Source organism: Nocardia sp. BSTN01 (assembly GCF_015354405.1).
Lineage (GTDB): Bacteria > Actinomycetota > Actinomycetes > Mycobacteriales > Mycobacteriaceae > Nocardia.
Map to the genome: position 1 here is coordinate 1 of NZ_JADKYP010000033.1, position 57,508 is coordinate 57,508.

Sequence of the window (57,508 nt, forward strand, 5' to 3'; positions counted from 1 at the left end):
CTGTTCGGCGACATCATCACCGACCTCGCCGCGGCGGTATCCGGCGGCATCGGCCTGGCCGCCTCGGGCAACATCGACGCCTCCGGCACCAATCCGAGCATGTTCGAACCGGTCCACGGCAGCGCCCCCGATATCGCCGGCCAGTCCAAGGCCGACCCGACCGCCGCCATCCTCTCGGTATCGCTGCTGCTGAACCACCTCGGCCGCTCCGAGGAAGCCGCCCGCATCGAAGCCGCGGTAGCCAAGGACCTCGCCGCCCGCACCGGCACCGCCTCCACGGTCGACATCGGCGACCGCATCGCCGCGTCCATCTGAGTTCGCTCCACCGATCCCTCTGTCGCGAAACGGAATTGCGTGACAGGGGGATCGCGGCGTGTGTGCGGCTTCGACGCGACATGTTCGAATGGGCGTCGCGAAGCGGCACACGGCAAGAGCGCGTAGTTGTCGTCGCCGCACAGCAGCCGGGACATGACCCGGTCCGGTGCGCTCGGGGGTCGCGCTGCTGGTTGCCGTCGATCGCCACCGGCTAGCATTGATCGCAACTGATGCAGGCCATCGATGTGTGTAAAGACCTGGAGGCGGTATGACGGCGGAGCACATCACCGGTGCCGTCGGATTCGGTCCGTACACCGTGCTCGACTTGCACGAACAACCGGAAGACGGCAAAGGGCTGGAACTCGAGGACGGGTGGTTGATCGAGGTGGCGGCGGGGGCTCGGCACAACTACATCAGCTGGAGGCTGGCTGGAATCCTGCGCAAAAGTCTCGGTCAGGCGGATGTCTTCGTGTGTGACGGCGGGGAGTGGGAGATCAGCACTCCCAGTGGTGTGCGCAAGCCCGATGTGTTCGTCATTCCGCGTGAGGTGGCGCGTGCGGCGATCATGGATGAAACGCCGAAGCTGATTCCTGGTACGGAGTTGCTGCTCGCCGCCGAAGTCGTGTCGCCTGGAAGCGGAAGCGAGCGCACGGATCGAGTGCGCAAGGTCCGCGAGTACGCGGCGCTCGGGATCCCGCAATATTGGATCGTCGAGCATCAGCCGCATATCCGAATGCATCGCTCCGTGCTCGGCGCTGACGGCTACCGATGGGAGCCGACGGTTGCCGAGGGCAGCCGGTTCAGCGCGGAGATCGAGGCGGACAAGATTTTTCGGGTCGATTTCGATCCTGCCGCGCTGATCGAGTTCTGATCGGGCGGCCCGCGTCAGAGGGCGGGCGCCGATCGAGAACGGTTCGCCCGTGCGGTTTGGACATCGCTGCGTAAGCGGCAGCCGGACGCGATCAGGTTGTAGGTACAACCGAAAAACGTTGGCGGCGTGGTGTTTCCCCACGGTCGCGCTCCGTACTGTGACGGAAAGGGGTGCGGCCGTGGGGAACCCGGGAGTCAGCGGTGGCGGGCGATCGGCACCATGGGGACGGCGGCCGCGGCGATGATCGCGGCCACCAGATAGGTCGCCGGGAAGCCGGCGGCGGTGATGAGGGCGCCGAAAATCGGTGCGACAGCGGCGGATGCCAGATTCTGGCCGGTGTTCTGGATGCCCAGGCCGCGGCCGCTCCAGTACGGACCGGCGATCTCGGCGACGGCGGTGAACGCCAGGCCGTTGTCGGCCACGGTGATCACCGACGCGGCGAACAGGATCGGGATCGCCGCCCACCACCAGTGCAACCAGGCCGCGCCGGCCAGGCCGGCCATCGAGACCACGGCCGCGATCGCCACGGTGTGCAACGGGCGCAGGCGGCTGCCGACGCGGTCGGACCAGACACCGGCGCCGATGCGCCCGGCGGCGCCCAGGATCTGGGTCGCGGTGACGATCGCCCCGGCCACCGGCAGCGACAACCCGGCGTCGCGATGCAGCCACAGCAGCGCGAACGTCCACAGAGTGGCCTGCGGAATCACCAGCAGCACCGACACCGCGTGGATGCGCCACAGCGTGGAATCGCCCCGATACGGGTTGTCGGGACGCTCGCCGTTGCTCGCCGGGCGGGGCGGGTCGACGATTCCGATCAGACAGCCGATCGCCGCGACGCCCGCCATCGCCGCCGGAACCAGAATCGCCGTGGAAAACCCGTGTGCCGCAGCGACAGCCGGTATCGACATGGCCGCGATCGCGACACCCAGCGGTTGTGCGGTCTGCCGGATACCCATCGCCAGCCCACGCTGATCGACCGGGAACCAGCCGACGATCACGCGGCCGCTCGCGCCGTTGGTGCTGGCAGCGCCCATACCGGCCAGAAAGAGCAACACACCCAGCGCGCCGTAGTCGGTCACCGTCGCAGCAGCCACACCCGCCACGCACATCACGACTGGACCGGCGACCAGGACCGAGCGCTCGCCTACGCGGTCGACGATGTACCCCCAGGCGATCAGCGTGCATACCAGGCCGACCGTCGGCATCGCGACCAGCAGACCCGCTGTGGCCAAGGGCATTCCGCGATCGGTCAGCGCCGGCAGCAGAAAAGGGGTGCCGTGCACGATGACCGCGCTCGAGCTCTGCGCGAAGACTCCGAGGGCGAGCATGGTCCACCGCCGGTTCGCGCGCACCTGTGTCACGGTGGTCATCACCCTCACCTCGAATCTCATATTTTGGGATCAGTGTCTTACTCTGTGAGCAGAGTCCTACCGTACACCCAGGATGTGCCCGGTAGGCAACTCGAAATTCGTCACATCCGTCCGTCGCAGACCGGGTGGTCGGCCGTGTTCGGGCAGGTGGATAGACTCTTCGCCATGCGTCTAGGTCGTGTTGCCAGCCCCGATGGGGTCGCGTTCGTGAGTATCGAAACCGACGGTTCCGACGAGATCGCTCGTGAAATCGCCGAGCATCCGTTCGGTACCCCGACATTCACCGGCCGTACCTGGCCGCTGGCCGATGTGCGACTGCTGGCTCCCATTCTGGCCAGCAAGGTGGTGTGCGTCGGAAAGAACTACGCCGCGCACGCCGCGGAGATGGGCGGTCCGGCGCCGGAGGATCCCGTGATCTTCCTCAAGCCCAACACCGCCATCGTCGGACCGAACCTGCCGATCCTGTTGCCGCCCAATTCCTCTCAGGTCGAATACGAGGGCGAGCTGGCGGTGGTGATCGGCCGCCCGTGCAAGGACGTGCCGGCCGCCCGGGCCGCCGACGTCATCCTCGGCTACACCGTCGCCAACGACGTCACCGCGCGTGACCAGCAGCGTCACGACGGACAGTGGACGCGCGCCAAGGGCTACGACACCTTCTGCCCGCTGGGACCCTGGATCGAAACCGAACTCGATCCGGGCGATCTCGAGATCACCACCGAACTCGACGGTGAGGTGCGCCAGCGCAGCCGGACTTCACTTCTGCTGCACGATATTCCGAAGGTGATCGAGTGGGTCACCAAGGTGATGACATTGCTGCCCGGTGATGTCATTCTCACCGGAACGCCGGAAGGTGTAGGACCGATGACGGATGGGCAAACCGTATCCGTGACGGTTCAGGGTATCGGCACCCTCACCAATCCTGTTGCCGCCAAACGTTGATCGAGAGAAGGAATATGACTGACGTACGGGTCCGATTCTGCCCGTCACCCACCGGCACACCGCATGTCGGCCTGATCCGCACCGCGCTGTTCAACTGGGCGTTCGCTCGCCACCACGGCGGCACCTTCGTGTTCCGTATCGAAGATACCGATGCCGCACGCGATTCCGAGGAGTCGTACCACGCGATTCTGGACGCGTTGCGGTGGCTCGGACTGACCTGGGACGAGGGGCCGGAGGTCGGCGGGCCCTACGGCCCCTACCGTCAGTCGCAGCGGCGTGAGCTTCATCTCGATGTCGTCCAGAGGTTGCTGGCGGCCGGTGAGGCCTATGAATCCTTCTCCACCCCAGACGAAGTCGAGGCCCGCCACCGCGCCGCCGGACGCGATCCGAAGCTCGGCTACGACAACTTCGACCGCGATCTGACCCCCGAACAGATCGCCGCCTACAAGGCCGAGGGCCGCCCGGCGGTGGTGCGGCTGCGGATGCCCGCCACCGATCTGGTGTGGAACGATCTGGTTCGCGGGGAGATCACTGCCAAGGCCGGGACGGTGCCCGATTTCGCGCTCACCCGCGGCACCGGAGATCCGCTCTATACGCTGGTTAATCCCGTCGACGACGCACTGATGAAAATTACACACGTGTTGCGCGGGGAAGATCTGCTTTCCTCCACCCCGCGCCAGCTTGCGTTGTATGCCGCATTGCAGCGGATCGGGGTGGCGGAGTTCACCCCCGAGTTCGGTCATCTGCCCTTCGTGATGGGCCAGGGCAACAAGAAGTTGTCCAAACGTGATCCGGAGTCGAATCTCTTCGCACATCGGGATCGCGGATTCATTCCTGAAGGTTTGCTGAATTACCTGGCTTTGCTCGGATGGAGCCTCACCGAGGACCGCGATGTCTTCTCGATGGCGGAGATGGTCGATGCGTTCGAGATATCGAAAGTAAATTCGAATCCGGCGCGCTTCGACCAGAAGAAGGCGGATGCGATCAACGCCGAACACATTCGTTTGCTGGATACCGGGGATTTCGCCCGCAGGTTGCGGGAGTTCCTCACCGCGCAGGGCCACATCGGCGCCGAAGTGGACGACGGAGTTTTCGCCGCCGCGGCCGAGTTGGTACAGACCCGGATCGTGGTTCTCGGTGATGCGTGGGACCTATTGAAGTTTCTGTTCGTGCCCGCCGAGGAGTTTGCTGTCGACGAGGCCGCGGCGCAAAAGAATCTGGGCCCCGAGGCGGTGCCGGTGGTGCAGGCCGCCGTGGCGGCGCTGGACGGTGTTTCCGAATGGACGCCACCCGCGCTCGAAGAGGCGCTGAAAAAGGCTCTGGTGGACGATCTGGGGCTCAAACCGCGTAAGGCCTTCGGTCCGGTACGGGTGGCGGTCACCGGATCGCACATCAGCCCGCCGCTGTACGAATCGCTGGAACTGCTCGGCCGTGAGCTGACCATGCAGCGGCTGCGGGCGGCGCTCGCGTAGTAGCCGCGCCGGCCCCGGGTGCTCGCCGAATCGGTGATCGAATCGGTCGTTCCGTCGGGCGGTCGCGGCGTCGTGACCGCCCGCCGGGGCCCCAGGGGCCGTATCGGCCCGGAAAATGGGCTCTGACCAGACGATTTGGATAAGTGCGGGAGGGGTTTGGTACTCTTCTTCTCGGCCCGGAACGAGGGCCTCGAACCGGCAGGGGAGAGGCTGAAAGCCCAGGTCATTGGGGTATGGTGTAATTGGCAACACAGCTGATTCTGGTTCAGCCATTCTAGGTTCGAGTCCTGGTACCCCAGCGGAGAATGTTGATTCGCTTCGTTCGGTCGAGACGGAACAGCATCCCCGGCGATTTGGTCGCCGGGTCTCGGCCGGTTAAGCTTGCCGAGCCTCCTCGATCGAAAGATCCACGGAGATCTCCCTTCGGGGAAGTCCTCTGGCCCCGTCGTCTAGCGGCCTAGGACGCCGCCCTCTCAAGGCGGTAGCGCGGGTTCAAATCCCGTCGGGGCTACATTCGAAAGCCCTCCAGCGTGAGCTGGAGGGCTTTTCCCGTCTCCGGGTTCTCGTTCCCGGCGTGCGGTCAGTCCCGCACCGGCCAGGTGGATCCACCCGCCGGCATCGCGGGCATACCGAGCTTGCGGTGATCCCAGCTGCGCACCCGTTCCGGCACCACGCGGATCGCGACGCGCTTGTTCAGCATCGCCTCGACCATCGGGCGCAGTTCCTCGGTGTAGGGCCCGGTGTAGCGTTCCCAGACGCTGACGCCGACCTTGAACAGCGCCTCCGGGTCCTCGACGATCTCCGCGCGGCCCTCGATCGAGACCCCGCGCAACCGGTCGTAGGTATCGCCCGACTCGACCAGGACCGTGACGCGCGGATCGCGGCGCACGTTCACCGCCTTCTGCGACTTGCCTTTCGTCTCGAACCAGATCTCACCGTCGACCAGGCCGTACCACATCGCCGTGAGATGCGGCGTTCCGTTCTTGCCCAGGCTCGCCAGCGTCATGATGCGGCTGCGTTCCAGGAATTCGGTGATCTCCGTCTCGGACATCACGATCTGCGCGCGTTGGTTCACTCCCATGCGGTCACGATACTTTACGGCGTATGGCCGGCATCACACGCGTGATAGGGGTCAGAGGCGCTTGTGCAGGGCATCGGCGGCGGCCACGAGGTCGGCGGCCCAGCGCGCACCCGGGCGCCGGCCCATGCGATCGATCGGGCCGGATACCGAGACCGCGGCGATCACCTGGGACGACCCGTCGCGGACCGGCGCGGAGACGCTGGCCACACCCGCGGACCGTTCGGCGGCGCTCTGCGCCCAGCCGCGGCGGCGGACCTCGGCGAGGGCGCGCTCGCCGAAGACCGCGTCGGCCAGGACGCCGCGCTGCAGTTCCGGGTCGGCCCACGCCAGCAGGACCTTCGCGGCCGATCCGGCGGTCAGCGGCAGGCGAGCGCCGACCGGGACGGTGTCGCGCAGGCCGGAGGTGGGTTCGAGAGCGGCCACACAGATGCGGGAGTGCCCGTCGAGCCGGTAGAGCTGCACACTCTCGCCGGTGATCTCGCGCAGCCGGGGCAGGATGACGGCGGCGGCGTCGAGCAGCGGGTCCTCGGCGGTGGTGGCCAGCTCCGACAGCGCCGGGCCGGGCCGCCACGAACCAGCGGCGTCGCGGGCCAGCATGCGGTGGGTCTCGAGCCCCACGGCCAGCCGATGCGCGGTGGCCCGGGGCAGTCCGGTACGGGTGCACAGCTCGTTGAGCCCACACGGTTGTTCGGCCACGGCGTAAAGCACGGCCATGGCTTTGTCGAGCACCCCGATGCCGCTATGCTGTCTCATAGAACGATATTAGCGTCTCGCATAGTGAGATTGGCAAGTCCGATCGAACCCCGCGAGTACGCACCTCCAGTGGACTTCTGACAGGGGTTCCACCTGCGAGTTCGCGGCCCGCCTCGATTTCGGACCGACGGAGCGACTGAGCGGAGGAGGGAAAAATCGAGGCCCAAGGGGCCGCGAACCCGCGACGGCGAAGCCGTCGCAGATAACACAGGAGGTGGTTGTCATGGCCGAACGGCCACGCACGCTGGCGGAGAAGGTCTGGGACCAGCATGTCGTCGCACGGGGTGCGGGGGAGGGTGCGCAGCGCGAACCCGATCTCATCTACATCGATCTGCACCTGGTGCACGAGGTGACGAGCCCGCAGGCTTTCGACGGGTTGCGGGCGGCGGGTCGTCCGGTGCGCCGGCCGGATCTGACCATCGCGACCGAGGACCACAATGTGCCGACGGTCGATATCGATAAGCCGATCGCGGATCCGATCTCGCGCACCCAGGTGGAAACCCTGCGGCGCAATTGCGAGGAATTCGGCGTCCGGCTGTATCCGATGGGTGATATCGAACAAGGCATCGTGCACGTGGTCGGTCCGCAGCTGGGTTTGACGCAGCCGGGCATGACCGTGGTGTGTGGTGATTCGCACACCTCGACCCACGGCGCATTCGGCGCGCTGGCGATGGGTATCGGTACCAGCGAGGTCGAACACGTGATGGCGACGCAGACGTTGTCGCTGCGGCCGTTCAAGACCATGGCGATCAATATCGACGGCGAGTTGCCGCCCGGCGTCACGAGCAAGGACGTGATTCTGGCGGTCATCGCGAAGATCGGCACCGGCGGCGGGCAGGGTTATGTGCTCGAATACCGCGGCGAGGCCGTGCGCGCCATGTCCATGGAGGCGCGGATGACGATGTGCAACATGTCGATCGAGGCCGGCGCCCGGGCGGGCATGGTGGCCCCCGACGAGGTCACCTACGAATTCCTGAAGGGCCGCGAACATGCTCCGACCGGCGCGGACTGGGATGCGGCGGTGGCGGCCTGGGAGGCGCTCAAGACCGATCCGGACGCCACCTTCGACGCCGAGGTGCATCTGGACGCATCGTCGCTGACGCCGTTCGTCACCTGGGGCACCAACCCCGGTCAGGGCGCCCCACTGGGCGATGCGGTGCCGAATCCGGAGGATTTCGCCGACGAAAACGAGCGAGCGGCCGCTGAGAAGGCGCTGACTTATATGGATTTGGAGCCGGGTACTCCGCTTCGTGAGGTGTCCGTGGATACGGTTTTCGTGGGGTCGTGCACCAACGGCCGGATCGAGGATTTGCGGGCGGTGGCGGACGTTCTGAAGGGCCGCAAGGTGGCCGAGAGCGTGCGGATGTTGATCGTTCCGGGCTCGATGCGGGTGCGCGCCCAGGCCGAATCCGAGGGTTTGGGCGAGATTTTCACCGCCGCCGGCGCGGAATGGCGCCAGGCCGGCTGCTCGATGTGCCTGGGAATGAATCCGGATCAGCTTTCTCCCGGTCAGCGGTGTGCTTCGACATCGAACCGCAACTTCGAGGGGCGTCAGGGTAAAGGCGGCCGCACGCATCTGGTTTCGCCGCAGGTCGCGGCCGCGACGGCGGTGCGGGGCCGGTTGTCGGCGCCTGCGGATCTGAACTGACCGGCCGGAATTCACCTCAGGACTACAGGAGCAACTATGGAACCGTTCAAGGTGCACAAGGGGATCGGCGTGCCGTTGCGCCGGTCGAATGTCGATACCGACCAGATCATCCCGGCGGTCTATCTGAAACGGGTGACCCGAACGGGATTCGAGGACGGTCTGTTCGCCGCCTGGCGTTCGGATCCGGCCTTCATTCTCAACACCAGCCCGTTCGACCGGGGAAGTGTGTTGGTCGCGGGCCCGGATTTCGGTACGGGATCGTCGCGAGAGCATGCGGTTTGGGCATTGATGGACTATGGCTTCCGGGTGGTGATCTCTTCCCGCTTCGCCGACATCTTCCGCGGCAACGCCGGTAAGGGCGGCTTGGTGGCCGCGCAGATGTCACAACATGATGTCGAATTGCTCTGGAAGTTGATCGAAGAACATCCCGGCCTGGAATTGATCGTCGATCTCGAGGCACGCACTGTGGCCGCTGGAACCACCGTGTTGCCCTTCGATATTGACGACTACACCCGGTGGCGGCTGCTGGAAGGTCTGGACGACATCGGACTCACACTTCGGCAGGAAGAGGCCATCGAGCAGTTCGAAAAGGTAAGGCCGTCTTGGAAACCGACCACCATTCCAGCGGCTATTTCCGGGGACTGAACAGTCTCGAGTGTTAGCTGAGAGCAACCAATCGAGGTTGCTGCGCGTGTGCCACGCCACATGAAATTTGGCGTGGCACATAGACGCTTGCCCATTCAGGGTTTACCGTGGTACCTAGTCGGTCCGACGACGGGCCATTAGTCTGCGGAGGATTCAATGAACAAGGCGGAACTGATCGATGTTCTGACCGAGAAGTTGGGTACTGACAGGCGCACGGCCACTGCGGCAGTCGAGCACATTGTCGACACGATCGTGCGTGCGGTGAACAAGGGTCAGAGCGTCACAATCACCGGATTCGGTGTATTCGAACAGCGCAAGCGGGCGGCACGGGTGGCGCGTAATCCCCGCACCGGCGAGACGGTGAAGGTGAAGCCCACTTCGGTGCCCGCGTTCCGCCCGGGTGCGCAGTTCAAGGCGATCATCTCGGGTAAGCAGAAGATCGCGGCGGCCGGTCCGGCCGTGAAACGCGGTGTGGCAGCGCCGGTGTCGGGTGCGGCGAAGAAGACCGCCGCCAAGAAGACCACGGCCAAGAAGACCGCCGCGAAGAAGACCACGGCCAAGAAGGCGGCCCCGGCCAAGAAGACGACCGCCAAGAAGGCAGCCACGAAGGCGCCTGCGAAGAAGGTGACCACGGCGAAGAAGACGACCGCGGCCAAGAAGGCTCCGGCCAAGAAGACCACGGCCACCAAGGCGACCGCCAAGAAGACCGCGGCCAAGAAGACTACTGCGGCAAAGACCGCGGCCAAGAAGGCTCCGGCCAAGAAGACCGCTGCCAAACGCACGGCAACCAAGCGCACCACCCGGCGATAGCGAGTGACGCGACGACAGTGACCCCGGTCCGTTCGGTCCGGGGTCATCGCGTTTTCGGTGCCGATGCGTTTTCGGGCTCGACCGTGTTTTCTCGGATTCAGTGGGTACGCAGAGACCGATCGAGGTGATCGGCGGCGACCAGCCGTCCGTCGGCGACCGACAGCACCCACACGCTGCCCTTGCGGTTCCGGGCCGGCGGCAGGGTGAGACCGTCGTCGTCGGCCCAGCGTTGCAGCAGATCCGGAATGACCTTGCCCTGACTGCACACGAGCGGAACGACGTCGGGGGAGACCAGTTCCCGCAGCCGATCCACACCGGCCCGCGGTGCTGCGGCATAACCGTTTTCCGACAGCAGCGGCTCGCGGGCGATGTCGAGGCCGAGCGCGTCGGCGACCGGCGCGACGGTCTGCACACACCGCAGCGGAGGCGCCGAGTAGACCGCGCCCGGACCGAAGGCGAGCAGATTCGGAGTCAGCACCTGAACTTGTGCGACACCGGCCTTTTCCAGCGGCCGTTCGTCGTCGGGGCCGGTGAATCGGTCGCGGCGGCCCGCTTTGGCATGCCGCACCAGCACCAGGGTCGCGGTATCGGGCGGCAGGCGCAGGAAATTGCGGATGATCCGGCGATCCATCGGGTAGGACAGCTGATCCATCACCCGGTCCACCCGATGCCAGCGCAGCTGGTCGACTTCGGAATTGGTGACGAACTCGCCGTCGACGGGAGTAGCCGCCCAATAGTCCACTCGTTTGAGTTTGCGATGTCCGGGTACCGGATATGTGACCCGACCGAGATAGCGCCCCAAACGGCAGTTCAGACCGGTTTCTTCGGCCACTTCGCGCACGGCCGCGACCATTGCGGTTTCGCCCGGGTCGAGCTTTCCTTTGGGCAGCGACCAATCGTCGTATTTCGGCCGGTGTACGAGGGCCACCTCGACCGGGCCGCCGTCGCGGGGCCGCCGCCACACCACCGCGCCGGCGGCGATGATGTTGGCGGTCACCCGCGGATCCGAGATGGTGTCGCCTGAACCGCTCTCACCCGCACCCGCCTTGCCGTCGCTCCTCGACCCGCCGGTGTCGCCGAGGCGATCGAGGGCGGTGTCGCCGTCGTCCGCGGACCGATCGAAATCTCGTGTCGCCGAGGATTTCACTGCTGGTCCGGCCTCCGCAGTCGCATGAGGAACTCCTGATGGTCGCGCACCTGCACGCCGCGGCCCTCCGCGTCCGGGCTCGGCTGGGCCGCCCAGCTGCCGTCCGGCTGCAGCACCCAGCACCGGGTCGCGGGATCGAGTGCGGAATCGAACACCACCGCCAGCCGCTCGCGCAGTTTCGGATCCTTCACCTGTGCCATGACCTCCACGCGCCGGTCGAGATTGCGGTGCATCATGTCGGCGCTGCCGATCCAGTACTCGTCCTGAGCCTGGAAATGCAGGATGCGCGAATGTTCCAGGAACCGGCCGAGAATCGAGCGCACTTCGATGTTGTCGCTCATCCCGGGCACACCCGGGCGCAGCCCGCAGATGCCGCGCACCACGATCTGCACCGGAACCCCGGCCTGGGACGCGCGGTAGAGCGCGTCGATGATCTGTTCGTCGACGATCGCGTTGGCCTTGAGGCGAATACGCGCCGGCACGCCCTGGGCGGCCAGTTCGGTCTCGCGCCGGATCCGCTCCACGATGCCCGAGCGCACACTGCTCGGCGCGACCAGGAGGTTGCGGTAGTTGGCCTTTCGCGAATAGCCGGTCAGCGAGTTGAACAGGTCGGTGAGGTCGGCGCCGATTTCCGGTGCGGCGGTGAGCAGTCCGACATCCTCGTAGAGCCGCGCGGTTTTCGGGTTGTAGTTGCCGGTCCCGATGTGGCAGTAGCGGCGGATGGTGGCCCCTTCACGGCGCACCACCAGGCAGGTCTTGCAATGCGTCTTGAGGCCGATGAGGCCGTAGACCACGTGCACGCCCGCCTGTTCCAGGGCGCGTGCCCATTTGATGTTGGCCTGTTCGTCGAAGCGGGCCTTGATCTCGACCAGCGCGACGACCTGTTTACCGGCCTCGGCGGCATCGATGAGCGCGTTGACGATGGGGGAGTCGCCGGAGGTGCGGTAGAGGGTCTGTTTGATGGCCAGCACCTGCGGATCGGCCGCGGCCTGCTCGATGAAACGCTGCACGCTGGTGGAGAACGAATCGTAGGGGTGGTGCACCAGCACGTCGCCCTCGCGCAGGGCGGCGAAAACATTTCGCGGCGTTTCCCTTTCACCGAACGCGGGCGGGGTAGCCGGAACATAGGGCGCGTCCTTGAGCAGCGGCCGGTCGACGCCGTAGACCTGCCACAGGCACGACAGGTCGAGCAGGCCGGGCACCTGGATCACATCGCCCGGGTCGACGTCGAGTTCGCGCAGCAGCAGCTCGAGCATGTGCTCGGTCATATCGTCGGAAACTTCCAGCCGCACCGGCGATCCGAAGCGGCGGCGGGCCAGTTCGCGTTCGAGGGCCTGCAGCAGATCCTCGTCGCGGTCCTCGTCGACCTCGAAGTCGGCGTTGCGGGTGATGCGGAACGAATGGTGTTCCACCACTTCCATTCCCGGGAAGAGCTGATCGAGGTGGGCGGCGATCAGATCTTCCATCGGCAGGAAGGCGGCCAGCTGGGTCACGGCGGCGGCATCGGAATCGCGGCGTGCGCCGGGGTTTTCGGTGCGGGTGCGGCGCACCCGGACGAAACGGTCGACGTTGTCGGGCACCTTCACGCGGGCGAAATGCTCACCGCCGGTCTCGGAATCCTTCACCGTGACAGCCAGATTCAGGCTCAGGCCGCTGATGTAGGGGAACGGGTGGGCGGGATCGACCGCGAGCGGGGTCAGCACCGGGAACACCTGGTCGAGGAAGTATCCCGACAGCCGGCGGCGTTCGTCGTCGTCCAGATCTGCCCAGCCGATGATGTCGATACCGTCCTCGGCCAGGGCGGGCCGCACCTGGTCGAGGAAGACCCGCGCATGCCGTCCGGCCAGTTCCTGGGTGCGTTCGGCGATGAGGGTGAGCTGTTCGGTGGGGGACAGGCCGTCGGCGGAGCGGACCGAGAGGCCGGCCTCGGCGCGGCGTTTGAGGCCGGCCACCCGCACCATGTAGAACTCGTCGAGGTTCGAGGAGAAGATGGCCAGGAATTTGGCGCGTTCCAGCAGCGGTTCCGAAGGGTCCTCGGCCAGGGCCAGCACGCGCGCGTTGAAATCCAGCCAGCTCAGTTCTCGATTGAGGTAGCGATCGGCGGGCAACTGTGCCGCGGCCGCCGTGGTGGGCGGTGGCGTGGCCGCCGGCGGGGCCGCCGGTAGCCGGGGCTGTTGCGGGACGGTCTCCGTTTCGCTCACGCTCACGATCATTCCTTACGGCTCGGGTGGTGTCGCACTCGACGCCACCGTTGTGCGGCCTCTCGTAGAGGCCTGGCGATCATCTAGCACACATGTGACGGTGCGGCACACCTCCGGATGAGGTTCTCGTGAACACCTACCGGCCAGCCGATGTCGCGCAACAGCGCGGCGGTGGCCGTGCCGACCCCGAGCGACAGCGCACGGTCGAGATCCTCGGCGGTGTCGACGTCCAGTCGCAGACCGGGCCAGTGCCCGCCCAGTTCCACCGCACCGGATTCCCGGTGGCGGCGCGCGGAATCCGCCCCGAAGCGAGGCAGCAGCGCGGCGGCGCCGGCCGTTGCCGACGGGGCGAGCGAATCCGCCGCGTGGGTGTGGCCGGCCGCGCGGACCAGCAGGGCCGCGGTGCCCCGGCCGGTGTGGTCGACGATCAGGGAGCGGCCGGTGACGGGGGCGACGGCGAGCATCGCCCGCAGTTCGTCGGCGTGCACGGCCGGCAGATCGGCTTGCAGCGCAAGCAGATCGACGGCGCCGTGGCGCTCGCGGACGGCGGCGGCGGCCGAAGCCAGCGCGGTGTTCAGGCCGTCGCTGTCCGAGGGGGGCCGGGCGGTATCGGCGGGATCGGGGGTGGACGGGTCCGGATGCACCGCGGCACCGAGTTCGCGCACGACGGTCGCGACGCGCTGATCGGGTGTCACCACCGTGACCGAGCCCAGCCCGGCGGCCAGGGTCGCGGCGACCGTATCCGACAGCATGGCCAGCACCAGCCGCGAGCGTTCGCCGGCCGGCAATCGGTCGGCGAGTCGGCTCTTGGCTCGGTCGAGGTGCTTGACCGCGATCACGGCGTGGACGGCATCCGGACGCATGCGTTCATGGTCGCACGTTCCGGGTGCCCACCGCCGCGAAGCGTTGTCGGGCCCACAGCCTGGGAGCGGTGACCGATCGAACACGCGAACCCCCGAGTACCGGATACTCGCGTCGCGGCGAGTGGCATATTGAAACGATGACGAGGGCGGCAGTGATGGGTGCGGGTTCCTGGGGTACCGCATTCGCGAAAGTGCTCAACGACGCGGGTACCGAGGTCACGATGTGGGCGCGGCGGCCCGAGATCGCGAAGGCCGTGGCGACCGAACATCGCAATCCCGCCTATCTACCCGATGTGTGGCTCGACGGGATCGCGGCGACCGACGATTACCGGGCGGCCCTCGACGAGGCCGACATCGTCGTGCTGGCGGTTCCCTCGCAGTCCTTGCGTCCCAATCTGGCGCACTGGCGCGCGGCCATCCGCTCCGATGCGACGCTGCTGAGTCTGGCCAAGGGCATCGAGACCGGAACACTGATGCGGATGAGCGAGGTCATCGCGGAGGTGACCGGGGCGGATTCCGGGCGCATCGCGGTGCTGTCGGGTCCGAACCTGGCTCGCGAGATCGCCGCCGAACAGCCGGCCGCCTCGGTGGTGGCCTGCTCCGACGCCGCGCGTGCGGAGGCCGTGCAGCATTCCTGCGCCACCGGCTATTTCCGCCCCTACACCAATACCGATGTGATCGGCTGCGAGGTCGGCGGCGCGTGCAAGAACGTGATCGCGCTGGCGTGCGGGATCGCCGCGGGCATGGGCCTGGGTGACAATTCCGTCGCCAGCCTGATCACCCGCGGGCTCGCCGAGATCATCCGGCTCGGGGTGGCGCTCGGTGCGAATCCGGTCACGCTGGCCGGTCTGGCCGGAGTGGGCGATCTGGTGGCAACCTGCACCTCGCCACTGTCGCGCAACCGGTCGTTCGGTCATGTGCTGGGCGCCGGCGGTTCGATGCGGGCCGCTCAGGACGCGACACACGGGCAGGTCGCGGAGGGTGTGAAGTCGTGTACTTCGATCCGGGCGCTGGCCGAGACCCACAATGTGGAGATGCCGCTGACCACCGCGGTGCATCGGGTCTGTCACGAGGGGCTCTCGGTTTCCGATGCCGTCGGGCAATTACTCGGCCGGCGGATCAAACCGGAATGAATGATTTCGGTCCGGCCGGGGTACGGTTCGGACTATGACAAACCGGATCAGGGTTGCGGTGGTGTTCGGTGGCCGCAGCAACGAACACGCGGTGTCGTGCGTTTCGGCCGGCATGGTGCTGACGAACCTGGATCCCGAACGCTACGAGGCGGTGCCGATCGGTATCACCCGCGAGGGCGCCTGGGTCCTCAGCGGCGCCGACGCGCGCGCACTGGCCATCCGCGAGCGCGCGCTGCCCACGGTCGACTCGGCCGGCACCGTACTGACCCTGGCCGCCGATCCGAGCCGCTCGGGTGCCCTGGTCGCGCTCGACGGCGCCGAAGCGGTACTGGGCGTGGTCGACGTGATGTTCCCGGTACTGCACGGGCCGTGGGGTGAGGACGGCACCCTGCAGGGGCTGCTGGAGTTGGCGGGTGTGCCGTACGTCGGCCCCGGCGTGCTGGCCAGCGCCACCGGAATGGACAAGGAATTCACCAAGAAACTGCTTGCCGCGGAAGGACTTCCGGTCGGCACGCAGGTGGTGCTGCGCCCCGGCACCGATTCGGTGAGCGAGGCCGACCGCGACCGGCTCGGCCTGCCCGTGTTCGTCAAACCCGCGCGCGGCGGCTCCTCGATCGGCATCACCAAGGTCGAGGACTGGATCGATCTCGATTCGGCGATCGCCGCGGCACGCCTGCACGACCCGAAGGTGATCGTGGAAGCCGCCATCGTCGGACGCGAAGTCGAGTGCGGCGTACTGGAATTCCCGGACGGCCGGGTGGAGGCCAGCGTGATCGCCGAGATCCGCATGCCCGGCGACGACGTCTCGGAGAGCGAAACCGCCTCCGGCGCACCGCAATTCTACGATTTCGACACCAAGTACCTCGACGACGTGTGCGAGTTCGACATCCCGGCCAAGCTGAACGACGATATCTCACAACAGATCCGGGAACTGTCGGTGCGGGCGTTCCGGGCGCTGGACTGCCAGGGGCTGGCGCGGGTCGACTTCTTCGTCACCGAATCCGGACCGGTGATCAACGAGATCAACACTTTGCCCGGATTCACCTCCATCTCCATGTATCCGCGCATGTGGGATGCCACCGGCATCGACAATCGCACCCTGATCACCACCCTCATCGAGACGGCACTGACCCGGGGCACCGGACTGCGCTGAGCGGCGGTGCGATGCGCGTAATCTGGGTGGGGTGATTCTCGCGATGACTCTGCCCGGGTTGGCGCTGCTGATCATAGCGGTCGCGTTCGCCGAGGTGGGCTACCGGAAGATGACCGGCCGCGCCGCGCTGCCGTGGATGCGCGAGTCCGCCGGGCCGAGCGCGGCGGGGATCGGATTCGAGCAGTTCGACGCGTTGTTCGACGCGGGTAAGCGGCACGAATTCGAGGAGCGGCAGACGGTTCTCATGCACCGCGAGAACCCGGGGGACGGGACTGCCGGTGCCGCGGAGATAGATCTGAGCACCGGGCGGGCCCGCCTGCCGCGCGCCTGATCCGAGCCACCGTTGGCCCGTGTCCCGGCCGACCTGTGCGGCAACAGCTTTCAGTTCGGCACAGGGTTCGGATCGAGCGGCTTCGCCGGCACGGTCTCGGCGATTGTGTTCGAAATCTCCTGCAGCGGAGAGGGACCCGCCTTGGCGGGCATGGTCACGGCGATATAGGTGCCGCGGTCCACGGCGTACCAGGTGCCCGAGGTCACGCCGCTGGTCTGATCGCGCACTTCGAACCAGTTCACGCCGTTGACCACCTGCAGGGCCGACGCCTTGTTGAATTCCAGCGGCCGATCCAGGCCGCAGCGCAGCACGATCGGATCACCGCCGCCCGACGACTGCCAGGCCGCGGTGGCAGGTGGAGCCGGCTGGGCGAGCTCGGATGTGGTGTAGTCGTCGCCGAGTGACTCCGGCAACGCGGCCAGCAGGGTGGTGCAATCCTGGCTCGACGCGGCGGGCGCCGGTACCGAGCCCAGCGCCAGCGGCTCGCGCCCGGCGGACTGTCGCGACAGGGCCGCGATGACGAGGACGACGACGATCAGCGCGACCGGAAGCGCGACAGCGGTCGCGATCAGCGCCGGATGCAGCTGCGGGCCGGAGTCGTCGGAGGCCGGCTCGGCGGCAGATGCGGCGGCCGCCGAGGCGTCGCGGTCGGAATCGCCGCGCTCGGTGGGCTCGGACTCGGCCGGCTGCGACTCGGAGGTCTCGGGCCGGGCGGTAGCGGGTTCCGGGCCGGCCGCGGCCGGAAGGCCGGGCTCGGACTCCGGTCGGTCGGGCTGCGGGGTGTCCGCTGTCGGCCGGTCCGTCTCGCTACTCATCCGGGATTCGTCTCCACTCGTGCCGGGCGGGCGTCGCGCCCGGCTGATTGTCTGGAAAATGCGTGTTCGAGGGTATCGAACGGTCGTCGGCACGCTGCCGCGGCATCCGGGCGCCGCCGAAGCGAAGGCCACAGCGGGCCGGTGCGGCTGCCCACGCACAGGGTAGCGTCGGAGTGTGATGTCCCCGGTGACCTGACCGGGTGTGGAGAAGGAGAGCGACATCACCGAGAGCGGCCCGCGCACCGTGCGCGACCTGGGCGAATTCGCATTGATCGAACGGATGAACGCCGGGCGGTCGTTCGGTGGCGGCGTCGAGCTGGGGCCCGGGGACGATGCGGCGGTGATCGCGGCGCCGGCCGGGCGCTACGTGGTCAGCACCGACATGCTCGTGCAGGATCGGCATTTCCGGCTGGACTGGTCGCGGCCGCAGGACATCGGGGCCAAGGCGATCGCGCAGAATGCCGCCGATGTGGTCGCGATGGGTGCCACGCCCAGCGCGTTCGTGGTGTCGCTGGGGTGCCCCGCCCAGACGCCGGTGACGTTCGTCGACGGATTGGCCGACGGCATGTGGGCGGAGGCGCGGCGGGCCGGGGCCCCGATCGCCGGGGGCGATGTGGTGCGCAGCCCGCAGCTGGTGATCTCGGTGACCGCATTCGGTGATCCCCGCGGCCGGGTCGTGCTGCGCTCGGGGGCGTGCGACGGCGATATCGTCGCGGTCGCCGGCCGGCTCGGCTGGTCGGCGGCCGGGCTGGCGGTCCTGTCGGCCGGTGCGGACGGCGGTTCCGATGCCGAGCTGTTCGCCGATGTGGTTGCCGCCCATCGTGTTCCGCGACCGCCCTACTCCGCCGTGCTGGAGTTGCCGGACGCCACGGAGATCACCGCGATGACCGACGTCTCCGATGGACTGCTCGCCGATCTGGCGCATATCGCCGAATCCTCCGGTGTGGCGGTCGATGTCGACTCGGCGGCGGTGGCGGATCCGGCGCTGTCGCCGGTCGCCGCCGCGCTGCATGCCGATCCACTCGGCTGGGTGCTCACCGGTGGTGAGGACCATGCCTTCGCCGCCACCTTCGGGGCCGGCACCACTGTCCCGACGGGCTGGCGGATGATCGGCCGGGTGTGCACCGGCTCGGGCGTTTTCGTCGACGGAGCGCGGTGGTCGGGGCCGCTGGGCTGGGAGTCGTTCGGAGGGGGCGAATAGCGGTGCGGCCGGACGATGCGACGGCGGGTGGGCGGCGTGACGACGCCGAGCCGCGGCGACTATCTTGTCCCGACATGGGCGCGAAACCACTGCCGCAGATCATCGATACGGGCTGGGCCGAGGCATTGGAACCGGTGACCGACCGGATCTCGGAGATGGGAGAATTCCTGCGGGCGGAGAACGCCGCCGGCCGTGGCTACTTTCCCAAGGGCGAGAACGTCTTACGCGCCTTCACCCGTCCCTTCGACAAGGTGCGCGTGCTGATCGTCGGGCAGGATCCGTATCCGACTCCCGGCCATGCCATGGGGTTGAGTTTCTCGGTGGCGCCGGATGTTTCGCCGGTGCCGCGCAGCCTGGCGAACATCTTCTCCGAATACTCGCGCGATCTCGGCCATCCGACCCCGTCATGCGGCGACCTGTCGCCGTGGTCGGATCAGGGTGTGCTGCTGCTGAACCGAGTGCTGACGGTCTCGCCCGGCCAGCCCGCGTCACATCGCGGCAAGGGCTGGGAAGCGGTGACCGAGCAGGCGATTCGCGCGCTCGTGGCGCGTGAGCAGCCGCTGGTCGCGATCCTGTGGGGCCGCGACGCCTCGACGTTGAAGCCGATGCTCGGCGATGTCCCGACCATCGAATCCGCCCATCCCTCACCGCTGTCCGCCTCACGCGGTTTCTTCGGATCGAGGCCTTTCTCCCGCACCAACGAATTGCTCGGTACATTGGGGGCCGCCCCGGTCGATTGGCGCTTGCCCTGACCGCGGCGTAACAGTTCGAGCGAAACAGGAGCAGATGCATGCAGATCACATCCGTGCGCGGTGCCGTAGTCGCCGTTGCCGCCGGTGCGGCGGTCCTCGGCGCACCCGCGATAGCGCAGGCCGCCGGCCTGCCGCTGGAGCCGGCCACCCCGCAGGAAGAGGTCACCACCACTCAGCACGCGGGACCGGTGCTGGCCCTGTGGGATCCGCAGACCGGTTCGTCGTCGCTGTCGTCCAATGTCAACGCGCGCGGTCTGTGCATCTTCCAGAGCATCAGCGCCACGGGCGGGCTGGACTGCTTCAACGGCGCTCAGTAATCGGGCGGCGGGCGATCATCCGGATCTCGCTCGCCAGGGAGAACGGTTCGATTCGGCGGGCCTCGTCGGCGGCGAATCCGAACTTTCGATAGAAACTCCGGGCGCGTGGATTCTCCTCGAACACCCATAACGCGGTGTCGGTGTCGGGGAGGAGAATCGCGCGCAGCAATTCCTGTGCGATGCCGGTGCCGTATCGGTCGGCCCGGACGTAGAGCGCATACAGTTCCCGATCGGCGACGCGCGGTTCGTCGCGAGGCGGTCCGGCGTGCGTGAATCCGAGGACGCGGTCGCCGGGGGCGCGGGTGTCGTCGACGGCCAGCACGATGGTGTGCGCCGTTCGATCGGCCGCCGCGCCCCCGGCGACCGAATCGATGAGTGCGGCCCACCGAGCGGTGCGGCGGTCGACGTCGAAGGCGGCGAGCACATGCTCGGGCACCAGTCCGCGGTAGGCCTCACGCCACGATTCGATATGGCAGATCGCCAGATCACGGGCGTATTCGGTGGACGCCGTCACGATCCGCGGGCGGTGCGGGTTCACCCTGCGGTCCCGCCTGTCCGTCCGGGTGACCACATGACAACGCCCCGGTCACCCTGTGGGTGCGCCGGGGCGTCGAAGATGTCTACGCAGCTCAGCCGCGAACAACCTTTCCGGCCTTCAGGCAGGAGGTGCAGACGTTCATGCGGCGGGTGTTGCCGGGGGCAACCTGCGCACGAACGGTCTGGATGTTCGGGTTCCAGCGACGGTTGGTGCGCCGGTGCGAGTGCGAAACCGACTTACCGAAGCCGGGGCCCTTGGCGCAGACGTCGCAGACGGCAGCCATAGTCGCGAGCTCCTTCATGTCATGGGGGACCGCTGTCGGTGAGACAGCCTGTCCGGAAACTTTATCCTCAATGCCTACCGGCGCTACCGCCGGTGAACGCGACCAGCAGGGGCCGCGTGAGGCAACCCTGCAAGAGTAGCGGTCGGCCGTATTCGATGTCCAATCGCCCTGGGGCTCGCCTCGGCCACCCCGCAGCGGCCGTCTCGTCTCCGTCGCCGGATCCGCGTCCCTACCCGGCTTCGCGTGTCGAGGGTGTCGGTGCGGACGACTACCCTGGCTGGCGGATTCGACGGTGTGATCGCGGTGGCGGGAAGGACGGTGACGTGCGCGGGGTCCGGGAGAGGCTCGATGCGGCCGCACTGCGGCAGTGGGGTGCGCTGTGTGTGGAACATCTGCTCGCGCACCGCGAGGAGATCAACGCGCTGAACGTCTTCCCGGTGGCCGATTCCGACACCGGAACCAATCTGCTCATCACCATGCGCGCCGCGCTCGCCGCGACACGAGAGCACGGCGATGCCGGACCGTCCGGCGACGCCGCCGATCCGCTCGGCGCCATGGCCCGAGCCGCGACGGCCGCGGCGTGCGGGAATTCGGGGATCATCCTGTCGCAGGTGCTGCGGGGGCTGGCCGAGTCGGCCGATCGCGACGACCTCACCGCGGCCGCGTTGCGCACCGCGTTGCGCCGGGCGGCGGTCCTGGTCCGGGAATCGCTGAGCGAACCGGTCGAGGGCACCATGCTCACCGTGCTGGAAGCGGCCGCCGACCGCGCCGAGGACTGTGCGGAGGAGACGGTCGCCGCGGTGGCGGTCGCCGCCGCCGACGGGGCGGTGAAGGCGCTGGGGGAGACACCGTCACAACTGGTCGTGCTGCGCGCGGCCGGTGTGGTCGATGCCGGCGCGCGCGGGCTGCTGGTACTGCTGGACGCCCTGGTAGAGGTGTGTACCGGGAGCGCACCCGCGCGTCCGGTCTACCGGGTGACGAATCCAGGTCCCGGGCGGTCGGCCGCCGGACCGGCACGTCGCGATGCTCCGGAGGTGGATTCGGCGGACGTGCGGGCGAGCGGCATTGCGCTACAAGCGGATTCGTTGTCGGCGCGGCCGGAGACCGCCCTGCCGGATGCGCCCGCGGGCGACGGTCCCGTCGGGAATCGCGCCCTGCCACCGGGAGAAACCGATCACGCACACATCGCACATGCGCAGCACGTCGCGAAAGATGTTGCGCTACCAGAATTTTCGCCGCAGAGATCGTCCGGCACCGAGGCCATGCGGCGCGCCGGGAAGGAATCCGGCCGGCGCGATCGGGCGAGCGTGCCCCAGTACGAGGTCATGTTCCGGATAGTCGAGACCGATCCGGCGCGCGTCGAGCGGCTGCGTGCTGCCCTTGCCGCGCTGGGGGATTCGGTGGTCGTGGTGGGTGACGGTGAGGGCAGCTGGTCGGCGCATGTGCATTGCGCCGATGCCGGTGCGGCGGTGGAGGCCGGCTTGGCCGCCGGCACCCTGAACAAAATCCGGATCGAGGGTTTGTTCGGCACTTCCGTTGCCGCGCACGGACAGTCCGATCGAGGCATTCTCGCGATCGCCACCGGCGCGGGGGCGGTGCGGTTGTTCGAGGACTCCGGTGCGGTCGTACTCACCGGCGCGGTGACCGCCGATCGACTGCTCGCCGCCATTCGCGCGATGCCGCAGCGGGAAGTGCTGGTGCTGCCGAATGGGGCGTTGCCGGCACCGGAGCTGGTGGCGATCGGTATGGCCGCGCGGGACGGATGGCGCGAGGTGATGATGCTGCCCAGCGGCTCCATGGTGCAGGGGCTGGCCGCGCTCGCCCTGCACGACAGCGGGAGCCTGGCCGTCGACGACGCGCTGACGATGTCGCAGTCGGCCGCCAGTACCCGGTGGGGTGCGGTCCGTGTCGCCGCCGAACGCGCGCTGACCATCGTCGGCACGTGCGAGCAGGGCGACGGCCTCGGCCTGGTGGGCCACGACGTCGTCGTCATCGATCCGGACGTGCGCCGGGCCGCCCGCACCCTGCTCGATCGCATGCTCGGCCTGGGCGGGGAACTGGTGACGCTGCTGCTGGGCGCGCAGGCACCGGCCGGGTTGGCGGATGAGCTCACCGCACACATCACCACGGAATTTCCCGGCGTGGAGGTCGTCACCTACGACGGCGGTCAGGCCGTGGACCTGGTCCAGATCGGGGTGGAGTAAATGGCGACACTGAGCGACCGGCTCGATCACGTGCTGGGGGTGAAGGCGGCCGAACCGCTGGCCGACGCCTTCGATATGCATATCGTCGAGGATCTGCTGCGGCACTATCCGCTGCGTTACGCCACCCAGGGCCAGCCGCTCACCGAGGAGGCCCCGGAGGAGGGTGCCCACATCACGGTGGTGGGCCGGGTGAGCAAGACCGAACTGCGGCCGATGCGCCAGCGTCGCGGCAAACTGCTCAAGGTGGAACTCGACACCGGCTCGGCGAAGCCCGTGGAGATCACCTTCTTCAATGGCGACAAGGTGAATTACCTTGTCAAACAGGGTGTTCGGGCCATGATGTCGGGCACCGTGCACTGGTGGCGGCCGGACCGCTGGAATCTGTCGCATCCGTCGTATCTGATCCTGCCGGAAACCGCCGAATCGGTGGACAGTCTCACCTCGGTGCGCGGCGGCGGTGCCCTGCGCGGTCTGGCGGAGAGCGCGAAAGGCGCTGGGGGAGTGGATATCTCGTTCTTCGAACGGGAATACATCCCGGTGTATCCGGCGACGGCGAAGGTGCAGAGCTGGGACATCCTGGCATGTGTGCGGCAGGTGCTCGACCAGCTCGACCCGATCGACGATCCGCTGCCGCAGGACCTTCGCGAGGACCACGAACTGCTTGCCGTCTCGGATGCGCTGCGGCTGATCCATCTGCCCGAACGCAAATCCGATATCGATCAGGCCCGGCAGCGGCTGCGCTTCGACGAGGCGCTGGCGCTGCAACTGGTTCTGGCCCAGCGCCGTCACGACGCCGCCGGGCGCACCGCGCGGCCGTGCCCGCCGCGCTCGGACGGTATCGCCGCCGAATTCGAACAGCGCCTGCCGTTCGAGCTGACCACCGGCCAGAACAAGGTGATCGCCGAAATCTCCGGCGACCTGACGCGACCCCATCCGATGCACCGGTTGCTGCAGGGTGAGGTCGGTTCCGGTAAGACGATCGTCGCCCTGCACGCGATGTTGCAGGTCGTCGACGCCGGACTGCAGTGCGCGCTGCTGGCGCCGACGGAAGTCCTTGCCGCCCAGCATTATCGGTCACTGCGGTCCATGCTCGGCGATCTCGGCGCGGCGGGCGAACTCGGCGCCGCCGACCATGCCACCACAGTGGTGCTGCTGACCGGCTCGATGTCGGCGAGTGCGAAGAAGGCGGCACTGCTGGATGTGGTGACCGGGACGGCCGGCATCGTGATCGGCACGCACGCGCTGATCCAGGACGCGGTCGAATTCTTCGATCTGGGCATGGTGATCGTCGACGAACAGCACCGCTTCGGTGTGGAGCAGCGAGACGCGTTGCGCGCCAAAGCCAAAGACGGCATCACCCCGCATCTGCTGGTGATGACCGCGACGCCGATTCCGCGGACCATCGCGATGACCACCCTCGGCGATCTGGAAACCTCCACCCTGACCGAACTGCCGCGCGGCCGCTCACCCATCACCACCCGGGTCGTGCCGGCCCGGATGAAACCGGCATGGGTAGAGCGTGCGTGGGAGCGGATCCGGGAGGAGGTGGCGGCGGGCCGGCAGGCCTATGTGGTGTGCTCCCGCATCGGCGACGAGGAGGACGAGGGCGCATCGAAGAAGGGCGCCAAGTCGAAAGGTAAGAGCCGCAAACAAGCCGACGACGCCACGGGCGAGGCGCCGACCACCCACGCCGCGATCGACGTCTTCGAGACGCTGCGCACCGGACCGCTGGCGGATCTGCGGCTGGGACTGTTGCACGGCCGCCTGCCGACCGACGACAAGGACCGCGTCATGCGCTCGTTCAACGACGGCGATATCGACGTGCTGGTCTGCACCACGGTCGTCGAGGTCGGCGTCGACGTGCCCAACGCGACCGTCATGGTCATCGTGGACGCCGACCGGTTCGGCGTCAGCCAGCTGCATCAGCTGCGCGGCCGGGTGGGCCGCGGCAAGCATCCCGGTCTGTGCCTGCTCATCACCGAAACCTCGCCGATGGGTACGGCCATGGCACGGCTGGAGGCGGTGGCCGGCACACTGGACGGTTTCGAACTGTCGGTGCTCGATCTGCGGCAGCGCCGGGAGGGCGATGTGCTCGGTTCGGCGCAGTCGGGTACCGCGCGCAGCCTGAAACTGCTGTCGCTGCTCGACGACCTCGACGTCATCACCACCGCCCAGGTACTGGCGCGGGAGGTCGTCGACGCCGATCCGGGACTGACCGACCATCCGGGATTGGCGAATATGATGCATGCCGCCGTCGACTCCGAGCGGCTGCAATATCTGGCGAAGTCCTGATCAGCGGACCGCGGGCGGATACGGCAGATCGACGCTGGAATTCTCGGTGACCGCCAGCGGGCGGCCGATCTGCGGGAACGCGCGCTGCGGACAGGCGGGCCGCTCGCACACCTTGCAGCCGGCGCCGATGGGCACCGCGGCGGCCGGTTCGTCGAGTTGCAGGCCCTGCGAATACACCAGCCGATCGGCGTATTCGATATCGCAGCCCAGCCCGACCGCGAATTCCTTGGTGGCGGTGCCGAATCCGTGCGGACTGGGATAGGTCGTGCGCGCGATCCACAGATAGCGGCGGCCGTCCGGCATGGCCGCGACCTGCGTGAGGATCCGGCCGGGATGTGAGAACGCCTCGTGCACCACCCACAGCGGGCAGCTGCCGCCGACTCGGGAGAAGTGAAAGGCGGTGGCGGACTGGCGTTTCGAGATGTTGCCCGCGCGGTCGGTGCGGACGAAGAAGAACGGCACTCCGCGCTGTCCCTGCCGCTGCAGCGTGCTCAGCCGGTGGCAGACCGTCTCGAAGCCGACCTCGAAACGCAGGGAGAGCAGGTCGATGTCGTAGGACAGTTCCTCGGCCGACCGCAGGAACCTTCCGTACGGCAGCACCACCGCGCCCGCGAAATAGTTGGCCAGGCCGACCCGGGCCAGGGCCCGCGATTCACCGACCAGCGACGGGGTGGCGTCGAGGACCTCGTCGAGCAGATCGCCGTGCAGCAGGAAGGCGAGCGTGGTGGCGATCTGGAATGCCCGCTGACCGGGGCGCAGCCGGCGCGCGAGGATGAGGGTGCGGGTCTCGGGGTCGTAGCGCCGTTTCGGGACGGAGGGATCGGCGCCGTCGCCGCGGACCAGAACGGTGACCCCGGCTCGCTCCTCGGCCACGCGGGCCAGTTGCCGATCGATCGATCCGATGGTCAGACCGCATTCGTCGAACAGCCGTTCGGCAGCCAGATCCAGCTGGGGGATGTGGTTGTGATGATCGTAGAAGAAGTCGCGCACATCCTCGTACGGCATCGGGACGCCGGGCGCCCCGGTGGGGGCGGCGACCTTCGACGACAACAGATCGAGTTGATCGGTCGTGGCGCGCAGACGGCGATGCATCGCGACGATCGTCTTGGCGACCTCCGGTAGCCGGGTGGCGAGATCTTCGACCTCCGCGGCCGGCGGGGCGGTACCGCCGGCCGCCTCCACCAGCACCTCGTGCAGGTCCGACACCAGGCGTGCGTCGGAGTCGGCGGCGAAGAATTGCACATCCAGATCGAAGGTCGAATTGAGTTTCAGGAGAACGGGAATCGTCAGGGGTCGCTGGTCACGTTCGAGCTGATTGAGATAGCTGGGCGAAAGCTCCAACGACTTGGCCAGGGCGGCCTGGGTCATCCGTCGTTCTTCGCGCAACCGCCGCAACCGGGCACCCGCATACATCTTGCGCACGCCGCAGATGCTACCTCCACATCTTCGCAATCATTGCAATTTCGCGACTCGGCGCGTACAAAAATCTGCTGTTGCAAGGAGTTTTGATCAACTTCGGAAATGCGTAGCGTGCGAAGGATGCGGCTGGATCCGGCGGGTGCGCGATAGCGGAAGTGCTGCTGGGAGGTGGTGAACTACCGGGTGGAAAAGGTTGCCGGAAAGGCTGCTGGTGCCCGCCGGAGACAGATTTCCGGCAGCTGTCCGGCCGGCGACCGCGTGCGGGCGAGTCGCCGGCCGGCCGGCCTCAGCGCACCAGCGTGGCCGCCTCGACCATATTGCGCAGCGACGCCTCCACCTCGGCGCGGCCGCGGGTCTTGAGTCCGCAGTCCGGATTCACCCACAACCGTTCCGCCGGAACGGCTTTCATCGCTTCGCGCAGCGAGTTCTCGATCTCGCTCACGCTCGGCACCCGCGGTGAGTGGATGTCGTAGACGCCGGGCCCGATGCCGAGCGCGTATCCGGCGGTGGTGAGATCGTCGAGGATCTCCATATGCGAGCGCGCCGCCTCCACCGACGTGACATCGGCATCCAGTGCCGCGATGGCGCCGATGATCTCGCCGAATTCGGAGTAGCACAGATGGGTGTGGATCTGGGTGTCGTCGCGAACCCCGGCGGTGGCCAGGCGGAACGCACCCACGGCCCAGTCCAGGTACTGCCGCTGATCATCGCGGCGCAGCGGCAGCAGCTCGCGCAGCGCGGGCTCGTCGACCTGGACGATGCGGATGCCGGCGGCCTCGAGATCCACCGTCTCGTCGCGAATGGCCAGCGCCACCTGCCGCGCGGTGTCGGCGAGTGGCTGATCGTCGCGCACGAACGACCAGGCCAGAATCGTGACCGGGCCGGTCAGCATGCCCTTGACCGGCTTACCGGTCAGCGATTGGGCGTAGGTGATCCACTCGACCGTCATCGGCGCGGTGCGCACGACGTCGCCGTAGAGGATCGGCGGGCGCACGCAGCGGGTGCCGTAGGACTGCACCCAGCCGTGGTCGGTGGCGGCGAATCCGTCGAGCTGTTCGGCGAAGTACTGAACCATGTCGTTGCGCTCGGGTTCGCCGTGCACGAGAACGTCGAGCCCCAGATTCTCTTGTAGCGCAATCACATCCGCGATCTCGGCGCGCATCCGCTCACGATATTGCGCGTCGTCGATCCTGCCGGCGCGCAGGTCCGCGCGGGCGGTGCGGATCGCGGTGGTCTGCGGATAGGAGCCGATCGTGGTCGTGGGCAGCAGCGGCAGGCGCAGGTGTGCGCGTTGCAGCTCACGGCGGCGCTGTGCCGGTGCCCGCCGTGCCGGATCCTCACCGAGGCCGGCGAGCCGGGTTCGCACGGCCTCGTTGTGCAGGCGCGGATCGCGGCGGCGGCTCTCGATCGCGGCGCGCGATGCGGCGAGCTCCGCGGCGACCGCCTCGGTGCCCGCACCGACCGCATGCGCCAGGATTCGCACCTCGTCGATCTTCTCGGCGCCGAAAGCCAGCCACGACCGCAGCACCGGATCCAGACCGGGCTCCGCGTCCAGCGAATACGGCACATGCAGCAGTGAACTCGAGGTCGACACCGCCAGCGCGCCGACCGAACCCAGCAGGGTCGCCAGCTCGCTCAGCGCCGCTTCCAGATCCGTGCGCCAGATGTTGCGGCCGTCCACCACACCGGCCACCACCAGTTTGTCCGCCAGGGCGGGCACGGCGGCGACCTCGGAAATGGTTGTGCCGGAACGGAAGTCGAGTGCGATGCCCTCGACCGGCGTGGCGGCCAGGGCGCTCAGCGCCGGGCCGGGGGAGCCGAAGTAGGTGGCCACCAGGATGTTGGGCCGCTGGTCCCCGTCGCTCAGGGCGGCGTAGGTGGTGCGGACGGCGCCGAGTTCCGCCTCGGAGAGGTCGCGCACCAGTACGGGTTCATCGATCTGAACCCAGGCGGCGCCCGCGTCGGCCAGTCGGGCCAGCAGGTCCCGGTACAGCGGGATCAGCTCGGCCAGCCGGTCCATCGGCGCGACGCCGTCGACACCCTTGGACAGAGCCAGGAAGGTCAGCGGGCCGATCACCACCGGCCGGGCGGCGATGCCCAGTTCACGCGCCTCGCGCAGCTCGCCGAGCAGCGCCGACGGATCGAGGGCGAATCGGGTGTCCGGGCCGATTTCCGGCACCAGATAGTGGTAGTTGGTGTCGAACCACTTGGTCATCTCCAGCGGTTCGATGCCTTCGGCGCCGCGCGCGGCGGCGAAATAGCGGTCCAGCGGATCGCCGATGCCGCAGACTCGCGGCGGTAGCGCGCCCAGCATGACCGCGGTATCGAGCATCTGGTCGTAGAACGAGAAGGTGCCCACCGGTACCGCGTCGAGGCCGGCGTCGCGCGCCGCGGTCCAGCCCTGCGCGCGCAGCTGCCGGGCGACGGCCTGCAGTTCGGCGGCGTCGATCCTTCCGGCCCAATAACTTTCGACGGCACGTTTGAGCTCGCGCCGCGGCCCGATGCGCGGCAGGCCCAGAACCGTTGCGGTGAAACGAGTATGCGTTGTGACAGTCACGGTGTTCTCCAAAAGTGGAAGCCACTGGTCACCGCCGCACGACGGACGAAGCCCCGAAAAACACTGCCGCACCGGGGTATTCCGGTGTGCCGCGGGTCCGCCCGCCCGGTCCACGAGGCGGTGGCCGCCGGATACGGCGTATCCGGCACAACCGGCAGGTCTTCGGACTCACAGGCATCGGTCGTGCGGACCGGTCCGGAGAGGGGCCCCGGATGTCGCCTACTGGCCGTCGCTTCCCGGAAAGGATCCAGTGCTCATGACGGCGGTCGTTCCTGTTCACCGCTGCGGGACAGTCCCGGATTCCCACCGGGTTCCCTCTCGCCGGTCCGCGAGGACCGGTTTCGACGCTGCGCGCGACGCTCGGGGCTCCAACTCGTCGACGGCAGCGAACCAGCTGCGTTCCCGAGCGTAATCCACCGCGAGCGGCAGGGGAAACACCGCCCGCCCGGCTGCCGATGTTTCCGCTGGAAGAACACAACTTCGCAGACTCGCCGATCCGGTTTGTGAGGATGGCTGCGAAGCCCTATTCACTGTCCGGCCCCGCTCACCGGGCAGGTACCTTTATCGAATGTTCTCCAAAGTGCTGGTCGCCAACCGCGGGGAAATCGCCATCCGTGCCTTCCGTGCCGCCTACGAGCTCGGTATCGGCACCGTGGCGGTTTTCCCCTACGAAGATCGCAACTCGGTGCATCGCCTCAAGGCCGACGAGTCGTATCAAATCGGTGTCCCCGGACATCCCGTGCGCGCCTACCTCTCGATTCCCGAGATCATCAGCGCCGCCAAGTCGGCCGGCGCCGATGCGGTCTACCCCGGCTACGGCTTCCTGTCGGAGAATCCGGACCTCGCCGCGGCGTGCGCGGAGGAGGGCATCACCTTCATCGGTCCCTCGGCCGAGGTGCTCGAACTGACCGGTAACAAGGCGCGGGCCATCGCGGCGGCGAAGGCCGCCGGGCTTCCGGTGCTGAACTCCAGCGCGCCCTCGGCCGATGTCGAGGAGTTGCTGCGGGCCTCGGAGCAGATGGAGTTCCCGGTGTTCGTGAAGGCGGTCGCCGGTGGCGGTGGCCGGGGTATGCGCCGGGTGGCGGACCGGGTGCAGCTGCGCGAGGCGATCGAGGCGGCCATGCGCGAGGCGGAGTCGGCGTTCGGGGACGCGACGGTCTTCCTCGAGCAGGCGGTGATCAACCCGCGGCATATCGAGGTGCAGATCCTGGCCGATCAGCACGGCAACGTCATGCATCTGTTCGAGCGCGACTGTTCGCTGCAGCGGCGGCATCAGAAGGTGATCGAGCTCGCGCCGGCGCCGAATCTGGATCCCGCACTGCGCGAACGTATTTGCGCGGACGCGGTGGCCTTCGCGCGCCAGATCGGGTACTCGTGCGCCGGCACCGTGGAGTTCCTGCTCGACGAGCGCGGCCGTCACGTGTTCATCGAGATGAACCCGCGCATCCAGGTCGAGCACACGGTGACCGAGGAGATCACCGACGTCGACCTCGTGCAGTCGCAGCTGCGCATCGCGGCCGGCGAGACGCTCGCGGATCTCGGGCTGAGCCAGGACAGCGTGTCGATCCACGGTGCCGCGCTGCAGTGCCGGATCACCACGGAGGATCCGGCCAACGGCTTCCGGCCCGACACCGGGCGCATCACCGCCTACCGCTCGCCCGGCGGCGGTGGTATCCGCCTCGACGGTGGGGCGAATCTGGGCGCCGAGGTCGGCGCGCACTTCGACTCCATGCTGGTGAAGCTGACCTGCCGCGGCCGCGACTTCGGCGCGGCGGTGGCGCGCGCCCGGCGTGCGGTGGCGGAGTTCCGCATCCGCGGCGTGGCCACGAACATCCCGTTCCTGCAGGCGGTGCTCGACGATCCGGACTTCCGGGCCGGGCGGATCACCACCTCGTTCATCGACGAGCGCCCGCAGCTGCTGACCCAGCGCGGTTCGGCCGACCGCGGCACGCGCATCCTGCGCTATCTGGCCGACGTGACGGTGAACAAGCCGCACGGTGAGCGGCCGACGGCGGTCTATCCGCACGACAAGCTGCCGGCGATCGACCTGAGTGCGCCGCCGCCGGACGGCACCCGCCAGCGACTGCTCGAGCTGGGGCCCGAGGGGTTCGCGCGCTGGCTGCGCGAGCGCGACGCCGTCGGCGTCACCGACACCACGTTCCGCGACGCCCATCAGTCACTGCTCGCCACCCGGGTGCGGACGCGTGGACTGTTGACGGTGGCCGGACACGTGGCCCGGATGACGCCGGAGCTGCTGTCGGTCGAGTGCTGGGGTGGCGCGACCTACGATGTGGCGCTGCGGTTCCTGTACGAGGATCCGTGGGAGCGGCTGGCCGCACTGCGGGAGGCGATTCCGAACATCTGCCTGCAGATGCTGCTGCGCGGACGCAACACCGTCGGATACACGCCGTATCCGGAGCAGGTGACGCGGGCGTTCGTGCGCGAGGCCACCGATACCGGCATCGACATCTTCCGGATCTTCGACGCACTCAACAATGTGGATCAGATGCGGCCGGCGATCGACGCGGTGCGCGAGACCGGCACCGCGCTGGCCGAGGTCGCGATGTCCTACACCGGCGATCTGTCGAATCCGAACGAGAACCTCTACACCCTCGACTACTACCTGAAACTCGCCGAGCAGATCGTCGAGGCCGGTGCGCACGTGCTGGCGATCAAGGACATGGCCGGACTGCTGCGGGCGCCGGCCGCGCACACGCTGGTGACGGCGCTGCGCAGCAACTTCGATCTGCCGGTGCACGTGCACACCCACGACACTCCCGGCGGTCAGCTCGCCACCTATCTGGCGGCCTGGCAGGCCGGCGCGGACGCCGTGGACGGGGCGAGCGCACCGATGGCCGGCACCACGAGCCAGCCCGCGCTCTCGGCGATCGTCGCCGCGGCCGCGCATTCGCCCTACGACACCGGGCTGAACCTCGACGCCGTCTGCGATCTCGAGCCGTACTGGGAGGCGTTGCGCAAGGTCTACGCGCCCTTCGAATCCGGATTGCCGGGGCCGACGGGCCGGGTGTACCACCACGAGATTCCGGGCGGGCAGCTGTCGAATCTGCGGCAGCAGGCCATCGCGCTCGGGCTGGGCGACCGGTTCGAGGAGGTCGAGGCCAAATACGCGGCCGCCGACCGCCTGCTGGGCCGGCTGGTGAAGGTCACCCCGTCCTCGAAGGTCGTCGGTGATCTCGCCTTGTCGCTCGTCGGATCCGGTGTGGACGTGGAGGATTTCGCCACCGACCCAGCGCGCTACGACATCCCGGACTCGGTCATCGGTTTCCTGCGCGGCGAACTCGGCACCCCGGCCGGTGGCTGGCCCGAACCCTTCCGCAGCCGCGCCCTCGAAGGCCGCGGTCCGGCGAAGCCGGAAGTGCCGTTGACCGCGGAAGACGCCGCGGCGCTGGACGGGACGTCGCAGCAGCGCCGAGAGACGTTGAACCGGTTGCTGTTTCCCGCACCCACCGCGGAATTCCTGGCGCACCGGGAGAAATACGGCGACACCACCGGCTTGTCGGCGAATCAGTTCTTCTACGGATTGCGCCACGGCGAGGAACACCGCGTCGAACTGGAGAAGGGCGTCACCCTGCTGATCGGTCTCGAGGCGATCTCCGAACCGGACGAGCGGGGTATGCGCACGGTCATGTGCATCCTCAACGGGCAGTTGCGTCCGGTACAGGTGCGCGACCGCTCGATCGCCAGCGAGGTGCCGGTGGCGGAGAAGGCCGACAAGAACAACGCCGGCCACATCGCCGCCCCCTTCGCCGGTGTCGTGACGCTGACCGTCGGCGAAGGTGACACGGTCGCCGCCGGTGACACGGTCGGCACGATCGAGGCCATGAAGATGGAAGCCGCCATCACCGCACCTCGCGCCGGTGTCGTCGCCCGCGTGGCCATCGGCGCGGTGCAGCAGGTGGAAGGTGGCGATTTGCTGGTGGAACTGCGCACGAACGAGACCGCGGCCGAATGACGCTGCCGGTCAGCCACATTCGGGTGCGGGGCGAGGGCCGGCCGTGATCGGTCACGGACCGGCTCGCGCAGACCGTATGCCGGTGGACCGGTCGACGTCGTCGTGCGGGCGGGGCCGACCCGCCCGCACGGCCCCGCGCCCTCGGCGTGCCGTGGTGGGGGGATCGCGGTGACCCGGATCGTCGCGGGCACGGCCGGCGGTCGGCGGCTGCGGGTTCCGCCCGCGGGAACCAGGCCCACCTCGGACCGGGTGCGGGAAGCGCTGTTCAACGCGCTCGCCGCGCGCCTGGATTTCGACGGAATCCGGGTGATCGACCTCTATGCCGGTTCGGGTGCCCTCGGTCTGGAGGCACTGTCGCGCGGTGCGTCCCATGCGCTGCTGGTCGAATCCGATCGCAAGGCGGCCGCGGTCATTCGCGGAAATATCGCGGATCTGGCTGTGCCCGGCGCCGAAATGCGCCTGGGCACAGTCGCTTCCGTGCTGGCGACAGCACCGGCCGAGCCATACGACCTGGTGCTGTCCGACCCGCCCTACGCGGTCGCCGACGCCGCTGTCGAGGCCGACCTGCGGGCGTTGTCGGCCAACGGCTGGCTGTACGGGGACGCGCTGATCGTCGTCGAGCGGTCGGCGCGATCACCGGAAACGGCATGGCCCGCAGGGTATTCGGCGTTGAAGTCGCGCCGATACGGCGAAACTCGCGTCGACCTGGCGGAATACCGCGGGTAACCCCGACTCAGCCGCGACGTTCGGCGATGCGCGCGAGCAGTCGTTTGTGCACAGCCGGCGGCAGCATGCCGGTGACGTCGCCGCCGAAGGTCGCGACCTCCTTGACCAGGGAACTGGACAGGAAGCTCAGCGCCGGGTTGGTGGCCAGGAAGTAGGTGTCGACGCCCGAGAGGTGCTTGTTCATCTGGGCCATCTGCATCTCGTATCCGAGATCGGTGGCATCGCGCAGGCCCTTGACCATGGCGGTGATGCCCTGTTCGCGAGCGAAATCGACCAGCAGCCCGTACCAGGATTCGATCCGCACGTTCGGCAGATCGGCGGTCGCCTCGCGCAACATCTCGATCCGCTCGTCGACGCTGAACATGCCCTGCTTGCTCTTGTTGATCATCACGGTCACGACCACCTCGTCGAACTGCGCGGCCGCGCGCGAGATGACGTCGATATGCCCGTTGGTCACCGGATCGAAGGACCCGGGGCACAGTGCTCCAGCCATGCAGCGACGCTAACAGGTCCGGGCAGGCCGAGCCGATCGTGGTCGTCACAGCGCACGCAGCCGCAGCGGCGTCGCGGGCGGAAGCGGCGCGGGGCGGATGTAACCGCGGGGAGGCTGCTCGCGCGCCCGGCTCAGCGCGGCGTGTACGCGCTGCGCGGTGACTCCGGTGCTCAACTCACGCCAGGTGGTACGGATCGACCGAAATCCGTAGCGCCGCAACACCACATCCGGCGCTCGGCGCGGCGGGTCCCCGTGTACGCGTGCCCTTTTCGTCCGGTGCCCGTCGATCTCGAGCACCACGCCGGTCCGGCCCAGATACAGATCCGCCGTACCCAGCACCCGCCCGTCGTCGGCATGGATCACTCCGCCCGCGGCCGCCGGCGGGAATCCGAGCAGCCGCAGCAGCACCCGGACCCGGGAGTGGTCGACTCCGGGGCTGCGCGGATCGAGGAAACCGATCACGTGCCGGGCAGCGTCGACGCCGCGCCGGCCACGGGCGCGTGCCAGTTCGCGCGCCAATGCCGCTGCGGTGATGCCGAATTCGCGGGCGAGGGCGTCGCCGACGACGACCGCGGATTCGAACGGAAGCGTGCGTGCCAGATCGACGACGGTGCGGGCGGGACTGGTGACCAGCAGCCCGTCCCGTTCGACCACGACGGGGACCGGTGCGCAATGCACCGTCAGATTCGGCTTGATGCGCCCGCCGTGGCGTCGATTGCGCGTCACGTGCACGCGGTCCAGCAGCGCCGGGGACATCGGCGCGCCCAGCAGCACCGCCGCCGATTGATGGCTCACCACGGCGTCGGCCGCCATCTCCGGTAGCACCGCCGCCACCGCCAGCCGGTGCCGCGCCACGCCGTCCAGTTCGGCGAGGGCCGAGACCTCCGCGTACGCCCCGCGCCGCACGCGCCGCCAGCTTCCGGTCGCACACCGCCGCCGGATCTCGTCGTCGCTGACGCCGACCGACACCACTTCACGACGCCGATGCAGCCCACCGGCACCGGTCTGCCGCGCTGCGCCGCACCGGATTTCGGCAACGCTGTCGTGGGTCATTGCGGATCCCGGTGCGGGCGGGTGCGGCGTGGGTGGGGCAAGAGAGGGCAGGGGACCGGTACCCGAGGGCGTGGGGACGCGGCCGAGCGCAGACCTGCGCGCCAGAGGGTGGGTCTTCCCGGGCAGTGATTCCCCGAACGGTGGTGCATTGCCGAACCTCCCACGATGAGAACTCGCAACGACGTTTGCTGAGTTAGGACGTGGGGTAGAGAGACTCGGTTCCTTGCTCGAATGACCAGGTTGCAGCCGCACCCCGTGCATGAGCACGACGGGCGATCAGAACACCCAGAGTCGCAGGGTCAGGAAGCGCAGCGCACCGACGCCGGCGGTGATGCCGATGACGGCGATCGCCTCGGTGACGTCGGCGAGTCCGGGCGCCGCGATATCGAGGACCGCCAGCGCCCCCGAGGTGATGGCGAGTCCGGCCAGCGCCAGTCCACCGCCCTCGAGTTGGGCGGTGAGCCAGCCGACCCGGTCGGCGGCGTGGAAGGTGAGGCGGCGGTGCAGTTCGTTGGCCAGTGCCGTGCTGACGATGGATCCGGTCAGGTTGGCCAGCTGCGGCCCGCCGCTGTAGCAGGCCAGGAACAGCAGGAAGTAGCCGATATTGCTGAAACCGCCGACCAGTGCGAAGCGCACGAGTTGCGGCAGCCAGTGGTCGCCGCGCAGATAGTTGGCGAAGCGCGAGGCGAGGCGGCGGATGCGAGGCGGGGACTGCTGCGGCTCCGGCGTCTCGGCCAGCAGTTCGCTGTGCACGATGGATACACCCGGATCGGGCTGTGGGTTCACCCACATACCCGGAGGTGCCGGATAAAGGACAACCATTGTCGTTCCGATCGCACTGTGCCGGACGCCGTTGGCGGCGGGTTCCGGCTGGTCTACCGCTCGGTAGAAAAGATAGCACCAAGCGGAGAGAATTCCTCCACTTGATTTGTGTGGGATAGGAAACACCGCCCGACACACCGATGGTGATCTGGGCAGACACGCGGGATGCGGGCACACTGGGCCGAGAGCAGTAGTTCGGCACGAGAGTGGGGTCAGCAGGATGTATCGCGTATTCGAGGCACTCGACGAACTGGTTGCGATCGTCGAAGAGGCGCGGGGTATCCCGCCGACCCGCAATTGCATCGTGCCCCGCGGTGAGGTGCTGGAACTGCTCGACGATGTGCGTGAGGCGCTGCCCGGCGAACTCGACGACGCCCAGGACGTGCTCGACCACCGCGACAAGATCGTCTCCGACGCCCGCAATTCCGCCGAGGCGACGGTGACCGGGGCCAACGACCAGGCCGAACAAACCGTCGCCGGCGCCCGCGAGGAGGCCGACCGGCTGCTGGCCGATGCCAAGGCGCACGCCGACCGGATGGTCGCCGAGGCCCGCGCGCACGCTGATCACCTGGTCGCGACCGCGCAGGCCGAGGCCGACCGCATCGTGACCGACGGCAAGGCCGAATACGAGGCGCTCACCGGCCGCGCCCGCACCGAGTCGGAGCGGATGATCGCGGCGGGTCAGGCCTCCTACGACCGGTCGGTGGCCGAGGGGCAGGCCGAACAGGAACGCCTGGTGTCGCAGACCGAGGTGGTACGGGCCGCGCACGGCGAATCCGCGCGGTTGATCGACGCCGCGCAGTCCGAGGCGGACCGGTTGCGTGAGGAATGCGACCACTACGTCGATTCCCAGCTCGCCGATTTCGAGGAGACTCTGCACTCGACGCTGCGGACGGTCGGCCGCGGTCGTCAGCAATTGCGTTCGGGGACCGGCATTCCGGACTACGCCGCCGACTTCCGGCGCTGATCCGCTCGCGCTCGTTCCGGGATTTGGGGGGATCGGCGCAGTTCGCGTACTGTGGAGTGGTTGCCCAAACCCCCTCGAAACGTGAGTGAGTGCCCGATGTCCGCCCAGTCCGGTTCCGGTTCGCGTCGTCGTCAGACCGACGCGGATTTCGTGCTGGACACCCGCAGTCTGGGGCGTGCCCCGGGCTCGATCCGGCAGGTGCATCGGGTCGTCACCGCCCCCGAGAAGATCGGCTTGGACCTGATCGCGATCCCGGCCGGTGCCGAGATCGATCTCGATCTGACCCTGCAGGCGGTCTCGGAGGGTGTGCTGGTCACCGGTTCGGTGTCGACGCCGATCGAGGGGGAGTGCTCGCGCTGCCTGGAGTCGTTCACCGACGATCTGGAACTCGAGATCACCGAACTGTTCGCCTATCCGGACAGCGCGACCGAGCAGACCACCGAGGAAGACGAGATCTATCGGCTCGTCGACGACATGATCGACATCGAGCCGGTGGTCACCGACGCCGTCGGCCTGGAATTGCCGCTGCAACCGCTGTGCGAACCCGATTGCGCCGGGCTCTGCCCGGAATGCGGTGTCCGGATGGCGATTGCGGGTCCGGATCACACGCATGAGATACTGGACCCTCGCTGGGCGGGGCTTGCGAAATTCGCGAGCGAAACCCCCGGCACCGGCGTCTCCGACGCCCCATCAGACGTAGACCGATCTCTTGCCGACCGCAATGGTTCGGCAAGTTCGACGACAGAGGAGAAGTAGTCGTGGCCGTTCCGAAGCGCCGGATGTCTCGTGCCAACACCCACTCGCGGCGCAGCCAGTGGAAGGCCACCGCGCCGACCCTGATCACCTGCCCGAACCGGGCGTGCGGTCAGAAGACCCTTCCGCACATCGCGTGCCCCAACTGCGGCACCTACAAGGGCCGCCAGGTCACCTCGGCCATCTGATCTGCCGATCGGGTAGCCGCGAAGTGACCGCCGGTAAGGACGAAGCGGCCGCACCCGCAGCGGGCGATGCCGCTGACCACGCCAGCCTTCTGGAAGCGCTCGGCGTGGAGGTGCGTCCGGATCTGCTCCGGCTGGCGCTCACCCACCGTTCCTACGCCTACGAGAACGGTGGTCTGCCGACCAACGAACGCCTGGAGTTCCTGGGCGATTCGGTCCTCGGTCTGAGCATCACCGAGCGCCTGTACCTCGAGCATCCGGAGAAATCCGAGGGGGAGCTCGCCAAACTGCGTGCCAGTGTGGTGAATATGCACGCCCTGGCCGAGGTCGCGCGCGGCCTGGGTGAGGGCGGCCTCGGCCGTCACCTGCTGCTCGGTAAGGGCGAGGAGCTCACCGGCGGCCGGGACAAGGCGAGCATCCTCGCCGACGGGATGGAATCGCTGCTGGGCGCGGTCCATCTGCAACACGGCATCGAGGTCGCGCGCGGAGTCGTGCTGCGGCTGTTCGCCGAACTGCTCGAACGCGGTCCCCGGATGGGCGCCGGCCTGGACTGGAAGACCAGCCTGCAGGAGCTCACCGCGGAACGCGGTATCGGCGTGCCCAGCTACGAGATCACCTCGACCGGTCCCGACCACGACAAGGAATTCACCGCCACCGCGGTGATCGGCGGCACGGCCTACGGGCAGGGGGTCGGCCGGTCGAAGAAGGAAGCCGAGCAGAAGGCCGCCGGCGCCGCCTGGCAGGCGCTCACCGCGGACGGTTCCACCGAAGCCGGGGACTGATGCCCGAACTGCCCGAGGTCGAGGTGGTGCGGCGTGGACTCGACGAACACGTCGTCGGCCACGTCGTGGAATCGGTCCTGGTCAAACATCCGCGGTCGGTGCGCCGCCACGAACTCGGCGGCGACGATCTCGTCGCCCGGATGGCGGGCCTGCGAATCGAAGCGGCCCGCCGCCGCGGCAAATTCCTCTGGCTGACCTTCGACGATCCCGATGCCGCACTCGTCGTCCACCTCGGTATGAGCGGGCAGATGCTGGTGCAGTCCGCGCAGGCGCCGCTGGAGAAGCATGCGCATATCGTCGCCGGACTCGACAACGGCACGCAGTTGCGGTTCATCGATCAGCGCACCTTCGGTGGCTGGGCACTGAACCGGCTCGTCACGCTCGACGGTGAGGAGCTGCCGGAGTCGGTCGTCCACATCGCGCGCGATCCACTCGATCCCCGTTTCGACGCCGAGGCCGTGGTCGCGCGGATGCGGACCAAATCCTCCGAGATCAAGCGCGTGCTGCTGGATCAGACGGTGGTCTCGGGCGTCGGCAACATCTACGCCGACGAGGCATTGTGGCGGGCCCGCATCCACGGCGAACGCCCCGCCGCGGCACTCACCCGGCCCGCGCTGCGGCAGCTGCTGAGCGAGGTGCAAGCGGTGATGGGCGCGGCCCTCGACGCGGGCGGCACCTCCTTCGACGCGCTGTATGTCAACGTCAATGGCAATTCCGGATACTTCGAGCGGTCGCTGGCCGCCTACGGTCGCGAAGATGAGCCGTGCCGCCGCTGCGGCGCTCCGATCCGCCGCGAGAAGTTCATGAACCGCTCCTCCTACTCCTGTCCGCGATGCCAGCCGAAGCCCCGGCGATAGTGGCGAGCACGCGCTAGATTTGCGGTGTGTCCGATGACGCCACTTCGCATGAAGGGAGAACGGATGCGCAAGCTCACCTACTTCGTGGCCTCGACCATCGACGGGTATATCGCCACCCCGGACGGATCGGTCGATTTCTTTCCGGTCGGCGGTGACCACGGCCCGGCCATCACCGCCCAGTATCCGGAGACGCTGCCGACCAAGATCCGGGAATCGCTCGGGATCGAGAGTCCGGGCGAGAGCTTCGACACCGTGCTGATGGGCCGCAAAACCCATGATTTCGGCGTGCGGACCGGCACGTCGAGCCCGTATTCACATCTGCGGCAGTTCGTCGTGTCGACCACCCTGCCCGGCGATCCGGACCGGGACGTCGAGCTGATCTCCTCCGACCCGCTGGGACGGGTGCGCGGACTCAAACAGGAGCAGGGGTCGGGCATCTGGTTGTGCGGCGGCGGCGAACTGGCCCAGGCGCTGCTGCCGGAAATCGACCAGATCTTCCTGAAGTTGTATCCGATCGTGCTGGGGCACGGCCGCCCGCTGTTCGGCGCGGGACCGCGGCTGCCGGAGCCGGCGCTGTTCCGGGTCCTCACGGGCCGCGTGTTCGAGGACGGGGTGGCGTTCGTCAAATACAGCCGGATCCGCTAGTGGCCGATCATGTTCCGGATCCGGTGGCCGCGCTGCGCGAGATCGCGTTCTGGATGGAACGCGATCGCGCCCAGACCCATCGGGTCAAGGCCTACCGGCACGCGGCCGATGTCGTAGCCGAGCTGTCCGACGCCGATTTCCACCGGTACCGCGAATCCGGTGCCTGGCAAGAACTTTCGGGTATCGGTCCCAAGACCGCCGCGGTGATCGAGCAGGCCGTGGCCGGTGCCGTGCCGGGGCGGCTGGTCGAATTGCGTTCCGCCGCACAGCCGATCGCACCCGCGGGCGCCGAGGTCCGCGCGCTGCTGCGGGGCGATCTGCACACCCACTCCGATTGGTCCGACGGCGGCAGCCCGATCGAGGAGATGATGCGGACCGCGCAGGCGCTGGGCCACGAATATTGTGCGCTGACCGATCATTCGCCGCGCTTGAAGGTCGCCAACGGGCTCTCCGCGGAGCGGCTGCGCCGCCAGTTGGACGTGGTCGCCGAACTCAACGAGCGGCTGGCGCCGTTTCGCATCCTCACCGGTATCGAGGTCGACATCCTCGACGACGGCACTCTCGATCAGGAGGCCGATCTGCTCGCTCGCCTGGATGTCGTTGTGGCCAGCGTGCATTCGAATCTGCGGGCCGACTCGGCGACGATGACCAAACGCATGGTGTACGCGGTGGCGAATCCGAACGTCGACGTGCTCGGCCACTGCACGGGACGGTTGGTCGCCGGTAATCGTGGCATCCGGCCGGAATCGTCGTTCGACGCCGAACTCGTCTTCGAGGCCTGCCGCCGCTACGGGACCGCCGTGGAAATCAACAGTCGCCCCGAACGTCTCGATCCGCCGAGCCGGTTGCTGCGCCTGGCCGTGGAGATGGGCTGCCATTTCAGCATCGATACCGACGCGCACGCGCCGGGCCAGCTGGACTGGCAGGGCTACGGTTGTGAACGTGCCGCCGCGAACGGAGTCCCGGCCGATCGCATCATCAACAGCCTTCCGCTGCGCGAACTTCTGGAGTTCACCGCGCGGTGACGCCGGTGATCGTCAGAGGATCGCGAACGCGACGACCATGCCGATCGCCAGATGCGCGGCGGCCACCAGCAGCGACTGAATCCGATAGGTGGGCGATTTCAGCAGATCGCCGATGTGCAGGCCGACCAGCCATTCCAGCAACCGGATGGAGACCACCTGCGCGATGATGCCCACCAGCCCGTAGATCCCGGTGGCGATGAGGCCCTCGGTGAGCCGCCCGCCGGAGGAGTAGATCGCCAGCACCACGATCAACGCCATACTCACCATGCCCGCGGAGGCGATGACGACCGCGTTCGGATTCCCGGCGGCGACCATCTTGCGCAGCGGTCCGGGCGTGGAGCTGTCGATGGCCTGGAAGCCGATCAGCATCAGGGCCAGACCCAGCACCGCGTACAGCGCGATCGCGCCGACGCCGTGACCGACGGAGCTCCAATACCCTGATTCGAGCGCGAGGGTGGACGACACAGATTCCTCCGGTGATGTTGATCGAGTCGCTGAATGCTACTTGGTCGGAATGCGATGCGGAACGAAGGTGGCGCCGTCGTCGGTGATCAGGCCGGGTGATTCGCGGATGCCGAGACCGGCCGAGGTGTCGCCGACGATCCAGGCGCCGAGCACCGGGCGCAGGCCGTCGAAATCCGGTAGCGGATCCAGGAGTTGGTAGACGAACCCCTCCTCGCCGTACACGCCGCCGGTCGAGGTTTCCATCCCGGCGCCGACGATGGTCATATTGGCGCCCTCACGACCCAGCTTCGGTTTGCGGATGTACTCGGTGAGTTCGTGCGGATCGTCGAGATAGGCCGGCAGCAGATTCGGATGCCCGGGATACATCTCCCACAGCACCGCCAGCAGCGCCTTGTTGGACAGCAGTGTCTTCCACAGGGGTTCGACCCAGGCGGTCTCGGGGACCGAGTCCACCACGCGCCTGCCGAAATCGTCGTCGAGGGCCCATTCCCACGGGTACAGCTTGAAGATCGAACCGATCGGCGCCTCGGCCAGATCGACGAAACGCTCCAGCTCGGTGTCGAAGCCGATCTCCTCGATCGGCAGCGCGATGGTGTCGAACCCGGCCTCGGCGGCGGTTTCCTGCATATACGCGGTGGTCACGTTGTCCTCGCCGGAGGCGTCGGCCGAGGACCAGGTGAAGTGCAGCTGGTTGGTGGGCAGCTGGTCGAGCAGCTCGCCCCAGCGCTCGACGAGGCGTTCGTGCAGGGAATTCCACTGGTCGTCGTCGGGATAGACGTCGGTGAGCCAGTGCCACTGCACGATGGCCGCTTCCAGCAGCGAGGTCGGCGTATCGGCGTTGTACTCCAGCAGTTTCGCCGGTCCGCGGCCGTCGTAGCGCAGGTCGAAACGTCCGTAGACGTAGGGGTCGCTGCGCTGCCACGATTTCTTGATCGGCTCCCAACTCCATTCGGGCAGGCCGAAATCGGCGAAACGCTCGGTGAGCACGATCTGCTCGACCGCGTGCAGGCACATCGAATGCAGCACCTCGACCTGGGCCTCGAGCGCGAGGATTTCGTCGAGATCGAATTCGTAGTGCACCGATTCGTCCCAGTACGGGCGCGACTGTCCGTTCGCGTCGCGGCCGGGCGAGCCGAATACCAGCCCTTGATCGGCGATGATCTTCTGCCAGCCGGTACGTTGCCGGTTGCGCATCCGACGCATCTAGGAGCCTCCACTGGTGGAACCGGATTTACTGCCGAGACCGCCTCGTACGACGGTCCCGCTCTTGGTGCTGACGGTGGCTTTCTTCGGCGCGACCGTGCTACCGCCGACGGGCGCGCGCCCGACGGTGTTGTTGCCGCCGTAGTAATAGCGGTACTGGTGGCCGTTGTAGAGGAAGATGCCGGGCCCGAGCCCGCCACCGCCGTAATAGCCGCCGCTGCTGGCATAGGACTGGGCACGGACGCAGTCGTCGTCGGGGACGACCTGCTGGTTCCCGTTGTCGTCGGTGATGCAGTAGGCGGTCACATTCGCCGGGCGGTGTGCGGCCTGGTAGGCGAGATAACCGGTGCCGACCACCGCGGCGATGCCGGCGACCGCCACGCCGCCGATGAGCAGCCGTTTGCGGTTGCGCCGCTTGGTTTCCGCGGCCTCGGCCGCGGCCCGTTCGGCCTCTTCGGCGCGTTTGCGGGCCTTGTCGCGCGCTCGCGCTTCGGCCACCGTCGGCGGCCGGGGCTGGGTGACGCCGGCCTCCTGCCGCTGCATGCTGCCGCGCATCCGCCGGGGCTTACCGGTTTCGCCCGCGCCGCCGGTGTTCTCACCTTCGGATCCGGTCGGCCCCCCGGCGTCGGCGCCGAAAGCGTTGTCCGCCAGCGGGTTCGGCACGCCCGGGGTGGCGAGGCCGGGAATCGGTGCGGTGGGGTCCGGCAAGCCGGGCAGGATGGGTGTACCCGGAAGAGTCGGCGCGGTCTGCGGATTCGGGAGGGTGAGGTCCGGTTCGCCCAGGCGTCGCGTCGGTTCCGCGTCGGGCCCGCCGCCCGCGCCGCCGGGCTGTGCGCCGAAACGCACCGTCGGATCCGAGGCGCCGATTCCTTTCGACTGTCCGGACTCCGGGCCGCCGGTGCTGTCGTCCCCCGCGGGCGGGGTGTCGCGGGGGTCGTGCGAATCCCGATCCCCGGATCCGCCCGGCTCATGTGTTGCCAACGATCGACTCCTGTATCCCCGCCGCTACCGTTCCTCGAACCCGGTGATTCCGCCGAGGGCGGCGCCCCAGTTTTCCACAACCAGATCGACTCGACCAGGAGTGTCACCCGACCGCAACAATGCCAGCAAACGCTCGCATGCCGGTCGCGGCCCCTCGGCCACCACGTGCACACGCCCGTCCCGGGTGTTGCGGGCGTGGCCCACCACACCGAGCTCCAGCGCCCGCGCGCGCGTCCACCAGCGGAACCCGACGCCCTGCACGTAGCCGTGCACCCAGGCGCTGAGCCGGACGGGGTCGGAGCTCACGAGTCGATCTTGTCGATCTGGAACGTCAGGTTCACCGTGGTGCCCGCCTTCAGCGTCCGTCCGACTGTGCACACCTTGTCGATGGCGCGCTGCACGGTGACCAGCAATCGCTGGCGTCCGGCCTCGTCGAGTTCGGACAGATCCAGCTCGACGACCTCCTTCAGCTCCGGATACACCTCGTTCTCGCGGTCGGCGTCGCCGGAGACGCGGATGGTGGTGTCGTAGTTCTCGCCGAGCCGATTGGACAGCGGGAAGTCCGAACTCATCCCGGTGCAGGCGGCCAGCGCGATCTTCAGCAGCTCACCGGGGGTGAAGACGCCCTCGACGCCGTCGGAGCCGATGAGCACCTCCGCCCCGCGCGAACTGCGCCCGGTGTAGCGGCGGGTGCCGGTCCGCTCCACCCACAGGTCGGTCACCGGCTTCGGTGCCTTGGTCTGCGGCGCGGCCGCGACGGTCGCGGGCTGCGCCGAGGCGGCGGTGGGTGCGGCGGAGTTGGCGGTCTGTTCGGACATACCGTCGATCCTGCCATCGGGGCCGGCGCAGCCGCATCGCACACCGGCTTTCACCACGGCGTGAGTGGAGGGTTGTGTCCGATATCACCGGTTTTGTCCAGCTCGGGCGCGGTCGGGTCAGACCTGGAAGCGGTACCCCATGCCGGCCTCGGTCAGCAGATGTTTCGGCTGGGACGGATCGTCTTCGAGCTTGCGCCGCAGCTGCGCCAGATACACCCGCAGATAGTGGGTTTCGGTCGCGTACGTCGGCCCCCACACCTCGCGCAGCAGTTCGCGACGCCCCACCAGCTTGCCCTGATTGCGCACCAGCATCTCCAGCACACCCCATTCGGTCGGCGTGAGGTGGACGTCGCGGCCGCCGCGGACGACCTTCTTCGCCGCGAGATCGACGGTGAACGAGGAGGTTTCGACAATCGGCGCGGACTCCTCGGCCGCCGAGGCGGAACGCCGCACCGCCGCCCGCAGGCGGGCGAGCAGTTCGTCCATGCCGAACGGCTTGGTGACGTAGTCGTCGGCTCCGGTGTCGAGGGCCTGCACCTTGTCCGAGGAATCGGTGCGGGCCGAGAGCACGATGACCGGCATCGAACTCCAGCCGCGAATTCCGGCCAGCACCTCGACACCATCGATATCGGGCAGGCCCAGATCCAGCACGACCACGTCGGGATGTTTCTCCGCCGCCGCTCGCAGGGCCGCCGCGCCCGTGGCCGCGGTGATCACGTCATAGCCGCGCACCGAGAGGTTGATCCGCAGTGCGCGCAGGATCTGCGGTTCGTCGTCGACGACCAGCACCCGGACGGCGGCCGGCGGTCGTTCGGCCGAGGTCACGACGCCTCCTGTGACTCGCGGGCCGGCAACTCGATCACCATGGTCAGACCACCTCCCGGCGTCGGCTCGGCGTGGACGGTGCCGCCCATCGCCTCGACGAATCCGCGGACCACCGACAGGCCCAGGCCCACACCGGTCGAATTGTCGCGGTCGCCCAATCGTTGGAACGGTTCGAACATCTGGTCCTCGAGTCCGGTCGGAACGCCCGGACCGTAGTCGACCACTGTGATGGATACCTGGTCGCCGTCGCGTTCGGCGCCAACCCGCACCGGTGTGTCGGGGACCGCCGTGGCGCCCTGCGCCGAATAGCGCAGCGCGTTGTCGATCAGATTGGCCAGCACCCGTTCCAGCAGGCCGCTGTCGGCGTAGACCGAGACGTCGCCGACCTCGACCTTGACCCGGTCCATCGCCGCCTGGCGGACACCGCGGGTCCCCATCCCGACACCGACGACCGCGCGGTTGACCACCTCCTCCAGGTAGACCTGTTTGAGGTTGGGCTCCACCGCGCCGGCCGCGAGCCGCGAGGAGTCGAGCAGATTGCCGACGAGCGCGGTGAGCTGATCGGTGGATTCCTCGATGGTTTCCAGCAATTCGGCGGTATCGGCGGGGGAGAACTGCACGTCCTCACTGCGCAGACTCGACACCGCCGCCTTCGCCGCGGCCAGCGGCGTGCGCAGGTCGTGGCTGACCGCCGACAGCAGCGCGCGGCGCAGCCGGTCGGTCGCCATCACACCCGCGGCGGCCTGGGCCTGGTCGGCGAGTTCACGCTGGCGCACCAGCCCGGCGGCCTGCCCGGCCACCGCCGCGAGCACCCGGCGGTCACCGGGTGTCAGCGCGCGCCCGCTGAGCAGCAGCCAGTGTTCCTCGTCGCCGGCGCCGATCGCGGTATCGGCGGCACCGGGTGTGCGCGCCGGATCGTGACCGACGCAGGCGATCACCTCCGCGTCGCTGACGAAACTCACCGCCCGCTGCCGGTAGATCTCGCGGGCCCGCTCCAGCAGATCGGGCAGGTCGGCGCCGTGCAGGATCGCTCCGGCGAACAGGGTCAGCAACTCGGCTTCGCGGGAGGCGGTGCGTGCCTCGCGGGTGCGATTGGCGGAGATGTCGACCAGCGCCGCCACCGCCACCGCCACCCCCGCCATCACGACGATGGTGAGGAAGTTGTTGGGTTCGGCGATGGTGAGACTGTGCCGCGGGGTGGTGAAGAACCAGTTCAGCAGCAGCCCGCCCAATACCGCCGACAACGCCGCCGGTGCGACACCGCCGAGCAGCGCGACCGCGATCACGCCGATGAAATACATCGCGCTCTCACCGGCGAGATCCAGGCGCGAATCCAGCCACAGATAGCAGACCAGGGTGATCAGGGTGGGCACCACCAGGGCGGCCAGCCACGACACCGCCGGCCGCTGCCGCCGCAGCAGGGCCGACCAGCGCAGCCCCCGTTGCGCCTCCTCGTGGGTGACCATGTGGACGTCGATACTGCCCGAGCGCTGCACCACGGTCGCGCCGATGCCCTGGTCGAGGATGCGTGCCCAGCGCGAACGCCGGGAGGTGCCCACCACCAGCTGGGTGGCGTTGACCTGGCGGGCGAAATCCAGCAGGGCGCTGGGGACGTTCTCGCCGGTCACCGTGTGCAGGCTGGAACCGAGCCCGGCGGCCAGCTCACGCAGCCGATGCAGCCGTTGCGCCGACACTCCGGCCAGTCCGTCCCCGCGCACGACGTGCACGACGACCAGTTCGGCGCTGGATTTGGTGGCGATGCGGCTCGCGCGCCGCACGATCGTCTCCGATTCCGGGCCGCCGGTCACGGCGACGACCACGCGTTCGCGCGCCTCCCAGGTCGCGGTGATCTTGTGGTCGGCTCGGTATTTGGCCAGCGCGGCGTCGACCTGATCGGCCAGCCACAACAGGGCCAGTTCGCGCAGCGCGGTGAGATTGCCTGGCCGGAAGTAGTTGCGCAGCGCCGCGTCGACCTTGTCGGCGGTGTAGACGTTGCCGTGGGAAAGCCTGCGCCGCAACGCCTCCGGGGTGATGTCGACCAGTTCCACCTGATCGGCGCCGCGCACCACCCAATCCGGCACGGTTTCGCGCTGTACGACGCCGGTGATCTGCTCGACCACGTCGTTGAGGCTGTCCAGGTGCTGGACGTTGACCGTGGAGATGACGTCGATACCGGCGTCGAGCAGTTCGTGGACGTCCTGCCAGCGCTTCTCGTTCTTCGATCCCGGCACGTTCGTATGCGCGAGTTCGTCCACCAGGGCCACGGAAGGCGCGCGCCGCAGTACCGCGTCGATATCCAGTTCGGGCAGAGTCGTGCCGCGGTAGGTACGCATCGCCGGCGGTATGCGCTCGATGCCCTCGAGCAGTTCCGCGGTCTTGCTGCGGCCGTGGGTCTCCACCACCGCGGCGACCACGTCGCGACCACGGCCTATTCGCCGATGTGCCTCGCCGAGCATCGCGTAGGTCTTACCCACGCCGGGCGCGGCCCCGAGGTAGATGCGTAGTTGTCCGCGCTTCACAGGTCCATCATCGCGCGATTCGGACGACGTGGACGGCGCGAAACCCGGACGCCCCGAATGCTGCGCCCGCCGGCCACGCGCAGACTCAGCGCGCAGCTGACGAAGGCGATGATCACCATCGCCGCGACCGCGAAATCCGGCACCCTCTTCTCCTCACGACCCGGTGATTGCCGCTGTGCCCGGTCGACTGCGCGGACCGGACACCACACTGTGCACCGCCGCGCGGGCCCGATCGCCGATCTTTACGACTCCTTGACGGGGTCGCGGGCGACCTTGACGCCACGGCAGCGGGATCGCGACGGCCTGTAAGCACCCCGTCAATGCCGTCGCCGCGACCGCTAAGAAGCCGTCAACGCCGTCGAAATCGGGCGTTTCGCGAGCTTGACTCACTGCGGCGCATTCGCTTCCGGATGCCGTCAACAGAGAGGTTGCACTATGTCTGTCGCGGTGTTCACCGTCGTGACCGTGGCGATCTTCGCCCTGCTCGGCCTGCTCCAACGGGGGGTGGAACGGCTGTGATCGCGAACATCGTCGGTCTGATCCTGGCGCTCGGCGTCGCCGTCTACATGGTCGCGGCGCTGCTGTTCCCGGAAAGGTTCTAGGTGAGCACAACCACTGCCGGGGTCGTCTTCGTGGCGACCCTGATCATCGCGCTCGCGGCGGTCCACATCCCGCTCGGCGACTATATGTACCGGGTGTATTCGGGCACGAAACACTCACGGGCCGAACGCATCGTCTACCGCGCCATCGGGGTCCAGCCCGGCGTGGAGCAGACCTGGGGCGTCTACGCCCGCAGCGTGCTGGCCTTCTCCGCGATGAGCGTGCTGGCGCTGTTCTTCCTGCAGCTGATCCAGGGCCACCTGCCGCTGCATCTGCACGAGCCCGGCACCGAGATGACCGCGGCGCTGGCGTGGAATACCGCGATCAGCTTCGTCACCAACACCAACTGGCAGAACTACGCCGGTGAGTCGACCCAGGGGCATCTGGTCCAGATGGCGGGCCTGGCCGTGCAGAACTTCGTCTCGGCCGCGGTCGGGATGGCGGTCGCGGTCGCGCTGGTGCGCGGGTTCGCCCGCCGCCATACCGGCGACCTCGGCAACTTCTGGGTCGATCTGGTGCGCGGCACCCTCCGGATCCTGCTGCCCATCGCGTTCGTGTTCGCGATCGTGCTGATCGCCGGCGGCGCGATCCAGAACTTCCACCCGCACGATCAGGTCGCGCAGACGATCACCGGTGCGACGCAGACGATTCCGGGTGGGCCGGTCGCCTCGCAGGAAAGCATCAAACTGCTGGGCACCAACGGCGGCGGCTTCTTCAACGTGAACTCCGCGCACCCGTTCGAGAACCCGACGGCCTGGACCAACTGGGTCGAGATCTTCCTCATCCTGCTGATCGCCTTCTCGCTGCCGCGAACCTTCGGCCGCATGGTGGGCAGCACGAAGCAGGGGTATGCGATCGCGTCGGTGATGGCCGTGCTCGCGCTGATCAGCGTGGCGCTGACCAACTTCCTGCAGCTGCGCCATCACGGCACCGTGCCGACGGCGGTCGGCTCGGCGCTCGAGGGCGTCGAAACACGGTTCGGCGTAGCGGATTCCGCGACCTTCGCCGCGTCGACGACGCTCACCTCCACCGGCGCCGTCGACTCGGCCCACGATTCCTACACCAGCCTCGGCGGCATGATGACCATGGTGAACATGCAGCTGGGCGAGGTCGCGCCCGGCGGTGTCGGATCGGGCCTGTACGGCATGCTGATCCTGGCGGTGATCACCGTCTTCGTCGCCGGGCTGATGGTCGGGCGCACACCGGAATATCTCGGCAAGAAGATCACCCCGCGCGAAATCAAGTTCGCCGCATCGTATTTCCTGGTCAGCCCGCTGATCGTGCTGGTGGGCACCGCGCTGGCGATGGCGTTGCCCGGTGAGCGCGCGGCCATGGCGAACTCGGGGCCGCACGGGCTGTCGGAGGTGCTGTACGCCTTCACCTCGGCCGCCAACAACAACGGCTCGGCCTTCGCCGGGCTCGGCGCCAACACCGTGTGGTGGAACACCGCCCTCGGTCTGGCGATGGTGCTCGGCCGGTTCGTTCCCCTCGTTCTCGTGCTCGCGCTGGCCGGATCGCTGGCCCGCCAGGGACATACGCCCGAATCGATCGGCACCTTGCCGACGCACCGGCCGCAGTTCGTCGGCATGGTCGCCGGCGTGACGCTGATCCTGGTCGGCCTCACCTTCCTGCCCATGCTGGCGCTCGGGCCGCTCGCCGAAGGAATTCACTGAAATGACCGCTTCGACAACAGATTCCGTGTCGATTCCGCGCCGCGCCCAACCGTCCTCGCGCCGCGGCGGCCGTGGCATGTTCGATCCGGCGATGCTGGCCCGGTCGCTGCCCGAGGCCCTGCGCAAACTGGATCCGCGCACACTGTGGCGCAATCCGGTGACGCTGATCGTGGAGATCGGCGCACTGTGGTCCACGATCCTCGCCGTCGCCCATCCCACGGTCTTCGCCTGGGCGATCGTGATCTGGCTGTGGCTGACGGTGATCTTCGCCAACTTGGCCGAGGCCGTCGCCGAGGGCCGCGGCAAGGCGCAGGCCGATACGTTGCGAAAAGCCAAGACCGACACCGTCGCCCGGCGATTGGTCACCTGGCATCCGGGCGCCGAGGCGCCGCTTGAGGAGAGGGTTCCCGCACCCGAACTGCGGCGCGGCGACTACGTGGTGGTCGAGGCCGGGCAGGTGGTTCCGGGTGACGGTGACGTCGTGGAGGGCATCGCCTCGGTCGACGAATCGGCGATCACCGGTGAATCGGCGCCGGTGATCCGCGAATCCGGCGGCGACCGGTCCGCGGTCACCGGCGGCACCACCGTGCTCTCGGACCGCATCGTCGTCGAGATCACCCAGGAGCCGGGCGGCAGTTTCATCGACAAGATGATCGCCCTGGTGGAGGGCGCCAGCCGGCAGAAGACACCCAACGAGATCGCGCTGAACATCCTGCTGGCCGCGTTGACGATCATCTTCGTGTTCGCCGTCGTGACGTTGCAGCCGCCCGCCATCTTCGCCAAGGCGAACAACCCGGGAGTCGGCGACAGCGCGGCGCTGAACGCGCACGGGGTCACCGGCATCGTCATGGTGTCGCTGCTGGTCTGTCTCATTCCCACGACGATCGGCGCACTGCTGTCGGCGATCGGCATCGCGGGGATGGACCGCCTCGTCCAGCGCAATGTGCTGGCGATGTCGGGTCGCGCGGTCGAGGCCGCCGGCGATGTGAACACGCTGCTGCTCGACAAGACCGGCACCATCACTCTCGGCAACCGGCAGGCCGCGGGCTTCGTCGCCATGCCGGGGGTCACCGAGGACGAGATGGCCGACGCCGCACAGCTTTCCAGCCTCGCCGACGAAACACCCGAGGGCCGCTCGATCGTGGTGTTCGCGAAATCCGCGTACGGCAAACGCGAACGCACCCCGGGTGAACTGGCGGGCGCGACCTGGGTGGAGTTCAGTGCCCAGACCCGGATGTCGGGCGTGGACCTGCGCGACGGGCATCGGTTGCGCAAGGGCGCCGCGAGCGCGGTCACCGAATGGGTTCGGGCCCACGGTGGTTCGGTGCCGGAGGCGATCGGGCGGACCGTGGACGGCATCTCGGCCTCCGGTGGCACACCGCTGGTGGTCGGCGAACTGCTCGACGGGAAAGCCCGGCTGCTGGGTGTGGTCCACCTGAAGGATGTGGTGAAGCAGGGCATGCGGGAACGTTTCGACGAGATGCGCCGCATGGGAATTCGCACGGTCATGATCACCGGCGACAATCCGCTGACCGCCAAGGCGATCGCGGACGAGGCAGGGGTCGACGACTTCCTGGCCGAGGCCACTCCCGAGGACAAGCTGGCGCTGATCAAGAGCGAACAGGCCGGCGGACGCCTGGTCGCCATGACCGGCGACGGCACCAACGACGCGCCGGCGCTGGCGCAGGCCGATGTCGGCGTCGCGATGAACACCGGAACGTCGGCGGCCAAGGAGGCCGGCAACATGGTCGATCTGGATTCGGATCCGACCAAGTTGATCGAGATCGTCGAGATCGGCAAACAGTTGCTGATCACCCGGGGCGCGCTGACGACGTTCTCCATCGCCAACGACATCGCCAAGTACTTCGCGATCATTCCGGCGCTGTTCGTGGCATTGTTCCCCGGCCTGGACGTGCTCAACGTGATGCGATTGCACAGTCCGCAGTCGGCGATCCTGTCCGCGGTGATCTTCAACGCGATCGTCATCGTGGCGCTGATCCCGCTGGCATTGCGTGGCGTCGACTATCGCCCGTCGAGCGCGTCGAAACTGCTCAGCCGCAACCTCGCCCTGTACGGAGCGGGCGGCATCGTCGCCCCGTTCATCGGCATCAAACTCATCGACCTAGTCGTCCGATTCCTTCCTGGGATGTCCTGATATGCCTTCGTTCTCGATGCGATACACCACCTGGTTCCGCCAGCATCTGGCCGCGGTGCGGGCACTGCTCGTGCTGACGGTGATCACCGGAATCGTCTATCCGCTGGCGGTTTTCGCCCTCGCCCAGCTGCCGGGCCTGCACGACCGGGCCGAGGGCTCGCTGATTTACCGCGACGGAAAACTGGTGGGCAGCAGCCTCATCGGCCAGGCGTTCACCGACGGCAAGGGCGCGGCGCTGCCGCAGTACTTCCAGACCCGGCCGTCGAATTCCGCGCCCGCCGACGGCAGCCGCCCCGACGGCTACGACCCGACCAACACAAGCTTCGGCAACAAGGGGCCCGAGGATGTGCTCGACTCCCTGGCGGCCGACCCGTCGCAGTCGACGACCGGTTTGCTGACCACGGTCTGCACGCGCAGCAAACAGATCGGCGACCGCGAGGGTGTCTCCGGGGCGCGACCGTTCTGCACGCCCGGCGGCGTCGGTGCGGTGCTGGCGGTCTTCGGTCCTCGCGACGGCCACGGGCAGGTCACCGCCCCCACGAAGGTCGTCAGCGTGAACGAGGCGTGCCCGGCGGCGCCGTTCCAGGACGCCTACCGCGGGATCCGGGTGGACTGCGCCCAGCCTGGGACGGATTATTCGGCCGGGTTGATCGTCCCCGTCCGCGGTGACGCGCCGGCCGACACCCCGGTGCCCTCCGACGCGGTCACCGCATCCGGGTCCGGACTGGATCCGCACATCTCACCGCGTTACGCGCAGATCCAGAGCGCGCGAGTGGCGGCCGCGCGGGGCATCACGGCCGAGCAGGTCGCCGCCGTGGTCGCGGCGCATACCGACGGTCGCAACCTGGGTTTCCTGGGGGAACCCCGGGTCGACGTCCTCGGTGTGAATCTCGAGCTGGATCAGCGCTACCCGACGCGGCGCTGAATCTCGGCGCCCGGCCGAGACGACGTGCCGTGATTGATCGGTGCGGTGGCGATCAGGAGTGCAGCGCGCTGCCGGCCACCCACTGATCCCACGGCACGATCCAGTCGCCGTTGTTCCACGAGGGCAGCGGCGGACCGCTGGTGTTACGGACTTCGACCACATCGCCGGGGACCGCGAAGTTGTAGAACCAGCGCGCGTTCTCGAGATTGAGGTTCAGACAGCCGTGCGAGGTGTCGGTATTACCCTGCGCCCAGATCGTGGAGTCGAGCTGATGCAGGTAGATCCCGTCGCCGCTGATCTGGGTGGCCCAGCCGATCGCCTCCTTGTAACCCAGGCGCGAGTTCACCGGCAGGCCGTAACTCGAGGAATCCATGATCACCGGATTGCCCTTGCCCATCACGGTGTAGATGCCCGCGGGGGTGTTGAAGTAGATCGTCTTCCCGCCGACCTGCTCGCTGCCGCCGCGGCCCATCGAGGTGGGCATGGTGCGGATCAGTTTGCCGTTCTCGAACACCTGCACTTCGTGGGTGTTGTCGTCGGCGATGGAGACGTGCGAGTCACCGATGGTGAAGCTGGTCTTGGAGTCCTCCTGGCCGAACAGGCCGGGGCCCAGCTGCGCGCCGAAGATGTTCGCCGCGACGGTGACCTTGGTGCCGGGCTGCCAGTACTGCTGCGGCCGCCAGTGCGCGTTCTTGTCGTCGAGCCAGTACCACGAGCCCTGGACCTGCGGTTCCGTCGTCACCGAGAGACGCTTCTCGGCCGCCGCGCGGTCGCCGACCGCCTCGTCGAAGTGGGCGACGATCACGGTTCCCACGCCATAGGTTCCGCCGTCGGCCAGCGGCTGCCCGCCGGTGGTGGTCAGATACGCCTTGACCTGGTTGCTGGGGGTGAGCGTGGTGAAGGACGAGGTCATCGGACCGCTGGGGCCGGTGACGGTGATGCCCTTCGCGGTCATGGTGTAGTTGTGGCCGTAACCGAGCGGAACCTTCGGCTTCCACGCGGTGCGCTCCGGATTGAGCGTGCCGTCGACCTGTTTGCCTTCTTCGTTGGTCAACGTCACATCCGTGAGGATGCCGTCGGTTGCGCTCACCTCGATGGTGCCGAGCGGATCGACGTCGGCACTACCCGTGGCCGGGACCATCGCAATGGCCGGCGCGGCGGGCCCCGGGGTGCCCCGCGTCGGATTCGACGCCGGATCCGGGGTTGACGAGCACGCGGCCATCAGCATCGTCACCAGGGCGATAACCCCGAGCGCGACACTGAATCGGCAGCGGCGAGTGGACATGGTGTCTCCTGCGTTAGCCGTGCGCCTGAGCAAGCCCTCGCAGCGCACCAATCGCCTTACTGTCTCGGTACGTAGTTTACGGGGCTTTTTCAGGTGCTCGCACCTCGGTGGTGTTGCCCCGTGTTTACGCATCGTGGTCCCGGGTACTCCAGTTACTGTTGTGTGCCCAGTGGGCGCTCATGGACCGATCGGCCGGCGTGCCCGGCGTCGTGTGGTCCGCCACCGATGTCTGTTAGGGATGTGTGGTTATGAGAGAACGGTGCGAGACCACAGGCTGCGCGGCCGCTCGCACCGCTGACGAACGGACGGGTCGGGGAACCACGCTCCGATGACGCGCGGCTGGACGAGGTGTGACGATGAGTGCAAATTTGATGATCGTAGAGGACGACGACCGGGTTCGCAGTGCGCTGCGACTGGCCATGGAGGACGAGGGCTACGACGTCGCCGAGGCCGAGGAGGCCGAGGATGCGCTCGAACATCTGCGTGACAACGGCGCACCGGATGTGATGATCGTGGATCTGATGCTGGGGGAGATGGACGGATTCACCTGTATTCGTGAGATTCGTCGCGATCACGATGTGCCGATCATCGTGGTCAGCGCGCGGGACGACACCCACGACGTGGTGGCCGCGCTGGAGGCCGGCGCCGACGACTTCGTCACCAAGCCGTTCGAGATCAAGGAGATCACCGCCCGGATGCGGGCCCTGCGCCGCCGCGCTCAGCAAACCGTGGAACCGCCGGCCCCGCAGGAGATCGTGCTCGACGCCTATCCCGAAGCGCCGCTGGTGCTTTCGGCCGACGGTGGCACCGTCCACCGCGGCGACGAGGAGCTGCACCTCACCCTCACCGAATTCCGGTTGCTGTGTGAACTGGCCGAGACCCCGGGCCGGGTGCTGTCGCGCAGCGTCCTGCTCGAAAGGGTCTGGGACCGTGGGTTCTTCGGTGACGAGCGGATCGTGGACGTGCACGTCCGGCGGCTGCGGACCAAGATCGAGCGCGACCCGTCCGAGCCGGCGATCGTGGTAACCGTGCGCGGGCTCGGCTACCGCCTCGATGTGCAGCGCTAGATTTCCGCGCCTGCCCCGCCGCCAGATTCTGCGCGGTCGCGTGATCGTCGCGTTCACCGTCACGGGGCTGGTCTCGGCATTGCTGGCGGTGCTGATCGCGAAGCTCGACGGCGGCGGGTGGCGCACCGCGCTGGCCTGCGCGCTCGGCGGCACCGTGATCGGCGCGATCTTCGGAATCTGGTTGTCGCACCGCCTGCTGGAACCGTTGCGCCAGGTCACGGGGACCGCGGCCAAGATCGCCTCCGGTGAGCTCGGCACCCGGTTGCCCGATACCGACGATCCCGATCTGGCCCCGACCGTGGACGCGTTCAACACCATGGTCGACTCGCTGCAGAACCGCATCGACCGCGAACGCCGGCTGGTGGGTGATGTGAGTCACGAACTGCGCACCCCGCTGACCACCCTCACCACCAGCGTCGGAGTGATGTCGCGCTACGAGGACCAACTTCCGGAACGGTCGCGGCGGGCGCTGGAACTGGTCCGCGCCGAACTCGACCATCTGCGCAGGTTGCTCGACGATCTGCTGGCGCTGGCCCGGGCCGAGGCGCGCATGCACGGCGCCGATGCCGAACCGCTGTCGGTGCGCGAACTGCTCACCCACACGCTCGCGGAAATGCATTATTCATCGGAACTGCTGACCGTCGCCGACGACGGAATCGTGACCGGGCGAAAGCTCGAACTCGAGCGAGCGCTGGTGAATGTACTCGAGAATGCGCAGCGGCACGGCGGCGGAGTGATCGCGGTGGGCGTCGCGCGCGCTGGGGACGAAATGGTGATCACGGTCGACGACGCCGGTCCGGGAGTGGCGCCGCAAGACCGGCAACGCATCTTCGAAAGATTCGTGACGGTGCGCCGCGGGAAACGTTCGGGCACCGGCATCGGATTGGCTTTGGTGGCCGAAACCGTTGCCGCCCACGGGGGCCGCGTGAAATGTGACGACCGTCCCGGCGGAGGAGCTCGATTCATGGTGTGGTTGCCCACCGTGACGAAATTCACCGATCATACTTCTGTAACACAACCGTAAAGTAGTCGCACGATAGACCTCAACGTTCGCGGGCAATTCTGAAGAGGTGATGCAGACCCGAACGCGAAGTATGTCGTTCAGTTCTCCGGCAACCGACGAGTCGAACGGCCGTCGGCACGTTTCCTCTCAGACGCTGATTCGTCGGCCACGGGTGGACGACGGAGCGCGGATGTGGCGAATCGCAGTGGATTCCCAAGTGCTCGATGCCAATTCGAGTTACGCGTATCTGCTGTGGAGCCGTGACTTCGCCTCGACCACCGTCGTGGCCGAAATCGACTCCGAGATAGCAGGATTCGTCACCGGATATCTGCGCCCGGAATCGCCGGACACACTGTTCATCTGGCAGGTAGCCGTCGATCACGCCTTCCGCGGCCGCGGAGTGGGCGTTGCCATGCTGGATCGGCTCGTCGAAGACGTTGCCGACCAAGGTGTTTCGAAGTTGGAGACAACCGTTTCGCCGGACAACGAAGCCTCGCTGGCAATGTTCGCGTCACTGGCCCGGCGCCGTGACGCGGAAATGACGCGAGAAACGTTGTTCGAGCCAGAAGATTTTCCGGACGGGCACGAATCGGAGGAC

Annotated in this window: 54 protein-coding genes, 2 tRNA genes and 1 riboswitch (1 of these 57 cut by a window edge); of the genes, 33 read left to right on the plus strand and 23 right to left on the minus strand. The window is 67.9% G+C overall.

Going from position 1 to position 57,508, the window contains the following annotated elements; translation table 11 throughout:
- On the plus strand, positions 1-315 hold a 315-nt coding region (locus IRT45_RS23490), incomplete at its 5' end, for an isocitrate/isopropylmalate family dehydrogenase (RefSeq protein ID WP_255535593.1).
- Positions 316-631: 316 nt separating this feature from the next.
- The gene (locus IRT45_RS23495) at positions 632-1,186 is read left to right on the plus strand and encodes a Uma2 family endonuclease (protein ID WP_309241121.1); all 555 of its coding nucleotides are present in this window, start codon (positions 632-634) and stop codon (positions 1,184-1,186) included.
- Between the two features lie 194 nt (positions 1,187-1,380).
- Here the strand turns inward: IRT45_RS23495 and IRT45_RS23500 are convergent, their stop codons facing one another.
- Positions 1,381-2,556, minus strand: a complete 1,176-nt coding sequence (locus IRT45_RS23500; protein ID WP_194808073.1) for an MFS transporter — start codon at positions 2,554-2,556, stop codon at positions 1,381-1,383.
- Positions 2,557-2,721: 165 nt separating this feature from the next.
- On the opposite strand from IRT45_RS23500, the gene IRT45_RS23505 reads away from it, so the two are divergent.
- The 4 genes from IRT45_RS23505 (at position 2,722) to IRT45_RS23520 (ending at position 5,478) form a co-directional block, all read left to right on the plus strand.
- Positions 2,722-3,495 carry a fumarylacetoacetate hydrolase family protein gene (locus IRT45_RS23505; RefSeq protein ID WP_194808075.1) on the plus strand — a complete coding sequence of 258 codons (774 nt, stop codon included), beginning with the start codon at positions 2,722-2,724 and terminating at the stop codon, positions 3,493-3,495.
- Between the two features lie 14 nt (positions 3,496-3,509).
- Positions 3,510-4,967, plus strand: a complete 1,458-nt coding sequence (gene gltX, locus IRT45_RS23510) for a glutamate--tRNA ligase (protein WP_194808077.1) — start codon at positions 3,510-3,512, stop codon at positions 4,965-4,967.
- Between the two features lie 227 nt (positions 4,968-5,194).
- Positions 5,195-5,266 (plus strand) — tRNA-Gln (locus tag IRT45_RS23515).
- 139 nt (positions 5,267-5,405) lie between these two features.
- A tRNA-Glu gene (locus IRT45_RS23520) sits at positions 5,406-5,478 on the plus strand.
- Positions 5,479-5,547: 69 nt separating this feature from the next.
- Here IRT45_RS23520 and IRT45_RS23525 read toward each other — a convergent pair.
- Complete coding sequence (locus IRT45_RS23525; RefSeq protein ID WP_194808080.1) at positions 5,548-6,048, minus strand: pyridoxamine 5'-phosphate oxidase family protein; 501 nt, start codon at positions 6,046-6,048, stop codon at positions 5,548-5,550.
- Between the two features lie 51 nt (positions 6,049-6,099).
- Positions 6,100-6,801, minus strand: a complete 702-nt coding sequence (locus IRT45_RS23530) for an IclR family transcriptional regulator (RefSeq protein ID WP_030512998.1) — start codon at positions 6,799-6,801, stop codon at positions 6,100-6,102.
- A gap of 223 nt (positions 6,802-7,024) precedes the next feature.
- Here IRT45_RS23530 and leuC point away from each other — a divergent pair, with 223 nt between their 5' ends.
- From leuC to IRT45_RS23545, 3 genes are all read left to right on the plus strand, one after another.
- Complete coding sequence (leuC, locus tag IRT45_RS23535) at positions 7,025-8,449, plus strand: 3-isopropylmalate dehydratase large subunit (RefSeq protein ID WP_194808082.1); 1,425 nt, start codon at positions 7,025-7,027, stop codon at positions 8,447-8,449.
- Between the two features lie 36 nt (positions 8,450-8,485).
- A complete protein-coding gene (gene leuD / locus IRT45_RS23540) occupies positions 8,486-9,094 on the plus strand; it encodes a 3-isopropylmalate dehydratase small subunit (RefSeq protein ID WP_194808083.1) in 609 nt (202 codons plus the stop codon).
- A gap of 156 nt (positions 9,095-9,250) precedes the next feature.
- Positions 9,251-9,904: an HU family DNA-binding protein gene (locus IRT45_RS23545; protein WP_194808085.1), complete on the plus strand. Its 654-nt coding sequence runs from the start codon at positions 9,251-9,253 to the stop codon at positions 9,902-9,904.
- A gap of 97 nt (positions 9,905-10,001) precedes the next feature.
- Here IRT45_RS23545 and IRT45_RS23550 read toward each other — a convergent pair whose 3' ends face one another.
- The 3 genes from IRT45_RS23550 to cofC all read right to left on the minus strand — a co-directional run bounded on the left by IRT45_RS23550 (position 10,002) and on the right by cofC (position 14,115).
- The gene (locus tag IRT45_RS23550) at positions 10,002-10,901 is read right to left on the minus strand and encodes an NUDIX hydrolase (RefSeq protein WP_194808130.1); all 900 of its coding nucleotides are present in this window, start codon (positions 10,899-10,901) and stop codon (positions 10,002-10,004) included.
- A gap of 146 nt (positions 10,902-11,047) precedes the next feature.
- Entirely contained in the window at positions 11,048-13,264 is a 2,217-nt protein-coding gene (locus IRT45_RS23555; RefSeq protein ID WP_194808086.1) for an RNA degradosome polyphosphate kinase, read from the minus strand.
- A gap of 71 nt (positions 13,265-13,335) precedes the next feature.
- Complete coding sequence (gene cofC, locus IRT45_RS23560; protein WP_194808087.1) at positions 13,336-14,115, minus strand: 2-phospho-L-lactate guanylyltransferase; 780 nt, start codon at positions 14,113-14,115, stop codon at positions 13,336-13,338.
- Between the two features lie 137 nt (positions 14,116-14,252).
- On the opposite strand from cofC, the gene IRT45_RS23565 reads away from it, so the two are divergent.
- The 3 genes from IRT45_RS23565 to IRT45_RS23575 are packed head-to-tail and all read left to right on the plus strand — an operon-like array spanning position 14,253 to position 16,732.
- Entirely contained in the window at positions 14,253-15,248 is a 996-nt protein-coding gene (locus IRT45_RS23565) for an NAD(P)H-dependent glycerol-3-phosphate dehydrogenase (RefSeq protein WP_194808088.1), read from the plus strand.
- 34 nt (positions 15,249-15,282) lie between these two features.
- Positions 15,283-16,401 carry a D-alanine--D-alanine ligase family protein gene (locus tag IRT45_RS23570; RefSeq protein WP_194808089.1) on the plus strand — a complete coding sequence of 373 codons (1,119 nt, stop codon included), beginning with the start codon at positions 15,283-15,285 and terminating at the stop codon, positions 16,399-16,401.
- Between the two features lie 43 nt (positions 16,402-16,444).
- On the plus strand, positions 16,445-16,732 hold the full coding sequence (locus IRT45_RS23575) for a DUF6191 domain-containing protein (RefSeq protein ID WP_194808131.1): 288 nt from the start codon (positions 16,445-16,447) through the stop codon (positions 16,730-16,732).
- A 50-nt stretch (positions 16,733-16,782) separates the two neighbouring features.
- On the opposite strand, the gene IRT45_RS23580 is transcribed toward IRT45_RS23575, so the two are convergent.
- Complete coding sequence (locus IRT45_RS23580; protein ID WP_194808090.1) at positions 16,783-17,547, minus strand: DUF3515 domain-containing protein; 765 nt, start codon at positions 17,545-17,547, stop codon at positions 16,783-16,785.
- A 202-nt stretch (positions 17,548-17,749) separates the two neighbouring features.
- Here IRT45_RS23580 and IRT45_RS23585 point away from each other — a divergent pair, with 202 nt between their 5' ends.
- From IRT45_RS23585 to IRT45_RS23595, 3 genes are all read left to right on the plus strand, one after another.
- A complete protein-coding gene (locus IRT45_RS23585; protein WP_309241122.1) occupies positions 17,750-18,748 on the plus strand; it encodes a thiamine-phosphate kinase in 999 nt (332 codons plus the stop codon).
- A gap of 74 nt (positions 18,749-18,822) precedes the next feature.
- The gene (locus IRT45_RS23590) at positions 18,823-19,500 is read left to right on the plus strand and encodes a uracil-DNA glycosylase (protein ID WP_036503772.1); all 678 of its coding nucleotides are present in this window, start codon (positions 18,823-18,825) and stop codon (positions 19,498-19,500) included.
- 38 nt (positions 19,501-19,538) lie between these two features.
- Positions 19,539-19,817: a hypothetical protein gene (locus IRT45_RS23595; RefSeq protein ID WP_194808091.1), complete on the plus strand. Its 279-nt coding sequence runs from the start codon at positions 19,539-19,541 to the stop codon at positions 19,815-19,817.
- On the opposite strand, the gene IRT45_RS23600 is transcribed toward IRT45_RS23595, so the two are convergent.
- Complete coding sequence (locus IRT45_RS23600) at positions 19,801-20,355, minus strand: GNAT family N-acetyltransferase (RefSeq protein ID WP_194808092.1); 555 nt, start codon at positions 20,353-20,355, stop codon at positions 19,801-19,803. The two genes, IRT45_RS23595 and IRT45_RS23600, sit on opposite strands and share 17 nt — an antisense overlap.
- A 91-nt stretch (positions 20,356-20,446) precedes the next feature.
- Positions 20,447-20,638, minus strand: a complete 192-nt coding sequence (gene rpmB / locus IRT45_RS23605) for a 50S ribosomal protein L28 (RefSeq protein ID WP_011210730.1) — start codon at positions 20,636-20,638, stop codon at positions 20,447-20,449.
- Positions 20,639-20,961: 323 nt separating this feature from the next.
- Between rpmB and IRT45_RS23610 the strand changes: the two genes are divergently transcribed.
- Both IRT45_RS23610 and recG read left to right on the plus strand, forming a co-directional pair.
- On the plus strand, positions 20,962-22,842 hold the full coding sequence (locus IRT45_RS23610; protein WP_309241123.1) for a DAK2 domain-containing protein: 1,881 nt from the start codon (positions 20,962-20,964) through the stop codon (positions 22,840-22,842).
- Positions 22,843-25,134: an ATP-dependent DNA helicase RecG gene (gene recG, locus IRT45_RS23615; protein ID WP_194808094.1), complete on the plus strand. Its 2,292-nt coding sequence runs from the start codon at positions 22,843-22,845 to the stop codon at positions 25,132-25,134. It begins immediately after the preceding gene.
- On the opposite strand, the gene IRT45_RS23620 is transcribed toward recG, so the two are convergent.
- Together IRT45_RS23620 and metE are read right to left on the minus strand one after the other, a co-directional pair.
- Positions 25,135-26,547, minus strand: coding sequence for a short-chain fatty acyl-CoA regulator family protein (locus IRT45_RS23620; protein WP_228534855.1), 1,413 nt, complete (start codon positions 26,545-26,547; stop codon positions 25,135-25,137). It lies immediately after the preceding gene.
- Between the two features lie 292 nt (positions 26,548-26,839).
- Complete coding sequence (gene metE / locus IRT45_RS23625) at positions 26,840-29,110, minus strand: 5-methyltetrahydropteroyltriglutamate--homocysteine S-methyltransferase (RefSeq protein WP_194808096.1); 2,271 nt, start codon at positions 29,108-29,110, stop codon at positions 26,840-26,842.
- Between the two features lie 135 nt (positions 29,111-29,245).
- Positions 29,246-29,465, minus strand: a riboswitch (cobalamin riboswitch).
- 213 nt (positions 29,466-29,678) lie between these two features.
- Between metE and IRT45_RS23630 the strand changes: the two genes are divergently transcribed.
- Complete coding sequence (locus tag IRT45_RS23630; protein ID WP_194808097.1) at positions 29,679-33,083, plus strand: pyruvate carboxylase; 3,405 nt, start codon at positions 29,679-29,681, stop codon at positions 33,081-33,083.
- Positions 33,084-33,251: 168 nt separating this feature from the next.
- Positions 33,252-33,809, plus strand: a complete 558-nt coding sequence (gene rsmD, locus IRT45_RS23635) for a 16S rRNA (guanine(966)-N(2))-methyltransferase RsmD (protein WP_194808098.1) — start codon at positions 33,252-33,254, stop codon at positions 33,807-33,809.
- A 7-nt stretch (positions 33,810-33,816) separates the two neighbouring features.
- Here rsmD and coaD read toward each other — a convergent pair whose 3' ends face one another.
- The 3 genes from coaD to IRT45_RS23650 form a co-directional block, all read right to left on the minus strand.
- Positions 33,817-34,302, minus strand: a complete 486-nt coding sequence (gene coaD, locus IRT45_RS23640; RefSeq protein ID WP_030513019.1) for a pantetheine-phosphate adenylyltransferase — start codon at positions 34,300-34,302, stop codon at positions 33,817-33,819.
- 45 nt (positions 34,303-34,347) lie between these two features.
- Positions 34,348-35,355, minus strand: a complete 1,008-nt coding sequence (locus IRT45_RS23645; RefSeq protein ID WP_194808099.1) for a hypothetical protein — start codon at positions 35,353-35,355, stop codon at positions 34,348-34,350.
- A 276-nt stretch (positions 35,356-35,631) separates the two neighbouring features.
- Entirely contained in the window at positions 35,632-36,141 is a 510-nt protein-coding gene (locus IRT45_RS23650) for a GtrA family protein (RefSeq protein ID WP_309241124.1), read from the minus strand.
- Between the two features lie 256 nt (positions 36,142-36,397).
- Here IRT45_RS23650 and IRT45_RS23655 point away from each other — a divergent pair, with 256 nt between their 5' ends.
- From IRT45_RS23655 to IRT45_RS23685, 7 genes are all read left to right on the plus strand, one after another.
- Positions 36,398-37,144, plus strand: a complete 747-nt coding sequence (locus tag IRT45_RS23655) for a DivIVA domain-containing protein (RefSeq protein WP_194808101.1) — start codon at positions 36,398-36,400, stop codon at positions 37,142-37,144.
- A gap of 96 nt (positions 37,145-37,240) precedes the next feature.
- Positions 37,241-37,900, plus strand: a complete 660-nt coding sequence (locus IRT45_RS23660) for a DUF177 domain-containing protein (RefSeq protein ID WP_194808102.1) — start codon at positions 37,241-37,243, stop codon at positions 37,898-37,900.
- A gap of 2 nt (positions 37,901-37,902) precedes the next feature.
- On the plus strand, positions 37,903-38,085 hold the full coding sequence (gene rpmF / locus IRT45_RS23665; RefSeq protein ID WP_030513024.1) for a 50S ribosomal protein L32: 183 nt from the start codon (positions 37,903-37,905) through the stop codon (positions 38,083-38,085).
- 23 nt (positions 38,086-38,108) lie between these two features.
- Positions 38,109-38,864 (plus strand): ribonuclease III, encoded by a 756-nt coding sequence (gene rnc, locus IRT45_RS23670; RefSeq protein WP_039779861.1) that lies wholly within the window; start codon positions 38,109-38,111, stop codon positions 38,862-38,864.
- Positions 38,864-39,721, plus strand: coding sequence for a bifunctional DNA-formamidopyrimidine glycosylase/DNA-(apurinic or apyrimidinic site) lyase (mutM, locus tag IRT45_RS23675; RefSeq protein WP_194808103.1), 858 nt, complete (start codon positions 38,864-38,866; stop codon positions 39,719-39,721). Before rnc ends, mutM begins: the two co-directional genes overlap by 1 nt.
- Before the next feature lie 63 nt (positions 39,722-39,784).
- Positions 39,785-40,366, plus strand: a complete 582-nt coding sequence (locus tag IRT45_RS23680) for a dihydrofolate reductase family protein (RefSeq protein WP_194808104.1) — start codon at positions 39,785-39,787, stop codon at positions 40,364-40,366.
- Positions 40,366-41,391, plus strand: a complete 1,026-nt coding sequence (locus tag IRT45_RS23685) for a PHP domain-containing protein (RefSeq protein ID WP_309241125.1) — start codon at positions 40,366-40,368, stop codon at positions 41,389-41,391. The genes IRT45_RS23680 and IRT45_RS23685 overlap by 1 nt, the downstream gene beginning before the upstream one ends.
- A 12-nt stretch (positions 41,392-41,403) precedes the next feature.
- Here the strand turns inward: IRT45_RS23685 and IRT45_RS23690 are convergent, their stop codons facing one another.
- The 8 genes from IRT45_RS23690 to IRT45_RS23725 form a co-directional block, all read right to left on the minus strand.
- Positions 41,404-41,856, minus strand: coding sequence for a DUF350 domain-containing protein (locus IRT45_RS23690; protein WP_194808105.1), 453 nt, complete (start codon positions 41,854-41,856; stop codon positions 41,404-41,406).
- Positions 41,857-41,892: 36 nt separating this feature from the next.
- The gene (locus tag IRT45_RS23695) at positions 41,893-43,059 is read right to left on the minus strand and encodes a glutathionylspermidine synthase family protein (protein WP_194808106.1); all 1,167 of its coding nucleotides are present in this window, start codon (positions 43,057-43,059) and stop codon (positions 41,893-41,895) included.
- Positions 43,060-44,040: a hypothetical protein gene (locus tag IRT45_RS23700; RefSeq protein ID WP_228534843.1), complete on the minus strand. Its 981-nt coding sequence runs from the start codon at positions 44,038-44,040 to the stop codon at positions 43,060-43,062.
- A 24-nt stretch (positions 44,041-44,064) separates the two neighbouring features.
- Positions 44,065-44,346 (minus strand): acylphosphatase, encoded by a 282-nt coding sequence (locus IRT45_RS23705; protein WP_036503737.1) that lies wholly within the window; start codon positions 44,344-44,346, stop codon positions 44,065-44,067.
- The gene (locus IRT45_RS23710; protein ID WP_194808107.1) at positions 44,343-44,858 is read right to left on the minus strand and encodes an OsmC family protein; all 516 of its coding nucleotides are present in this window, start codon (positions 44,856-44,858) and stop codon (positions 44,343-44,345) included. The genes IRT45_RS23705 and IRT45_RS23710 overlap by 4 nt, the downstream gene beginning before the upstream one ends.
- Before the next feature lie 117 nt (positions 44,859-44,975).
- Positions 44,976-45,683, minus strand: coding sequence for a response regulator (locus IRT45_RS23715; protein WP_309241126.1), 708 nt, complete (start codon positions 45,681-45,683; stop codon positions 44,976-44,978).
- Positions 45,680-48,202 carry a sensor histidine kinase KdpD gene (locus IRT45_RS23720; RefSeq protein WP_194808108.1) on the minus strand — a complete coding sequence of 841 codons (2,523 nt, stop codon included), beginning with the start codon at positions 48,200-48,202 and terminating at the stop codon, positions 45,680-45,682. Before IRT45_RS23720 ends, IRT45_RS23715 begins: the two co-directional genes overlap by 4 nt.
- Positions 48,199-48,345, minus strand: coding sequence for a hypothetical protein (locus IRT45_RS23725; RefSeq protein ID WP_194808109.1), 147 nt, complete (start codon positions 48,343-48,345; stop codon positions 48,199-48,201). The genes IRT45_RS23720 and IRT45_RS23725 overlap by 4 nt, the downstream gene beginning before the upstream one ends.
- A gap of 267 nt (positions 48,346-48,612) precedes the next feature.
- Between IRT45_RS23725 and IRT45_RS23730 the strand changes: the two genes are divergently transcribed.
- The 4 genes from IRT45_RS23730 to IRT45_RS23745 are packed head-to-tail and all read left to right on the plus strand — an operon-like array spanning position 48,613 to position 53,555.
- On the plus strand, positions 48,613-48,804 hold the full coding sequence (locus tag IRT45_RS23730; RefSeq protein WP_194808110.1) for a potassium-transporting ATPase subunit F: 192 nt from the start codon (positions 48,613-48,615) through the stop codon (positions 48,802-48,804).
- Positions 48,805-50,475 carry a potassium-transporting ATPase subunit KdpA gene (gene kdpA / locus IRT45_RS23735; RefSeq protein WP_194808111.1) on the plus strand — a complete coding sequence of 557 codons (1,671 nt, stop codon included), beginning with the start codon at positions 48,805-48,807 and terminating at the stop codon, positions 50,473-50,475.
- Position 50,476: 1 nt separating this feature from the next.
- Positions 50,477-52,630: a potassium-transporting ATPase subunit KdpB gene (gene kdpB / locus IRT45_RS23740; protein WP_194808112.1), complete on the plus strand. Its 2,154-nt coding sequence runs from the start codon at positions 50,477-50,479 to the stop codon at positions 52,628-52,630.
- A gap of 16 nt (positions 52,631-52,646) precedes the next feature.
- Positions 52,647-53,555, plus strand: a complete 909-nt coding sequence (locus IRT45_RS23745; RefSeq protein ID WP_194808136.1) for a potassium-transporting ATPase subunit C — start codon at positions 52,647-52,649, stop codon at positions 53,553-53,555.
- A gap of 52 nt (positions 53,556-53,607) precedes the next feature.
- On the opposite strand, the gene IRT45_RS23750 is transcribed toward IRT45_RS23745, so the two are convergent.
- Complete coding sequence (locus tag IRT45_RS23750) at positions 53,608-54,840, minus strand: Ig-like domain-containing protein (RefSeq protein WP_194808113.1); 1,233 nt, start codon at positions 54,838-54,840, stop codon at positions 53,608-53,610.
- Positions 54,841-55,196: 356 nt separating this feature from the next.
- Between IRT45_RS23750 and IRT45_RS23755 the strand changes: the two genes are divergently transcribed.
- From IRT45_RS23755 to ectA, 3 genes are all read left to right on the plus strand, one after another.
- A complete protein-coding gene (locus IRT45_RS23755) occupies positions 55,197-55,907 on the plus strand; it encodes a response regulator transcription factor (protein WP_036503729.1) in 711 nt (236 codons plus the stop codon).
- Positions 55,894-56,931 (plus strand): HAMP domain-containing sensor histidine kinase, encoded by a 1,038-nt coding sequence (locus tag IRT45_RS23760; protein ID WP_194808114.1) that lies wholly within the window; start codon positions 55,894-55,896, stop codon positions 56,929-56,931. Before IRT45_RS23755 ends, IRT45_RS23760 begins: the two co-directional genes overlap by 14 nt.
- A 169-nt stretch (positions 56,932-57,100) precedes the next feature.
- A protein-coding gene (gene ectA, locus IRT45_RS23765; RefSeq protein WP_063065010.1) for a diaminobutyrate acetyltransferase crosses the window boundary here: on the plus strand, positions 57,101-57,508 show its 5' portion. 42 nt of this gene lie beyond the right edge of the window; the window shows 408 of its 450 coding nt (coding positions 1-408); it begins with the start codon at positions 57,101-57,103; the stop codon falls past the right edge of the window.

Coding starts and splice junctions, on each gene's coding strand:
- IRT45_RS23500 (WP_194808073.1), bottom strand. CDS start 2,556: ATGACCACCGTGACACAGGTGCGCGCGAACCGGCGGTGGACCATGCTC.
- IRT45_RS23505 (WP_194808075.1), top strand. CDS start 2,722: ATGCGTCTAGGTCGTGTTGCCAGCCCCGATGGGGTCGCGTTCGTGAGT.
- gltX (WP_194808077.1), top strand. CDS start 3,510: ATGACTGACGTACGGGTCCGATTCTGCCCGTCACCCACCGGCACACCG.
- IRT45_RS23525 (WP_194808080.1), bottom strand. CDS start 6,048: ATGGGAGTGAACCAACGCGCGCAGATCGTGATGTCCGAGACGGAGATC.
- IRT45_RS23530 (WP_030512998.1), bottom strand. CDS start 6,801: ATGAGACAGCATAGCGGCATCGGGGTGCTCGACAAAGCCATGGCCGTG.
- leuC (WP_194808082.1), top strand. CDS start 7,025: ATGGCCGAACGGCCACGCACGCTGGCGGAGAAGGTCTGGGACCAGCAT.
- leuD (WP_194808083.1), top strand. CDS start 8,486: ATGGAACCGTTCAAGGTGCACAAGGGGATCGGCGTGCCGTTGCGCCGG.
- IRT45_RS23545 (WP_194808085.1), top strand. CDS start 9,251: ATGAACAAGGCGGAACTGATCGATGTTCTGACCGAGAAGTTGGGTACT.
- IRT45_RS23555 (WP_194808086.1), bottom strand. CDS start 13,264: ATGATCGTGAGCGTGAGCGAAACGGAGACCGTCCCGCAACAGCCCCGG.
- cofC (WP_194808087.1), bottom strand. CDS start 14,115: ATGCGTCCGGATGCCGTCCACGCCGTGATCGCGGTCAAGCACCTCGAC.
- IRT45_RS23565 (WP_194808088.1), top strand. CDS start 14,253: ATGACGAGGGCGGCAGTGATGGGTGCGGGTTCCTGGGGTACCGCATTC.
- IRT45_RS23570 (WP_194808089.1), top strand. CDS start 15,283: ATGACAAACCGGATCAGGGTTGCGGTGGTGTTCGGTGGCCGCAGCAAC.
- IRT45_RS23575 (WP_194808131.1), top strand. CDS start 16,445: ATGACTCTGCCCGGGTTGGCGCTGCTGATCATAGCGGTCGCGTTCGCC.
- IRT45_RS23580 (WP_194808090.1), bottom strand. CDS start 17,547: ATGAGTAGCGAGACGGACCGGCCGACAGCGGACACCCCGCAGCCCGAC.
- IRT45_RS23590 (WP_036503772.1), top strand. CDS start 18,823: ATGGGCGCGAAACCACTGCCGCAGATCATCGATACGGGCTGGGCCGAG.
- IRT45_RS23595 (WP_194808091.1), top strand. CDS start 19,539: ATGCAGATCACATCCGTGCGCGGTGCCGTAGTCGCCGTTGCCGCCGGT.
- rpmB (WP_011210730.1), bottom strand. CDS start 20,638: ATGGCTGCCGTCTGCGACGTCTGCGCCAAGGGCCCCGGCTTCGGTAAG.
- recG (WP_194808094.1), top strand. CDS start 22,843: ATGGCGACACTGAGCGACCGGCTCGATCACGTGCTGGGGGTGAAGGCG.
- IRT45_RS23620 (WP_228534855.1), bottom strand. CDS start 26,547: ATGTATGCGGGTGCCCGGTTGCGGCGGTTGCGCGAAGAACGACGGATG.
- IRT45_RS23630 (WP_194808097.1), top strand. CDS start 29,679: ATGTTCTCCAAAGTGCTGGTCGCCAACCGCGGGGAAATCGCCATCCGT.
- coaD (WP_030513019.1), bottom strand. CDS start 34,302: ATGGCTGGAGCACTGTGCCCCGGGTCCTTCGATCCGGTGACCAACGGG.
- IRT45_RS23645 (WP_194808099.1), bottom strand. CDS start 35,355: ATGACCCACGACAGCGTTGCCGAAATCCGGTGCGGCGCAGCGCGGCAG.
- IRT45_RS23655 (WP_194808101.1), top strand. CDS start 36,398: ATGTATCGCGTATTCGAGGCACTCGACGAACTGGTTGCGATCGTCGAA.
- IRT45_RS23660 (WP_194808102.1), top strand. CDS start 37,241: ATGTCCGCCCAGTCCGGTTCCGGTTCGCGTCGTCGTCAGACCGACGCG.
- mutM (WP_194808103.1), top strand. CDS start 38,864: ATGCCCGAACTGCCCGAGGTCGAGGTGGTGCGGCGTGGACTCGACGAA.
- IRT45_RS23680 (WP_194808104.1), top strand. CDS start 39,785: ATGCGCAAGCTCACCTACTTCGTGGCCTCGACCATCGACGGGTATATC.
- IRT45_RS23695 (WP_194808106.1), bottom strand. CDS start 43,059: ATGCGTCGGATGCGCAACCGGCAACGTACCGGCTGGCAGAAGATCATC.
- IRT45_RS23710 (WP_194808107.1), bottom strand. CDS start 44,858: ATGTCCGAACAGACCGCCAACTCCGCCGCACCCACCGCCGCCTCGGCG.
- IRT45_RS23730 (WP_194808110.1), top strand. CDS start 48,613: ATGCCGTCAACAGAGAGGTTGCACTATGTCTGTCGCGGTGTTCACCGT.
- kdpB (WP_194808112.1), top strand. CDS start 50,477: ATGACCGCTTCGACAACAGATTCCGTGTCGATTCCGCGCCGCGCCCAA.
- IRT45_RS23745 (WP_194808136.1), top strand. CDS start 52,647: ATGCGATACACCACCTGGTTCCGCCAGCATCTGGCCGCGGTGCGGGCA.
- IRT45_RS23750 (WP_194808113.1), bottom strand. CDS start 54,840: ATGTCCACTCGCCGCTGCCGATTCAGTGTCGCGCTCGGGGTTATCGCC.
- IRT45_RS23755 (WP_036503729.1), top strand. CDS start 55,197: ATGAGTGCAAATTTGATGATCGTAGAGGACGACGACCGGGTTCGCAGT.
- IRT45_RS23760 (WP_194808114.1), top strand. CDS start 55,894: ATGTGCAGCGCTAGATTTCCGCGCCTGCCCCGCCGCCAGATTCTGCGC.